55 protein-coding genes and 1 CRISPR repeat array (2 of these 56 cut by a window edge) are annotated in these 57671 nt (G+C 34.8%); of the genes, 20 read left to right on the top strand and 35 right to left on the bottom strand.

What is annotated here, in order from left to right:
- On the top strand, positions 1–1343 hold the 3' portion of the coding sequence (locus RTY06_RS05955) for a CocE/NonD family hydrolase (RefSeq protein WP_312823525.1). 511 nt of this gene lie to the left of the window's left edge; the window shows 1343 of its 1854 coding nt (coding positions 512–1854); the start codon falls outside the window, past its left edge; its stop codon occupies positions 1341–1343.
- Between the two features lie 34 nt (positions 1344–1377).
- On the opposite strand, the gene RTY06_RS05950 is transcribed toward RTY06_RS05955, so the two are convergent.
- The 8 genes from RTY06_RS05950 to RTY06_RS05915 all read right to left on the bottom strand — a co-directional run bounded on the left by RTY06_RS05950 (position 1378) and on the right by RTY06_RS05915 (position 7486).
- The gene (locus RTY06_RS05950; RefSeq protein ID WP_312823524.1) at positions 1378–2370 is read right to left on the bottom strand and encodes an LLM class flavin-dependent oxidoreductase; all 993 of its coding nucleotides are present in this window, start codon (positions 2368–2370) and stop codon (positions 1378–1380) included.
- A 99-nt stretch (positions 2371–2469) separates the two neighbouring features.
- Positions 2470–3024 (bottom strand): hypothetical protein, encoded by a 555-nt coding sequence (locus tag RTY06_RS05945; RefSeq protein WP_312823523.1) that lies wholly within the window; start codon positions 3022–3024, stop codon positions 2470–2472.
- Between the two features lie 11 nt (positions 3025–3035).
- Positions 3036–3629: a DUF5715 family protein gene (locus RTY06_RS05940; protein ID WP_312823522.1), complete on the bottom strand. Its 594-nt coding sequence runs from the start codon at positions 3627–3629 to the stop codon at positions 3036–3038.
- 69 nt (positions 3630–3698) lie between these two features.
- The gene (locus RTY06_RS05935) at positions 3699–4682 is read right to left on the bottom strand and encodes an acyl transferase (protein WP_312823520.1); all 984 of its coding nucleotides are present in this window, start codon (positions 4680–4682) and stop codon (positions 3699–3701) included.
- A 15-nt stretch (positions 4683–4697) separates the two neighbouring features.
- The gene (locus RTY06_RS05930) at positions 4698–5462 is read right to left on the bottom strand and encodes a UDP-2,3-diacylglucosamine diphosphatase (RefSeq protein WP_312823518.1); all 765 of its coding nucleotides are present in this window, start codon (positions 5460–5462) and stop codon (positions 4698–4700) included.
- 26 nt (positions 5463–5488) lie between these two features.
- Positions 5489–5689, bottom strand: coding sequence for a hypothetical protein (locus RTY06_RS05925; protein WP_312823517.1), 201 nt, complete (start codon positions 5687–5689; stop codon positions 5489–5491).
- A gap of 7 nt (positions 5690–5696) precedes the next feature.
- Positions 5697–6314, bottom strand: coding sequence for a DUF3575 domain-containing protein (locus tag RTY06_RS05920; RefSeq protein WP_312823516.1), 618 nt, complete (start codon positions 6312–6314; stop codon positions 5697–5699).
- 2 nt (positions 6315–6316) lie between these two features.
- On the bottom strand, positions 6317–7486 hold the full coding sequence (locus RTY06_RS05915; protein WP_312823515.1) for a thioredoxin fold domain-containing protein: 1170 nt from the start codon (positions 7484–7486) through the stop codon (positions 6317–6319).
- Between the two features lie 146 nt (positions 7487–7632).
- Between RTY06_RS05915 and RTY06_RS05910 the strand changes: the two genes are divergently transcribed.
- The 3 genes from RTY06_RS05910 to RTY06_RS05900 are packed head-to-tail and all read left to right on the top strand — an operon-like array spanning position 7633 to position 9410.
- A complete protein-coding gene (locus tag RTY06_RS05910) occupies positions 7633–8349 on the top strand; it encodes a DUF3822 family protein (protein ID WP_312823514.1) in 717 nt (238 codons plus the stop codon).
- A 34-nt stretch (positions 8350–8383) separates the two neighbouring features.
- The gene (locus tag RTY06_RS05905; protein ID WP_312823512.1) at positions 8384–8950 is read left to right on the top strand and encodes an RsmD family RNA methyltransferase; all 567 of its coding nucleotides are present in this window, start codon (positions 8384–8386) and stop codon (positions 8948–8950) included.
- Between the two features lie 13 nt (positions 8951–8963).
- Positions 8964–9410, top strand: a complete 447-nt coding sequence (locus RTY06_RS05900) for a glucosaminidase domain-containing protein (protein WP_312823510.1) — start codon at positions 8964–8966, stop codon at positions 9408–9410.
- 32 nt (positions 9411–9442) lie between these two features.
- On the opposite strand, the gene RTY06_RS05895 is transcribed toward RTY06_RS05900, so the two are convergent.
- The gene (locus tag RTY06_RS05895; protein ID WP_312823509.1) at positions 9443–9730 is read right to left on the bottom strand and encodes a putative quinol monooxygenase; all 288 of its coding nucleotides are present in this window, start codon (positions 9728–9730) and stop codon (positions 9443–9445) included.
- A gap of 11 nt (positions 9731–9741) precedes the next feature.
- On the bottom strand, positions 9742–10362 hold the full coding sequence (locus RTY06_RS05890; protein ID WP_312823507.1) for an NAD(P)H-dependent oxidoreductase: 621 nt from the start codon (positions 10360–10362) through the stop codon (positions 9742–9744).
- A 161-nt stretch (positions 10363–10523) separates the two neighbouring features.
- Between RTY06_RS05890 and RTY06_RS05885 the strand changes: the two genes are divergently transcribed.
- Positions 10524–11420 (top strand): LysR family transcriptional regulator, encoded by an 897-nt coding sequence (locus tag RTY06_RS05885; RefSeq protein ID WP_312823506.1) that lies wholly within the window; start codon positions 10524–10526, stop codon positions 11418–11420.
- A gap of 145 nt (positions 11421–11565) precedes the next feature.
- Here RTY06_RS05885 and murI read toward each other — a convergent pair whose 3' ends face one another.
- The 6 genes from murI to RTY06_RS05855 all read right to left on the bottom strand — a co-directional run bounded on the left by murI (position 11566) and on the right by RTY06_RS05855 (position 18291).
- Complete coding sequence (gene murI, locus RTY06_RS05880) at positions 11566–12396, bottom strand: glutamate racemase (protein WP_312419237.1); 831 nt, start codon at positions 12394–12396, stop codon at positions 11566–11568.
- A 142-nt stretch (positions 12397–12538) separates the two neighbouring features.
- Positions 12539–13663, bottom strand: a complete 1125-nt coding sequence (hemW, locus tag RTY06_RS05875) for a radical SAM family heme chaperone HemW (protein WP_312823505.1) — start codon at positions 13661–13663, stop codon at positions 12539–12541.
- Positions 13660–15141: a rhomboid family intramembrane serine protease gene (locus tag RTY06_RS05870; RefSeq protein WP_312823504.1), complete on the bottom strand. Its 1482-nt coding sequence runs from the start codon at positions 15139–15141 to the stop codon at positions 13660–13662. Before RTY06_RS05870 ends, hemW begins: the two co-directional genes overlap by 4 nt.
- A complete protein-coding gene (locus RTY06_RS05865; RefSeq protein WP_409450829.1) occupies positions 15141–16076 on the bottom strand; it encodes a PorP/SprF family type IX secretion system membrane protein in 936 nt (311 codons plus the stop codon). Before RTY06_RS05865 ends, RTY06_RS05870 begins: the two co-directional genes overlap by 1 nt.
- A gap of 52 nt (positions 16077–16128) precedes the next feature.
- Positions 16129–17196: an RluA family pseudouridine synthase gene (locus tag RTY06_RS05860; protein WP_312823500.1), complete on the bottom strand. Its 1068-nt coding sequence runs from the start codon at positions 17194–17196 to the stop codon at positions 16129–16131.
- Between the two features lie 48 nt (positions 17197–17244).
- On the bottom strand, positions 17245–18291 hold the full coding sequence (locus RTY06_RS05855; protein WP_312823499.1) for a PASTA domain-containing protein: 1047 nt from the start codon (positions 18289–18291) through the stop codon (positions 17245–17247).
- A gap of 130 nt (positions 18292–18421) precedes the next feature.
- On the opposite strand from RTY06_RS05855, the gene hpt reads away from it, so the two are divergent.
- From hpt to RTY06_RS05830, 5 genes are all read left to right on the top strand, one after another.
- Positions 18422–18976 carry a hypoxanthine phosphoribosyltransferase gene (hpt, locus tag RTY06_RS05850; RefSeq protein ID WP_116035676.1) on the top strand — a complete coding sequence of 185 codons (555 nt, stop codon included), beginning with the start codon at positions 18422–18424 and terminating at the stop codon, positions 18974–18976.
- Between the two features lie 45 nt (positions 18977–19021).
- Positions 19022–19600, top strand: a complete 579-nt coding sequence (locus RTY06_RS05845; RefSeq protein WP_312823495.1) for an adenylate kinase — start codon at positions 19022–19024, stop codon at positions 19598–19600.
- An 88-nt stretch (positions 19601–19688) separates the two neighbouring features.
- On the top strand, positions 19689–20672 hold the full coding sequence (gene obgE, locus RTY06_RS05840; RefSeq protein ID WP_116035673.1) for a GTPase ObgE: 984 nt from the start codon (positions 19689–19691) through the stop codon (positions 20670–20672).
- Positions 20673–20715: 43 nt separating this feature from the next.
- On the top strand, positions 20716–21198 hold the full coding sequence (locus tag RTY06_RS05835) for a DUF6438 domain-containing protein (protein ID WP_312823491.1): 483 nt from the start codon (positions 20716–20718) through the stop codon (positions 21196–21198).
- A gap of 90 nt (positions 21199–21288) precedes the next feature.
- Positions 21289–22539: a DEAD/DEAH box helicase gene (locus RTY06_RS05830; protein ID WP_312823489.1), complete on the top strand. Its 1251-nt coding sequence runs from the start codon at positions 21289–21291 to the stop codon at positions 22537–22539.
- Positions 22540–22580: 41 nt separating this feature from the next.
- Here RTY06_RS05830 and RTY06_RS05825 read toward each other — a convergent pair whose 3' ends face one another.
- The 10 genes from RTY06_RS05825 to RTY06_RS05780 form a co-directional block, all read right to left on the bottom strand.
- Complete coding sequence (locus RTY06_RS05825) at positions 22581–23351, bottom strand: TatD family hydrolase (RefSeq protein WP_312823487.1); 771 nt, start codon at positions 23349–23351, stop codon at positions 22581–22583.
- Between the two features lie 70 nt (positions 23352–23421).
- Positions 23422–24372: a GSCFA domain-containing protein gene (locus RTY06_RS05820; protein WP_312823486.1), complete on the bottom strand. Its 951-nt coding sequence runs from the start codon at positions 24370–24372 to the stop codon at positions 23422–23424.
- 89 nt (positions 24373–24461) lie between these two features.
- Positions 24462–25433: a polyprenyl synthetase family protein gene (locus tag RTY06_RS05815; RefSeq protein ID WP_312823484.1), complete on the bottom strand. Its 972-nt coding sequence runs from the start codon at positions 25431–25433 to the stop codon at positions 24462–24464.
- Positions 25434–25590: 157 nt separating this feature from the next.
- Positions 25591–26733 (bottom strand): inorganic phosphate transporter, encoded by a 1143-nt coding sequence (locus tag RTY06_RS05810; protein ID WP_312823482.1) that lies wholly within the window; start codon positions 26731–26733, stop codon positions 25591–25593.
- Between the two features lie 24 nt (positions 26734–26757).
- A complete protein-coding gene (locus tag RTY06_RS05805) occupies positions 26758–27396 on the bottom strand; it encodes a DUF47 family protein (RefSeq protein ID WP_312823481.1) in 639 nt (212 codons plus the stop codon).
- 153 nt (positions 27397–27549) lie between these two features.
- The gene (locus tag RTY06_RS05800; protein ID WP_312823480.1) at positions 27550–29244 is read right to left on the bottom strand and encodes a DEAD/DEAH box helicase; all 1695 of its coding nucleotides are present in this window, start codon (positions 29242–29244) and stop codon (positions 27550–27552) included.
- 246 nt (positions 29245–29490) lie between these two features.
- Positions 29491–30909, bottom strand: coding sequence for an L-serine ammonia-lyase (locus RTY06_RS05795; RefSeq protein WP_312823479.1), 1419 nt, complete (start codon positions 30907–30909; stop codon positions 29491–29493).
- A 412-nt stretch (positions 30910–31321) separates the two neighbouring features.
- The gene (locus RTY06_RS05790; protein ID WP_312823478.1) at positions 31322–31963 is read right to left on the bottom strand and encodes an alpha/beta hydrolase; all 642 of its coding nucleotides are present in this window, start codon (positions 31961–31963) and stop codon (positions 31322–31324) included.
- A 189-nt stretch (positions 31964–32152) separates the two neighbouring features.
- Positions 32153–32719, bottom strand: a complete 567-nt coding sequence (locus RTY06_RS05785; RefSeq protein ID WP_312823477.1) for a YceI family protein — start codon at positions 32717–32719, stop codon at positions 32153–32155.
- A 169-nt stretch (positions 32720–32888) separates the two neighbouring features.
- Positions 32889–33461 (bottom strand): hypothetical protein, encoded by a 573-nt coding sequence (locus RTY06_RS05780; protein WP_312823476.1) that lies wholly within the window; start codon positions 33459–33461, stop codon positions 32889–32891.
- Positions 33462–33771: 310 nt separating this feature from the next.
- On the opposite strand from RTY06_RS05780, the gene RTY06_RS05775 reads away from it, so the two are divergent.
- The 3 genes from RTY06_RS05775 to RTY06_RS05765 are packed head-to-tail and all read left to right on the top strand — an operon-like array spanning position 33772 to position 35276.
- Positions 33772–34194 (top strand): organic hydroperoxide resistance protein, encoded by a 423-nt coding sequence (locus RTY06_RS05775; RefSeq protein WP_312823475.1) that lies wholly within the window; start codon positions 33772–33774, stop codon positions 34192–34194.
- A 9-nt stretch (positions 34195–34203) separates the two neighbouring features.
- A complete protein-coding gene (locus RTY06_RS05770; protein WP_312823473.1) occupies positions 34204–34839 on the top strand; it encodes a nitroreductase family protein in 636 nt (211 codons plus the stop codon).
- 8 nt (positions 34840–34847) lie between these two features.
- Positions 34848–35276 (top strand): MarR family transcriptional regulator, encoded by a 429-nt coding sequence (locus RTY06_RS05765; RefSeq protein ID WP_312823472.1) that lies wholly within the window; start codon positions 34848–34850, stop codon positions 35274–35276.
- A 200-nt stretch (positions 35277–35476) separates the two neighbouring features.
- On the opposite strand, the gene RTY06_RS05760 is transcribed toward RTY06_RS05765, so the two are convergent.
- Together RTY06_RS05760 and RTY06_RS05755 are read right to left on the bottom strand one after the other, a co-directional pair.
- Positions 35477–36499 (bottom strand): beta-ketoacyl-ACP synthase III, encoded by a 1023-nt coding sequence (locus RTY06_RS05760; RefSeq protein ID WP_312823471.1) that lies wholly within the window; start codon positions 36497–36499, stop codon positions 35477–35479.
- 243 nt (positions 36500–36742) lie between these two features.
- Positions 36743–37036, bottom strand: a complete 294-nt coding sequence (locus RTY06_RS05755) for a GIY-YIG nuclease family protein (protein WP_312823469.1) — start codon at positions 37034–37036, stop codon at positions 36743–36745.
- Positions 37037–37366: 330 nt separating this feature from the next.
- Here RTY06_RS05755 and RTY06_RS05750 point away from each other — a divergent pair, with 330 nt between their 5' ends.
- Together RTY06_RS05750 and RTY06_RS05745 are read left to right on the top strand one after the other, a co-directional pair.
- Positions 37367–38269, top strand: coding sequence for a CorA family divalent cation transporter (locus RTY06_RS05750; protein ID WP_312823468.1), 903 nt, complete (start codon positions 37367–37369; stop codon positions 38267–38269).
- Between the two features lie 140 nt (positions 38270–38409).
- The gene (locus RTY06_RS05745) at positions 38410–39291 is read left to right on the top strand and encodes an endonuclease/exonuclease/phosphatase family protein (protein ID WP_312823467.1); all 882 of its coding nucleotides are present in this window, start codon (positions 38410–38412) and stop codon (positions 39289–39291) included.
- 68 nt (positions 39292–39359) lie between these two features.
- Positions 39360–42024: a CRISPR direct-repeat array (repeat unit 47 nt; unit sequence GTTGTGAATTGCTTTCATTTTTCAGTATCTTTGAGATACAACACAAC).
- Between the two features lie 168 nt (positions 42025–42192).
- On the opposite strand, the gene cas2 is transcribed toward RTY06_RS05745, so the two are convergent.
- From cas2 to RTY06_RS05715, 6 genes are all read right to left on the bottom strand, one after another.
- On the bottom strand, positions 42193–42531 hold the full coding sequence (cas2, locus tag RTY06_RS05740; protein ID WP_312823465.1) for a CRISPR-associated endonuclease Cas2: 339 nt from the start codon (positions 42529–42531) through the stop codon (positions 42193–42195).
- 51 nt (positions 42532–42582) lie between these two features.
- A complete protein-coding gene (gene cas1 / locus RTY06_RS05735) occupies positions 42583–43476 on the bottom strand; it encodes a type II CRISPR-associated endonuclease Cas1 (protein ID WP_312823463.1) in 894 nt (297 codons plus the stop codon).
- Between the two features lie 2 nt (positions 43477–43478).
- Complete coding sequence (locus tag RTY06_RS05730) at positions 43479–43952, bottom strand: HIRAN domain-containing protein (protein WP_312823460.1); 474 nt, start codon at positions 43950–43952, stop codon at positions 43479–43481.
- 3 nt (positions 43953–43955) lie between these two features.
- Positions 43956–48269, bottom strand: a complete 4314-nt coding sequence (gene cas9, locus RTY06_RS05725; protein WP_312823458.1) for a type II CRISPR RNA-guided endonuclease Cas9 — start codon at positions 48267–48269, stop codon at positions 43956–43958.
- Between the two features lie 233 nt (positions 48270–48502).
- Entirely contained in the window at positions 48503–49144 is a 642-nt protein-coding gene (locus RTY06_RS05720) for a DUF6266 family protein (RefSeq protein ID WP_312823456.1), read from the bottom strand.
- Positions 49145–49570: 426 nt separating this feature from the next.
- Entirely contained in the window at positions 49571–49831 is a 261-nt protein-coding gene (locus RTY06_RS05715) for a helix-turn-helix domain-containing protein (RefSeq protein WP_312823454.1), read from the bottom strand.
- 470 nt (positions 49832–50301) lie between these two features.
- On the opposite strand from RTY06_RS05715, the gene RTY06_RS05710 reads away from it, so the two are divergent.
- Together RTY06_RS05710 and RTY06_RS05705 are read left to right on the top strand one after the other, a co-directional pair.
- Complete coding sequence (locus RTY06_RS05710; protein WP_312823453.1) at positions 50302–52425, top strand: Tex family protein; 2124 nt, start codon at positions 50302–50304, stop codon at positions 52423–52425.
- 439 nt (positions 52426–52864) lie between these two features.
- Positions 52865–54304, top strand: a complete 1440-nt coding sequence (locus RTY06_RS05705) for an NAD(P)/FAD-dependent oxidoreductase (RefSeq protein WP_312823452.1) — start codon at positions 52865–52867, stop codon at positions 54302–54304.
- A gap of 44 nt (positions 54305–54348) precedes the next feature.
- Here the strand turns inward: RTY06_RS05705 and RTY06_RS05700 are convergent, their stop codons facing one another.
- Positions 54349–55134: an AraC family transcriptional regulator gene (locus tag RTY06_RS05700; RefSeq protein WP_312823451.1), complete on the bottom strand. Its 786-nt coding sequence runs from the start codon at positions 55132–55134 to the stop codon at positions 54349–54351.
- 107 nt (positions 55135–55241) lie between these two features.
- Here RTY06_RS05700 and RTY06_RS05695 point away from each other — a divergent pair, with 107 nt between their 5' ends.
- The 3 genes in view from RTY06_RS05695 to RTY06_RS05685 are tightly spaced (at most 13 nt apart) and all read left to right on the top strand, a layout consistent with a single transcriptional unit that may run on beyond the window.
- Positions 55242–56558, top strand: a complete 1317-nt coding sequence (locus RTY06_RS05695) for a TolC family protein (RefSeq protein WP_312823449.1) — start codon at positions 55242–55244, stop codon at positions 56556–56558.
- A gap of 1 nt (position 56559) precedes the next feature.
- Entirely contained in the window at positions 56560–57606 is a 1047-nt protein-coding gene (locus RTY06_RS05690; protein ID WP_312823447.1) for an HlyD family secretion protein, read from the top strand.
- 13 nt (positions 57607–57619) lie between these two features.
- Positions 57620–57671, top strand: the 5' portion of a protein-coding gene (locus tag RTY06_RS05685) for an MFS transporter (RefSeq protein ID WP_312823445.1). 1523 nt of this gene lie beyond the right edge of the window; only the first 52 of its 1575 coding nucleotides appear in the window; its start codon is at positions 57620–57622; its stop codon lies off the right edge, out of view.

Genomic DNA, 57671 nt, shown 5'->3' with positions numbered 1-57671 from the left:
TAGTTGCTTCTTCTCCACAAGCACCAATTTCAGATTTCTGGTTTGACGATTTTCATCACAACGGGGCTTTCTTAATGGGTTATTTCAAGACTTTCCCTGTTTTTGGTGTTCAAAAAACTAAAGCCGAAAAAGAATCTTGGTTTGCAGATAAAATGATAAAACCAACTTCTGATGACGGATATCTTTTCTATAAAAATATGGGAACATTAAAAGATGGCATTGACAAATATTATAAAGACAACTTCTTTATGCAGGAAGTGGTTGAACATCCCAGCTACGATGATTTCTGGAAAAAAAGAGATTTGATTCCTCATCTTAAAAATATTAATCACGCAGTAATGACTGTCGGTGGGTGGTTTGATGCTGAAGACTTACGCGGTCCTTTAGAAATTTATAAAACGATTGAAAAGACAAGCCCAAAAGCTAAAAATACTATCGTAATGGGACCTTTTTCACACGGTGGTTGGAACAGAGAAGATGGCAAACATTTTCATAATGATATCTATTTCGGAGACAGCATTGCGACGTTTTATCAGAAAAATATTGAGCAGCCTTTCTTCCATCATTATTTGAAAGAAGATTCTAAAACTGCAGCAAAACTTCCTGAAGCTTATATGTTTGACACGGGAAAAAAACAATGGGAACAGTTTGAAACTTGGCCTCCAAAACAAAGTCAGAAAGTGACTTTTTATCTTGAAAATTCAGGAACATTAGCTAAGAATATTATTAACCAAGTAGCCTACTCCGAATATACTTCTGACCCTAACAAACCGGTTTTAAGCAGCGAGAATTATAAAGATCTGAATGGTTTCACGCCGAGAAATTATATGAGCGAAGACCAGCGTTTTGCTAGTTACAGACCAGATGTTCTTACATTTACAACGGATGTATTAGACAATGATTTGACATTAGCTGGAGAAATTTTAGCTAAATTAAAAATCGTTTCTACTTCTACAGATGCAGATTTTGTTGTCAAATTAATTGATATTTATCCTGTAGATGAAAAAGCCAATAAAGATAAACCGGGTGTAGTTTACGCCAATTATCACCAAATGGTGAGAAGCGAAATAATGCCTGCCAGATTCCGTAATAGTTTTGAAAAACCGGAAGCTCTTGTTCCTAATCAGGAAACCAACGTCGATGTCAAATTACAAGATGTTTTACATACTTTCAAAAAAGGACATAAAATCCAGATTCAGGTTCAAAGTACTTGGTTTCCTTTGATGGCAATCAATCCTCAAAAGTTTCTTGAAAACCAATACAAAGCAACAAAAGAAGATTATACAAAAGCGAATATCAAAGTTTTCAACAGCAGTTCAATTGAAGTTGAAGTTCTTAAATAAAACGAAAGCACAAACCTAGGTTTGTGCTTTTTAATTATAATGACTTAATGACTTCCGAAGCGATTTCGTATGATTTCAGTTTCTTATCAAAATCATAGATATTTCCGGAGACAATAATTTCATTTGGTTTGAAATCTTTGACAAACTTTCCTAATTTTTCTTTCAAAGTCTCCTTATCTCCAACAAAAGTTTTACCGGCCATTCTATTAAGATGAACAGCAACTTCATCAGAAATATTAGCCAAATCAGTTTCTTCCGGCGGTAAAAGCGGTTGTCTCTGATCCGTTAAAATATTAACGAAAGCTTGAAAATGAGAAGTTGATAAATAATGGGCTTCATCCACAGAATCTGCACCAATAATATTAATACAAATCATCACATAAGGCTCATCCAAAAACTCAGATGGCTGAAAATGCTCTCTGTATATTTCTAAAGCAACTTCTAATTGAGAAGGTGCAAAGTGCGCTGCAAAAGCATACGGCAATCCCATTTTAGCTGCCAAAAACGCTGAATCTGTAGAACTTCCTAAAATATAGATTGGAACATCTGCGCCTTCTCCAGGAATTGCTCTTACTTTCGCATTAACATTTTCATTAGACATATATTTTTGAAGTTCTCTGATATGGAATTCAAAATTATAGTTAGGATTGAAGTTATTTCCACGCAAAGCCGTAGCCGTCAACATATCAGTTCCGGGCGCTCTTCCCAAACCAAGGTCTATTCTTCCAGGAAATAGCCCGTCCAAAGTTCCAAACTGTTCCGCAACGGATAAAGTTGAATGGTTTGGTAACATAATTCCACCAGAGCCAACTCTCAAAGTTTCGGTCTGTGAAGCAATATGTCCGATTAATATAGAAGTAGAAGCACTCGCAACATTTGGAAAATTATGATGCTCCGAGAACCAATATCTGGTAAAACCTAACTTTTCGGCTAACTGTGCAGATTTTACAGATTTTTGAAATGTTTTATTTATATCATCTCCTTTGACAATAGTTGCCAAATCAAGAATCGAATATTTTAAAGCCATAGATTCAATTTTATTTATGATTCTATTGGCACAAAAAACAAACCATAAAAAATTAAAAAGAAATTTTGTCAGTCAAAAAAATAGAATAAAAATGATTGACTAAATCGATGATTTTTTGCTGTTGATTTCGAAATAATTTTTAAAGATTAACTCTTCTTTCTTTCCCTTCAGTTCAAACTTTTTGATGAGAAGATTACGAGCCATATTTCTCAGAAAATAATCTTTGTCACATAGTTTCCAATAAGAATCCTGATGAATCACTTTTGGCTCGCGAATTTTATAAAAAGTAGTTTCCCAATTATCTTCATCGTGATAAAACTCTATAATGCCACAATGTTTTGGAACATCTTGATGATCAATCATTCCCATTGGCAAAAGAAAACTGAAGGAATTGCAGATATAATCGCCACAACCAATCTTATCGTGCTTTAGAAATTTTTCTCCGGATTTTTGATTGGTATATTTCTTTTTAAAATCGTTTTTGAAATCAGATTTAGACAACTTAATTTCAATCTCGTGACTGAAACCTTCATTATTAATTAACAAAATATCCGCTTCCCAATCTGAATGAAAAAAATTGGTCAAAACAATTTCCTTATCAAAATCACAATTGAGATTAATGAAATTATGAACCAACTCTTCAATTTTTAACATCTATCAAATCTTTAATAATTACGAACCGTGACGTGATAGCAACTTTGTTGTTTTTCTTTGATATAAAAGATTCTGCCTAAGTTTTTATACTCTTCTAGCAATTTCCCCAATTCCTTTTCTAGTTTTGGATTGACTTTCAGTTTATGATCAAAACGAACATACGAAATATCAAAAGCAGCTCCATAATTATGCGAACTGATTCCCAAAGATGCATTAGAATTAACTTTTCTTAATCTGCATTGATCTTCCAAAGTTCGAGTAACCGAAGAAACTACAAAAAAACTCTTGGTATTAGTCGCAAATTGATTCGCCATTCTTTCCAGAGTTGTTCTCGCTTTTTTCACGAGATAAGGACGGCTATACTCTAAAGCTTGCAATCTGTAACCTCTGGATTTTTTCTTGACTTTTACGAATTTTCCTTTGGCTATATATTTATCAACGGTTTTTGTATTTTCAAGAAGATTAACTCCGAAATTTTGCGACGCTAAAAGATGTGGCTTGTATAATTCGGTGGGTTCTACCTTCAGAACCGTTTTCAAATCATAACATTTTTGAGATTTGAAAACAGAAAAGCAAAACAGAAAAAACAAAAATAAAAATTTCATTAAGTAGAATATTAGATAAATTTAATTGGTGTTTTTTCAAATATAATTAAATATAAATAAAATCCAAATTTAAGAAACCAAAAGACTGCAACCGCGAATATCAGAATGGTCAATTCTTCCTAAAACCTGAAAAGCTCCATTTTCTAGTCGACCCAAATCCTGAGTGGCAATAAATGAACAAGAATGCTTATTTGCTAAATCTATTATATTAATGGCGCCTGTTCTTCCGTCTTCAATATAAGAAAATGGATCTTCTGTATTTCTAATTAGGATTCTCATCCAACTCGGACTTTTATAAATATTTTCTCCTAAAGAATAAGCTTGAGAAAGCAATTCTGTCATCGAATATTCTGAATAAATCTTCTCTGTTTTAAAACCTTCTTGGAATAATTTCAGCAATTCATCTTTCGTCATTTCTTCTTTTCTACCTTTCATTCCGCCTGTTTCGATAATAGTTAAAGAATCAGAGAATTGGAGCGTTTGAGAGTTTGAAGTACAGAAATCTAAGAAGTCTAAAAGCGCAAATGAAACTCCGAAAAGAATGACTTTTTTATCCGTCAACGTTTGAAGCAAATCAAATAATTCCTGATGATTGTAAAGGAAATAGCCATTCTCCGGTTTATTAGATTTCTTAATCAAATAATCAATCATATAAATCAAAGAAGAATGTGGATTCTCGGAATAATTGGGAAGCAAACCTAAAAAAATATATTCTTCCGGCTTTCCAATAAACTGTTCAAAACTTTTGTAAATGCTTTCTTCATACAAAGAAAAATCGGCAATATAATGTTTGGAACGATTCATTTGCGTAGTTCCGGAACTTTGAAAATAATTCTCAGCCTGCGAATGTTTATCTAAAACCAAATGATTTTTAAACATCTCAATTGGCAAAAAAGGCAGGTCAGAGATCTGTTTTATTGAAACAGGGTCAATGTTGAGATAATCTACAAACTTTCTGTAAACTTCAACATTTTCATATTGATACATAAAAGTTCCCAAACAAGCCGCCTGGAACTCTTCTTCTGTTTTTATATCAAAAATATTCTGCTTCATTTTCCAACTTAATTTTTATCCTTCGAATTTATTTAATTCGAAATTTCCACCATCATAAACACCATATGTGAAATAGACAATCCAATCGCCAAGATTGACATATTTTGAATAATCATTCAAATCCAAAACCATTGGCAAATGACGATGTCCAAAGACAAAGTAATTGATTTTTTCAGTCTTTAATTTTTCTTTGGAATATTGTATAAGAAATTCCTTGTCCTCGCCTAAAAAAGCTTTGTCTTCGTCTCCCGAAATCAATTTGTTTTTCTGAGACATATAATTTGCAATCCTCATTGCAATATCTGGATGCAACCATCTGAAAGCCCATTGCGCCAGAGGATTGGTAAAGACTTTTTTCATTCTTTTATAACCTTTGTCGCCAGGCCCAAGTCCGTCTCCGTGTGCTAAAAGAAACTTTTTGTCATTAATTTCGTAATATCTTTTTTCAAAGTAAACCGGAATTCCTAATTCTTCCTCGAAATAATTTTTCATCCACAAATCGTGATTCCCTACGAAAAAATAAATCTCAATTCCGGAATCTTTCAGTTCAGCAATTTTTCCTAAAACTCGGATATAACCTTTTGGAACAACATATTTCCACTCGTGCCAAAAATCAAAAAGGTCGCCCATCAAAAAAATGACTTGTGCATCTTTTTTAATAATATCCAACCAACGGATAAACTTCTCTTCCCGAATTCTGCTTTGTTGCATATCAGGAACTCCAAAATGCTGATCGGAGGCAAAATATATTTTTTTATTTGGATCGAGATTAATATTCATAAACTGATATTGAAGTAAATTATGAATTAATCAAAATTGTTACGTTCGTCGTTTGGGTTTCTTTTGCTGTAAATCCATAATCCTATTATCAAGCAGACAGCAGAAACTGAAGCAGTTAAAACAGCTCTGTACATTTTATCAGGAGTATCACTTCCAAGATAATTCATCAAGAAAATAATAACAAACGTTATAACTCCGAAAACAATATATTTTGGATTTTTCATCATACTAATTTTACAATTTATATGAAATCATAACTCCACCTTTGAAAGGAATAATTTCCCCACTTTTATCCCAGTTTTCTACTCTGTCATAACGATTTTCTTGAGTTTCTGGAAGCCCTTCTACATAACCTTTATAAAAACCCTGCTGAGATCCAATTCCTAAAAAAACATCTATGTTCCATCTCTCTCCAATTTGGAATTGATAACCAGTGGTAGCTCCAATCATATAAGAAAATCCTTTTTGGTAAAGCTGATCGTGCCTATAAGGAGTCATTTCACCTTCCTTCGTTACATAAATATCACTTTTCCAATAATTCCATTTTTGGATATTAAAGATACCAAAACCTAAACTGGCCCCAAGATACCAATGTTTAAAAGCCTGATCAAAATAATACCTTCCTTCAATTGTTGCAATTCCAAATTGTGCCTGATGACCCGCAAAAGATTTCCAAGGAGAAACAAATAAATCTGCCTGACCAGTTATATGCTCTTTGAAACTGTGCTCCACTCCAATATTTAAAATTCCTACTGGAAGAAACAACGCGTTAGCTTTGACATAAGTTTCATTTTTTTGTGCAAAACTTAACGTTATAATGCTAATAAAACTTAGCAATAAAAGTTTTTTCATTCTTATTTTTTGTTTAATATTTCATTCATTTTTGTAGCATCTTTGTTTTCTTCTTTTGCGAAGTTGATCGCCATTTCTGCAAACATTTTAGCTTCATCTTTTTTTCCTATTTTAGAATATAATTCGGCTAAAATACTTGCTGAATCATAATTTTCTGAAGACATCACAACCTTCTCTGCCCATCGTGTAGCAGCTTGAAGAGACTTTACATCTTTTGACCTTTCACTGATTGTAATTGCTGCCGCCAATAACTCATTAGCGTTGAATTCCTCAGGATTTTTGTAATATTCTAAAGCCGTTTTTTCGTAGGCAGGAAAATTATCGTGAGCTGAGTAATAGTTCAATTTATAAAGATTCAAACTTTTTATAAGCTCTTCTTTTGAGAATAAACCTTCTCCATCTTTCAGGATTTTTGCATCATCGATTGTTTTTGTCTTTTCATCCGTTGCAGAAGTTACTAACTTCATCAACTTAAGATAACTATCAAACTGTTTATAATTATTCTCTGGAAGAAGTTTTGTAATTCCTTCTTTATTAGCAACAAAAACTTTGTAATTAGCATCATCTACAGATTGAGTAAAATTCAAAAGTGCATTAACTTCTTCACCAGAAAATTCTTTGTCTTTCTTATTCGCAAAATATTTTTCTGAAGCTTGTTTTGCTAAAACTGGGTCTTTGCTTGCATACAGATTAATAAAATTCAACAAACCTGCTTGATCCAATTTCCCTTTTAGAAATTCATCTTTTAAATTTGTATTGACAAGACTTGGTTTGTTATTCTTTTTTCCTAATTCCAGAAATTCCTCAGTTTTGATATAACCTAATTCCTTACCAACGATTTCACCTTCTCCATTTAAAAATAACAAAGTTGGATAACTTCTGATTCCATATTTTGAAGCCAGATTTGGACCTTCACCTTTTTCCATATCAAAATGGGCATTGATGAAGTTTTTGTTGTAATATTCAGCCACATTTTTATCAGTAAAAACATTACGTTCCATCAATTTACATGGTCCACACCAAGCAGCATAAGCATCAAGAAAAACTATTTTTTTTTCAGATTTAGCTTTGGCTAAGATTGTTGCAAAGTCAGAATCTTCAAATTTGATGGACTGTTGAGAGAAACTCAATTGAGAAACTAATACTATTAAGAAAAAAGATATCTTGTTCATCCCTAGAATTAATCAAATTAATTGCGAAGATAACCATTATATAAGAATTGACCGAGAGTGAAATAGTAAAGTTTTAATTTTTTAACTTTGCAAATCTCAGTTTTTCAGATTTTGCTGAAAACTATTAAATATTCAGAACAAAAAATATGAGGAAATTATCCTTACTTTTTACGAAAGATGGTTTGCAATGGCAGATTTCTAAATCCAAAAAGGTCTTAGAAGAAAAAATCTTTTTGAAAGATGAAGAAAGCCCAGAAAATCTAGTTCCTGAAAAACTAAATGAAGTCTTAGCTTCGGAAAAGTTTTCTGAGGTTTCTGTGATATCTTCTATCAATCATTTTTCGATTGTAGAAGATGGTTTTGACCAGCACGATTTAGGTTATGATTTGATTTCGTATAATTCTGATGTTAAAAAAGATGCAGAAGAATTAATGCTTTCTGTCAATAAAAAATTTGGAATTCAGTTTTATTACAGCTTTCCGAAAGATTTTTATCAAAAAATAAAGCAGTTGGAAATCCCAACGCATTTCAATTTTTCAGGTGAAAAGTTTCTGAATTCTTTGAATGTGAAAAACAGAAAAGAAATCCACGTGAATCTTTATCATCAGCAGGCAGAATTTTTTGCGATTGAGAATAAGAAAGTGATTCTTTATAACAATCTGGATGCAGCTTCGGAAGTGGATTTTCTGTATTTTATAATGTTTACATTAAGTAAAATTGACTTCGGAATTTCTGAAACTTATTTTTATATTTATGGAGAAACAACTGAGAATGAAACTTTTATCTCAGAAATGCAGAAATTTGTTCCAAACCTGAAAATCGTTTTTGATAATCTTCACAAAAAGAATTTCGTTTTAAATTAAAATTAAAGATTAAGAAATTAATCACTCAATATCTATGTATAGAATCATCAGCGGAAAATGGAAAGCTAAGAAAATTGCAGCGCCAAAAAATTTCGATGTAAGACCAACAACCGACTTTGCAAAAGAAGCTTTATTTAGCATCATTGATAACAAATATGACCTTGAGTTTTGCTCGGTTTTAGACTTGTTTGCAGGGATTGGCTCGATAACTTTGGAGTTTGCTTCCCGCGATTGTCAGGACATTACGTCTGTTGAACTGAATCCAAAACATGCAGGATTTATCAATTCTACAGCCAATGAATTGGATATGGGATTGCAAGTCAATGTTCAAAGAGCAGATGTTTTTGAATGGCTGCAAAAGAAAAGAAATCACGATAAAAAATACGAAATCATTTTTGCTGATGCACCTTTCGAAACAGAAGAAAAGAAATACAACGAAATGATTGATTTGGTTCTGAATAATGAATTATTAAAACCAAACGGTGTTTTCATTCTGGAACATCAGAGCAGATTAAAATTCGCTCATCCGAATCTGAAAGACACCAGAAAATACGGAAATGTAAGTTTTTCATTCTTCCAAAGCGAACCGATTTCTGAATAAAACAGATTGCAATATGAAGAATTTCCACATCAGATTATTAATGATTTTCGTTCTGTTTTTCAGTTTGAAAATCTCTGCGCAGAATTCTTACGTCAATCAACATAAACCATTTGCAACAGAGCTTTCCCAGGAGTTTGGCATTCCGATTTCGGTAATTCTTTCCATTGCTTATATGGAAACTGGTGGTGGGACAAGCTCGGCTTGCAAAGTGCTGAACAACCATTTTGGAATGACCGGAAAAAACGACATTAACAATTCTAGATTCAAAAGTTTTACCGATTCCAAAGCTTCTTATCGCGCCTTTTGTGAATGGGTTGCGAAAAAGAAATTTTATCAAAATCTAAAAGGTTCTCAAAATCATAACGATTGGTTTGTTGCCATTGCTTCCTCCGGTTATTCTACAAAACCTGCTGAATGGAAGCAAAAACTGAATCTTGTAATGAAGAAAATAGGATTATAAAAAACGCCTCGACTAATCGAGACGTTTCTATTTTAAACTAATTTCGCTAGATAAATTTCTGCCGGTTTTTCCAATAAATCAGGAACTTTTTCAACAAATTCTTGAATGTAAGGTTGTTGATTGTGAGCATCCAAACCTTCTTTGCTTTTCCAAATCTCGTGAAAGATAAAAACCGTTTCGTCATCCAGACTTTGCTGTAATTCATACTTTTCGCAAGCCTCTTCTTTTCTCGTATTCAGAACCATATTGTCAAAAATTGATTTCAAATCCTGAATCGATTCTTTCTTTGATTTTAAAATTGCAGTTAAATAAATTGACATTTTGATTTTATTTAATTAAACACTTTAAATCCCTCAGTTTCCAAAGCTTTTTTTAGATAATTTTTGTATTCAATTTCATAATTATCTATTCTTTCCTGAGTCGCTGCTTTTTCCATATCGTGGAAATGGAAACTTCCCAAATGTGACATTCCCGTAAAAGCATTCATCCTGTGAAAACCGAATAAAACCCCTTCATCTACCGAATGCTGATTGAAGAATTCGCCTTCCAAAGTAAAAGCAGTTTCCGGCGCATTCCAGCTTGTGGTTACGAAATATTTTTTTCCGTGCATCAAACCTCCAGTCCCATAATTGATTGCCGGATTCACTCTGGAACGACCATCGCTTTTATAAAGTCCGTTGTTATGACCAGCCGTAAAAACTTCATCGATATAAAGTTTTAATCTATTAGGAACTTGGAACCACCAAACCGGAAAATGATAAATAACAATATCTGCCCATTTGAAATTTTCAGCTTCTTGAACTGCATCAAATTCATCATTAACATTACTGATTCTAATTTCAAAATCAATACTTTCCAAAACATCTTTTGTCCAGTTGGTAATGGTTTTATTAAAAGCGCCGCCAGAATGTGCAAAAGTTTGTCCTCCGTTGATTACAAATATTTTTTTCATATGTAAAATATCTATTGTTTTTAATTGTCATATGCAATCGCTATTACTTAGCGATTTCATTGAATTTTCTATTTAATAATTTAATGATGCAAATTTCCGACAGAAAAACGAATTATAAAAATAATATAAGTTATATATTTGCATTATAATTATAATGCAAAATGATAAATCTGGAATGGCTTAGAACCTTTAAAAGTGTCTATGAAACTCAATCTTATACCAAAGCGGCGAAGGAATTGTATATTTCTCAGCCTGGCGTGAGTCTTCATATTGGTTCGTTGGAAGCGTATGTCGGCTATTCTTTGTTCGAAAGGATTTCAAAGAAACTAATTCCGACAGAGAAAGCAAAGATTCTTTACAATTTCACTTTGGAACCGCTTCTAAAATTGGAAACTGCCGAACAAACTTTTCATAAAACAACGAAAACCGAACGTCCAACTGTAAGCGTTGGGATGTGTTTTGAAACTTTTCAATTCACTTTGGAACAGCATATTCCGACATTTGATTTTAATGTAATTATTCGTTTTGGAATGTATGAGCAGATGTTTACAGATTTGGACAATGGATTATTGGACTTGATTATTACTCCAAGAAAAACCAATCTTAAAAACCTGAATTTCGAAGCGTTTTCCAAAGAAAAAATCGTTTTGATTAATGGAACCGGAACTGATACCTCCGAATTCAAAAAATTGATTAAAACCAATAAAATCGAAGAAGCCGAAAACTGGTTGAAACAGCAAATCTGGTATAGTACAGCAGCAGATATGGAACATCTAAATAACTTTTGGAAAGCTAATTTTAACCGACATCCGGACTTTAAACCAAATTATATTGTTCCGAATATTAGTTCGATTGTGCGTTGTTTAAGTGGAAATTCGGGTTTTTCAATCGTTCCCGATTTTCTTTGCAAAAAAGAAATTGCAAACGGTGGAATCGCAATTACTTGGGAAGGCAACAACAAAATCGAGAACACTTTACACTTTGGAGAACGATCAAAAAATATGGTTCAAAAAGAGATTAACGAAATTAAAAATATTTTCAGAAATGAGAATTTTTAATTAATGCTTTATATTTTAACCACATAGGCACATAGAAATGTGAATTAAATTATCAATTAAAAAGAGCAAATAGAAAAAAATCTATTTGCTCTTAATTTTTTTATAATAAACAACTATGTGTCTATATGGTTTAATTTAAAACTCTTTAAAGAACTTTCAGTACTAAATCAATTGATTTTCCAAAGAATTTTTTAGAGATTTTTTCGAAATTTTTGGTAATATCTGACAAGAAGAATTCATAGGTTGATTGATGATTTTCTTCATTCAAAAGATGATGTTTATCCAAAATCATTTTCAATTGATTAGCAACGATATTAGGAGAATCGATTACACGAACACGGTTTCCGTAATACTGTTTGATTTCGTCAATCAGAAGCGGATAATGCGTACAACCGAGAATCAAAGTTTCGATATTCTTTAATTTACTATTACTCAAATAATTATAAATAATTGAATGGGTAATCGGATGATTTTTAAAACCTTCTTCAATTGCCGGAACCAAGAGAGGCGTTGCTAACTCATCAACTTTGATGAATTTGTTATGCTTTCGGATTGATTTTTTATAAAGTCCGGAATTAACTGTTGCTTTGGTTGCAATCACACCAACATTATTGTGAATTTCGTAAGACACTTTTTCCGCAACCGGATTAATCACATCAATCACAGGAACCCTATCCGCAACCAATTCCTGAACTTCCTGCAAAGCATTAGCTGTCGCAGAATTGCAGGCAATTACAATCGCTTTGCAGTTTTTCTCCAGAAGAAAATTGGTAATTTTTGTTGAATAACCGACGATTGCTTCACGGGATTTTTCACCGTAAGGAAGATGTTTTGTATCACCAAAATAAATCAAATCTTCATTAGGCAACAATCTTTTGATTTCTTTTGCAACCGTTAATCCCCCAACTCCGGAATCAAAAATTCCGATTGGTTGATTGGCTGAAAGATGTGTGTAGTCGGCTTTTTTCTTTTTCAAAATTTGGAAAAATTACAATACAAATTTAGTGATTTTTTTACCACAAAGACACGAAGTTTTTACACTAAGACCACAATGGAAATCAAGTCTAATATTTTTATGGAACAAAGCTTTGTGGCTTTGTGGTTAATTTTTAGAAAATTTAAACGATAAATAAATCGCTTGCAATTCCATCAGCTAAAAACCAATGTTTTTCTGGAATTTTGAGGTAATTATTTTCGATTATTAGAATTCCGGATTCTAATTTGGATTTGATTTCTTGACTAAGATAATCGATTATTTCTGAAGAAAAATTTTGATTGATTTTATCCAAATCAACGCCCCAAATTGTTCTGAGTCCAATCATCATCATCTCGTTGAATCTGTCTTTTTCAGAAAGGATTTCGGTTTCTATAGGAAGAATATTTTGGTTTAGATTTTTGATGTAAATTGGATTATTAGCAATATTCCAACTTCTTTCTAAACTGCCATTATAAGAATGCGCAGAAGGTCCAATTCCTAAATAGGGTTCAGACTTCCAGTAAGCAGAATTGTGTCTGGAATGAAATCCCGGCTTTCCAAAATTTGAAATCTCGTAATGGTCGAATCCATTATCTTTCAAAAAATCCTTCATATAATAGAATTCCTGATTTTGTTCTGCCTCTTCGGGAGAACTTACTTTTCCATTCTCAATCCATTTTTCCAAAGCTGTTTTGGGTTCAACCGTCAAAGCATAAGATGAAACGTGAGGAACTTGAAGTTCGATTGTTTTATTGAGATTTTCTTTCCAAATTTCGAAATTGGAAGTTGGTGAACCATAAATCAAATCGATGCTGATATTTTCCAATCCAAAATCCTGAGCTCTTTTAATAGAACTCTCAGCTTCGGAAGCATTATGAGCGCGATTCATTAATTTCAAATCTTCATCAAAAAAACTCTGCGTTCCAATAGATAAACGATTGATTTCTGTCTGAGATAATTCTTTGAGAAAATTTTTATTCAAATCATCAGGATTGGATTCCAAAGTGATTTCAATATTATTATCAAAACTGAAATATTTTTGAATTTCATCAATTAAAGATTTGATTTCATCAAAACTCAACACAGATGGCGTTCCTCCACCGAAATAAAGTGATTTTAAGGATTTATTCTCAAGTTCGTTACGTCTGAGCTGTATTTCTTTTTTAATCGCAGATAACATCTCATCTTTCAAACCAAGAGAAGTGGAAAAATGAAAATTACAGTAACTGCATTTCTGTTTGCAAAAAGGAATATGAAGGTAAATCATCTTTTAAAAATGTACAGAACCCAAGTTATGATAGCACCAATAAAAAAACCAGAAATGTGGGCAACATTGTCTGAATTCGTTACAAATCCAAAAACAATATTTATTAGCAAATATCCAGATGTAATCAATATGATTGTTTTATTCTGTTTGAAACCATCTACCAATCCTGCTCCAAATAAGGAACCAATTATTCCAAATATTGCTCCAGATGCTCCCACTCCTATATAATGATTATGAAAAAGCAAAGTCGTAAGAAATGATAATAATCCAGAAATGAAGTAAATCAATGCTAACTTTCGTTCTCCAAAAATTTCTTTAGCAAATAGACCAGCAAAAGCTAATATTATCATATTATAAGCGATATGCTGTAAACTACCGTGCATAAACATTGCTGTTAAGAATCGCCATACTTCTCCATTAGCAACTTTCAAACTACTAAGCGCTCCAAAATTAATTAAATCTTCTGTTCTAGGAGAGAATACATCGACACCAAAACATGCCAAAAGTAAGTAATAAGCAATGTTAAGATTAATAATTATTGGTAAAAAATAGTTTTCTTTTCTGGGAATCAAAAAAGTAATTACTGATAAAAATTCGTCATTTTTCTTTTTATATTTTACTTCTTTATAAGATATAAAAATCAATGAAAAAAGCATAACACACAATCCGATTCCCAATATTTTAAAATACCAATAAAAAATTACACCTGCATCTTTGGAGTTCTTTGAAACATGTTTAATAATGAGAGCGGATTTGTCTTGATTTCCTATTAATTTATCAAAATTTTGTTTCTCATCAGATTCAAAAAGTTTTTCAAAATTATGAACTTTAGAAAAATTTTTATTTGTGAAATAATCAACTGTATTTTTATAAAATGTTTTAAACGCAAATTCTTTTTTTTCTTTTGGTAAACTGTAACTGATCGTTGTATCTCTAATTTCAGAGTACCAAACCTTAGAATTGTTATTATTAGACATAGAATCCGTCAAGATAGGCGCAATGAAAAAAATCTGCATTTTTAGTTTATCTCCATTTTTGCCCACTACTTTTGTTTGTAAATCTCCTTTGGCGAGACTTTCAGCAACATACAATTTTTTGATATTATAAGTAGATATGTTGTGGTCAAATTTAATCTCAGATACATTATTAATCGTAATACTCTTATAAAAATATTTTGTAAAAAACATCTGAGAATTTACAAGGAGAGCTAAGATTAATACCCAGCTTAATAAGATGTAAAAAAAATTATCTTTCGTTTTATCTTTAAATTGAAGAACAATGAATTTTTTTCTTATTAGAATAATTGAAACAATTGAGACTACAAGGGGAATAAAAAATTCCCAACTGATAAGTTTTATATCAATCTCAAATTTATACTCAAAAAAATATCTTAGAATAAAACATATAAAAGTTGAAACAAAAATTGCCAATAATAAAACTGGCAAAATACTTTTAACTTTTTTAAAATAATCCTTCATTATCTATAACGGAAACCTCTGGTATTGATAAAGTTATCGATATTAAATCCTAAAGATAGCATAAAACTGTTACCGAAATTCTCCGTCAATTCCGAAACGCCAAAGTTATAAACGGCACCGAAGGTAACGCCACCAAGCCTACCTTTGATAACAGGTGACAAGCCAAGATTTTGGCTCCCAACAGAGGTTTTTGCACTTCGGAAGCTAATTCCAGCAGAAATGCTATTAGTTTCATCAGCAGCTGTAGCCATCAAGTTATAATCCATTATTCTGGAGGAATTGGTATTAAGATTCATCATAAAAGATGGCGTCAAAAATAACCCCTCTGTAAAGTGCCAGTCGTAACCTAAATTGGCATAAAACTTAGTTGGAGAAGGCTCTATCCCATTAACAATTGGAATATTATTACTAATCGGAATATCTGTAACCGAAATACCTGCAAAGAAATATCGATACTTAACAGCGGCACCTAAATTGGCGTAAGCCATGAAAATATCATTCGTATTTTCGCCTAAAACTTGATCTCCTGATTGCGCTGCATTAATCTTTGTATAATCAATATTCATATTGTAAAGATTGGTACCAACACCAAAAGAGAATTGATCCTGGCGATCTTCCTCATCGGAAAGTGGAACAAAATAAGAAGCTCCCAACATCAATCCATTAGATGAAATAGGACCATTTTGATCTCTGAAAAAAGCAATTCCTGCACCAACTCGGTCAAAAACATTGGCATGTATCCCTATAGATTGTACATTAGGAGATTCGTCCAGTTGAGAGAATTGTTTTTGATAATTTAAGTTCAAAGCAACATCATCTGTTTTCCCTAATAATGCCGGATTGAACAAAAAGTCTCCATCAACAAGATATTGCTGATAAAAAGGCAAAGTTTCCTGAGCTTTGACATTAATAAAAGAAACTGTTACAAACAGCATTAATATTTTATAAAATGGGTAATTTTTCTTCACAATACAAATATATAAAACTCTAGTTACTTTCTAAATATTTTCTCCAACGTTCAGACGCTTCTTGCATATCTTTTGGCATTGGACTTTCAAAATACATTTCTTCCTTAGTTGTTGGATGTACAAATCCTAATGTATGAGCGTGCAAAGCGTGTCTTGGTAGAACCTCAAAAACATTATTTACAAACTGCTTATACTTTGGAAGATTAACACCTCTAAGAATCACATGCCCTTCATATCTTTCATCATTAAACAAAGTATGTCCAATATGTTTCATATGTGCGCGAATCTGATGTGTTCTTCCCGTTTCCAATTTACACTCTATCCAGGTCATATAGCGAAAACGTTCCAAAACTTTGTAATGTGTCACTGCATGTTTCCCGTGGCTACCATCTTCGTAAGTGTACATTTGCATTCTATTCTTTGGATGTCTTCCAATATGTCCAGTCACAGTTCCAGCATCATCTTTTACATTACCCCAAACAAATGCCCAATACAAACGCTTAGTTGTTCTATCAAAAAACTGTTTTGCCAAAAAACTGAGTGCAAATTCGGTTTTAGCAATTACTAATAATCCAGAAGTATCTTTATCAATCCTGTGAACTAATCCTACTCTATCTAGATCCGAATTATAATTAGGATCTTTTGCAAAATGAAATGCTAAAGCATTGATTAATGTTCCGTCCCAGTTTCCATGTCCTGGATGAACTACCATTCCCGCATCTTTATCCACAACAATTAGATCATTATCTTCATAAACGATATTTATAGGAATATCTTGTGGAATGATAACATTTTCTCTTGGTGGATGTGCTAGAAGAATGCTGATTTCATCTCTAGGCTTAACTTTGTAGTTTTGTTTTACAGGTTTACCATTGACTACAATATTACCTGCTTTACAAGCTTCTGAAATTTTATTACGAGAAGAATTCTGACGAAAACTCAATAAAAATTTATCTATTCTAAGTGGTTCTTGATTTCCATCCACTTTGATATTAAAATGTTCAAAAAGTCCACTGTTTTCATCATCAGTGGAAATGTCTTGATTACTTAATTCATCTTCCAGAAAATCTTCGGTTTCGTCCAGCATATTATAATTTTAAAAGGCTTCAACATTTTGTCGAAGCCTTTTGTTTTTTTATTCAATTACCACTTTTTTAGGCTTTGGCTTATCTACAGGTTTTGTAGTTTGTGGCGTTGTACTATTTGTTTTTACAGCTGCATTATTATTTGCGGGCTGCGTTGTCGTAGGTTTTGGTTTCGCAGAACTTGTTGTAGCTCCAGTTGTTTGACTAGCAGAAACAGGCGCTTTTTGAACTACAGGTTTTTGTTCAACAGTTGGTGGTGGAACTTCATTATATTGAATTGGAGCCAATGTAGTATCTATTTTTGGGCGGTACATATCATCCAATTGTTGAATCTTACTTTGTAGTTCAGCAGGTGTTTTCTTACTTGCCCAAAGATCAATCTGCATTCCTTGATCTCTTAGTGCGCCAAATTCTGGATCTTGGTAGTAAACAATATCAGATTCATCTTTTCCTCCATCTTCGTGCTCTACAATTCCAACTTCGAATAAAGCTTGGGCAATAATCTTTTTAGCCTCTTGAACCGTTCTTCCCACAACATTAGGAACTTGAACATTTCTTAAGGGACCAGAACCAATAACTAAGTCAACCGTAGAAAACTTAGGCAACAAAGTTCCTGGTTTTATACTTAAACCATTGAAAATAATTCTAAGAACCGCATCTCTTTGGATACTAGGCTCATAAAGCGTATCTCCCACTTTCAACCCAACAAGATTTAATTGATTAAAAGCTAAGCCCTTATACCGATCAATAATATCTGGAACAGCCACTTTCGCCCAAGTTTTTGGATTGACTTTCAACACAATAGACCTTCCATTCTTCACATTAGAACCTGGAGATGGGAAAACTGCTAAAACTTGAAGAGGACGGAATTTTGGGTCATATTTGAAACTATCGACCTCATACTCTAGACCTGAGTCATCTAAAATTTTGATAGCATCGTGCACTTTCATATTCATTACATTGGGCACAGGAACTTCATCTCCGTGATTGGTATGAAACTCCAACCAACGGAATGTAAGCCAAACCAATCCGGCAAACAATGCCATTGCAATAACGATATTAAGTAATACTTTCCAATGGAAAAGCGATTTGAACATAATTATCCTTTTTCAGAAACGTAACGCAAATATAGATAATTAAATTGTATTAGTCCCCGATGAAAAAGCTTCAAAAAAAGAAAATCGGTCATTTGGCATAAAAACCTTATTTTTGTACTTTGAAATATATATGGAGTCTATACAAGTTCACGACAAAAGTTTCGTACCATACCTGAAACACGATGAAATTCAGGAGATTATTAAAGAATTAGCACTTAAAGTTTACGAAGATTACAAAGACGAAACCCCAATTTTCATTGGCGTTTTGAATGGTGTAATTATGTTTTTCTCAGATTTTTTAAAATATTATCCCGGGAAATGTGAAATTGCTTTTTTACAAGTAAGTTCTTATTCTGGAACACAATCTACCGGAATTGTTTATAAAAAAATGGAACTCACAAAAGATGTTATGGATCGTCATATTATCTTGATGGAGGACATCGTAGATACAGGAAATACATTGGAAAATCTTTTCGAATATTTCAAAAACACACAACGTCCAAAATCTTTGAAAGTTGCTTCTTTACTTTTGAAACCAGACGTTTTCAAAAAAGATTTCAAAGTAGATTATGTTGCTAAAGAAATACCAAATAAGTTTGTTCTAGGTTATGGATTAGATTATGATGAATTGGGAAGAAACTTACCAGACTTATATCAATTGGAAGAAGGTAGAATCAATCACTAATTTCTATTCAAGATAAAAAGAAATAAATCTAAAATTAAAGAAAATATGATCAATATCGTTCTCTTTGGCCCTCCAGGAAGCGGAAAAGGAACCCAAGCTCAGCATCTTATCGAGAAATTCAATCTGAAACAAATCTCGACAGGAGATCTTTTTCGTTACAATATGAAAAATGATACTGAACTTGGAAAATTAGCAAAATCTTACATCGACAAAGGAGAATTGGTTCCAGATCAGGTTACGATTGATATGCTAATTGACGAGTTGAAAAAGCCAACAGAAACCAATGGATTCATTTTCGATGGATTTCCTAGAACTGCTACTCAAACGGAAGCGTTGGAAACAATTGTGAAAGAGGAATTAAATTCTGAAATCAGTGTTTGTCTTTCATTAATAGTTGATGATGAGGTTTTGGTAGAAAGACTTTTGAAAAGAGGAGAAACTAGCGGAAGAACAGATGATTCTAACGAAGATATCATCAGAAATAGAATTACAGAATATTATACAAAAACTGCAGAAGTTGCAGAACTGTATAAAAAACAAGGCAAATATGCGGAAGTTAACGGAATTGGCGACATCTCCGAAATCTCTGAAAAATTATTTGCAGAAGTAGAAAAAATTAAATAAAAGAAACTTACATTTTTAGAGAATAGATTATAGACCAATTTTGAAAAGTCTATCATCTATTCTCTAGTTGTCTATAATACCTAGTAATATGTCAAATTTCGTAGATTACGTGAAAATCCATTGTACAAGTGGTCACGGCGGTGCTGGATCAGCTCACCTTCGTAGAGAAAAATACATCCCGAAAGGAGGTCCAGATGGGGGTGACGGTGGACGCGGAGGTCACGTAATAATGAAAGGAAATGCCCACGAATGGACACTTTTACCATTAAGATATACAAGACACGTGAAAGCCGAACGTGGACAAAACGGTCAAAAAAACCAATTGACTGGAGCTTTTGGTGCGGATGTTTACATCAATGTTCCTTTGGGTACGATTGCTAGAAATGAAGATGGCGAAATCATCGCAGAAATCTTAGAAGACGGACAAGAAATCATCTTGATGGAAGGCGGAAAAGGTGGAAAAGGAAATGAGCATTTCAAGTCTTCTACCAACCAAACACCAAGATATGCGCAACCTGGAATGGAAGGACAAGAAGGTTATGTCATCTTCGAATTAAAACTTTTGGCCGATGTTGGTTTAGTTGGTTTTCCAAATGCTGGTAAATCTACACTTTTATCCTCCGTTTCTGCAGCAAGACCAAAGATTGCGGATTACGCTTTTACAACTTTGACGCCCAATCTTGGAATCGTAGAATGGAGAAATTACAAATCTTTTGTAATGGCTGACATTCCTGGAATTATTGAGGGTGCTGCAGAAGGAAAAGGTCTTGGACACAGATTCTTGAGACACATTGAAAGAAACTCGATTCTATTATTTTTGATTCCTGCAGATTCTGAAGATCATTTCCAAGAATTCAAAATCTTGGAAAATGAGTTGAAAGAATATAATCCGGAATTGGTGGATAAAGATTTCATCTTATCAGTTTCCAAAGCGGATCTTTTGGACGATGAATTGAAGGCTGAAATAGCTGCAGAATTTCCAGAAAATAGACAACCATTATTTTTCTCTGGCGTTACAGGCGAAGGCCTTCAGGAATTGAAAGATGCTATTTGGAAAAAACTGCACGGATAAAATTTCGGAACAATTATTGAAAGCCTAAATCAAAAAAATTGCTATGAAATATCTATTCAGTCTTTTAATTTTTCTAGGATTAATGTCTTGCACAACTTCTCAAACTTCTCAATATTCTAAAATCGAATATGAAGCGGGTCCATGTTTTGGATTTTGTCCTATTTATAAAATCATCATCAATCCAGATAGAACTGCAATTCTAGAGGCTGAACATTATAATTTCACAGAAGGAGAACGTGGACAATTGGAAACGCCGAGAGAAGGGACTTTCAAATCTACAATCAACAAAGAAGATTTTGATAAACTGATTTCTATTACAGATGCAGCCAACGTAAAAACGTTGAAGGACAGTTACGAAGATAAAAGAATCATGGACGCTTCTAAAAATAATCTAAGAATCTATTTCTCAGATGGAAGTAAAAAAGAAATTAAACTATCCGCTGGTGAAAAACCTGCAGTTCTAACGACTCTTCAAAATTATATTTCTAAGCTTAAAGAAAAACAAAAATGGGAAAAGGTGAACTAAAAACTTTATTTTAAATAAGTTACCTTTGCAAAACATAAATTCCTTCTCAGCGGAAGGAATTTTTTTATTTACATTAAAAAAACATTTCATTTGAATTTCGAACAATTAGGTTTAATCAAACCAATATTAGACGCACTAAAAGAACAAGGTTACGAACAACCGACACCAATACAAGAAAAAGCAATCCCATCAATCCTTCAAAAAAGAGATCTGTTGGGAAGCGCACAAACAGGAACTGGAAAAACCGCAGCTTTTGCTATACCAATTCTACAAAACCTTTCCGAAAAAGAACAAAACAGAAATCAAATCAAAGCGCTAATCTTGACTCCTACAAGAGAATTAGCAATACAAATAGAAGAAAATTTCAAAGCTTACAGCAAAAATCTTAAGTTGAAATCTCTTGTTATTTTTGGAGGCGTAAAACAACACGCACAAGAGCAACAAGTTAAAAAAGGAGTTGATATTCTAATTGCAACACCAGGTAGATTATTAGATTTTATTTCACAAGGGATTATCAAACTTCATCATTTGGAAATCTTCGTTTTAGACGAAGCTGACAGAATGTTGGACATGGGATTTGTACACGATGTGAAAAGAATCCTGAAATTAATCCCTGCTAAAAGACAGAATCTTTTCTTCTCTGCAACAATGCCGAAAGAAATTGCAAAATTGGCGTCAGAAATCCTTGTAAATCCTATAAAAGTAGAAGTTGCACCTGTTTCATCAACGGCAGATACGATTCAGCAAAGTATCTATTTTGTTGAAAAAGATAATAAGACAGATTTGTTGATTCATCTTTTGCAAGATCAGAAATTGGATCAAGTTTTGGTATTTTCCAGAACCAAACATGGAGCTGATAAAATTGCAAGAAAGCTGCATCAATCCAAAATCTCTGCAGAAGCGATTCATGGAAATAAATCTCAGAATGCAAGACAAAATGCACTTAACAATTTCAAATCGAAAAAAACAAGAGTTCTGGTTGCGACAGACATTGCTGCAAGAGGAATTGATATCGATGAGTTGAAATATGTTGTGAATTACGAATTATCAGATGTTTCAGAAACCTATGTTCACAGAATTGGAAGAACTGGAAGAGCCGGCTCGGAAGGTACTTCCTTCTCGTTTGTTGACGGTTTGGATTTAGCCAACTTAAGAAGTACGGAAAAACTGATTGGTAAGAAAATCCCAGTTGTAAAAGATCATCCTTATCATACCGATGATTTGGTGGAGCAAAAAAGAGATAGCAACAATAAACCTTTTACGCCGAGACCAAAACCACAGCAAAAAAGTGAAATTGGATTCAAAAAACCGAAGAACAAAGGATTTTTTAGAAAGAAATAAAAAAGAAAACCGGAAGCAATTTCCGGTTTTTATATTTAAAATTATTGAGTTAATCCAAATAACTTCAGAGCATTCTCAGTTGTAATTCTATCAATTTCTGAGAAATCTTTTCCGTAAATATCAACTAATTTCCCTGCAACCAATTCTACATAAGCACTCTCATTACGTTTTCCTCTGAAAGGAACTGGTGCAAGGTAAGGAGAATCCGTTTCCAGAACTATTTTATCAAGTGGAATTCCATTCAGAAATTGATCTATTTTTCCATTTTTGAAGGTCACTACTCCACCGATTCCAAGAATAAATTGAAGATCAATAGCGTGATTGGCTTGCTCAAGATTTCCTGAAAAACAATGTAAAATCCCACGAAGTTTTGGATGTTTCTTTCTTTCCAAGACCTCAAAAGTTTCTACGAAGCTTTCTCTTGTATGGATGACGATTGGTAAATCTCTTTCAATTGCCCAATCAATTTGTTGTTCAAAAGCTTTTACTTGAATATCAAGTGTAGATTTGTCCCAATATAAATCAATTCCAATTTCTCCAATCGCTACAAAATCTCTTTGAGCCAGATAATTTTCTACAATCTTCAATTCCTTTTCCCAAGATTCCGGCTGAACGGAACAAGGATGCAATCCCATCATAGAAAAGATCTGCTTAGGATATTCAGCTTCCAAAAGCAACATTTTCTGATGCGTTTCCGAATCAATTGCCGGAAGAAAAAATTTCTCTACGCCTTTGTCCAAAGCCCGTTGAATCATTACTGCACGGTCTTCATCAAATTGGTCAGAATATAAGTGAGTGTGAGTGTCTATCATAATTAATTATGAATTGTTAATTTTTAATGATTAATTAAACTTATAATTAACCATTGACAATTAATAATTATTAAAAGATTTTATGTTTAACTTTCTTTTGTTGCTCAACAATCCTTTGATTGATTTTATCTAAGAATTCTTGATATTTTGGATTCTTATCGTCTTCTGTTTTATGATTCAGAGCTGTGATGATTTTATTATTTTCATTAATAAAAACTTTGGTCTCATCAGAAAAATATGCATTCCCGAATTTCTCCCAAATGTACTGAACTGCTTGAGAATTAGGATGAATCAAATCATCTTTGTAAAAACGATAATCTCGTAAATCATCCATCAGAATCTCATAAACTGGAAGATAATGGCAATTTTCTTTTCCTAAAATGGATTCGTGGATTGCTGTTATTAATTTTGATTTACTCAATTGATTTTCAATAATGCCATCTTTTGTATGACGAACGGGAGAAACTGTGAACAATATCTGAACATCATTTTTACAGATATCTTTCAGAAAGTCAATAGTTTTATTAATAGATCCTATAAGTTCTTGATGCGATAAAAATCTCTTGGCAAAAAATTTCTGTGGAAGCTTATGACAATTGGCAACCAACTTATTTTTTGGAAGAAACTCATAAATATAAGACGTCCCGAATGTAATAATCACAAAACCGGTATTCTGTAAAAACTGGTTGGCTTCTTCAATATTTTTATTAATATTCTCTAATGATTTGTGAGAAAATCTGGAGTCAAAAGACGAATGGTGATCGAGACTGATGTAATTTTCATTAGCCAAAATCAAATCATTTTCCTGATATTCTTTTGCATCATAAATCTGCTGAATCGCATTATTAATAGAATATGGATTAAAAATAGTTCCGAAAGGATTGTTCAAAGATTGAATCTGCCCTTCAGAAAATTTCTCGTGCATCTCTGTCGCAAAACATGATCCAATAGAGAATACGCAATCCTCGATTTCTATTTTCTTTTCACTTACATTGATATCTACTTCTGTCCGGAATTTCATTATTTTAAAATGTAACAATTTAAAATCAGTGTAGAAATTTACCAATATCTGAAATCATTGCTAGATTGGTAAATTGACACATTATCATATTAGGATTCTCTTCTCAAAAGGTAATTTGCAAGTTCTCGGAAAGGTAATTTTTTCTCGTCAGGAAGGTTGATTTTATCAAGATAACTTTGACCAATTTCATTATGCTTCTGAATCAATCTTAGAACTTTGTCATCTACTTTTGTTCTACGGAAGATTTTTTCTACGCTATAAACCTTATCAACATTATCTGTTTTTTTAGAAAACCAATAATTAAGCTCTGTTAATTCTTCTTCATTCGCATGTTCTAGAGCCAAAAGATAAAGAATGGTTTTTTTGTTTTCGTAGATATCACCCGCATGTTTTTTCCCAAACTGTTCCATATCTCCAAAGACGTCTAAGTAATCATCCATTATTTGGAAAGCAATTCCTATGTGTTTCCCAAAATTGTAAATTAATTCGGCATCTTCTTCAGAAGCCCCAGCAATCAGAGCACCTATTTGGAAAGAAGCAGCACTCAAAACACCTGTTTTACTTGTAATCATATCGATATACTCGTCATATGAAACATGTTTTTGTGTTTCAAAATTGACATCATGCTGCTGACCTTCGCAAAGAACAGCACCTGTTTCAGAAAATATTTTGATACATTTTTTGAATAATTCTGGTTCTAGATCTTCGAAGAATTGATAAGCTTTTATCAATAATGCATCTCCAGAGAGAATCCCGATATTAATTCCATGAAGCGTATGGATTGTAGGCTTATTTCTACGAATAGGCGCTTCGTCCATAATATCATCATGAACCAATGTAAAATTATGAAAAAACTCTATGGCTAAAGCTGGCTTAATCGCTTTTTCCATATCACCATCAAATAACTCGTTGCCCATTAGAACCATTATTGGACGAAGTCTTTTTCCGCCATGCGAAATGATGTAATTCATCGGTTCATAAAGTTCTGAAGGTTTTTCTGTAAATGTGTATTTATCTACAGCTTCAGCTACGATCTTTTGGTAGTGATCTAAAAATTCCATTCGAGATTTTGTTTATGACAAAAGTACAATTTTTAAAGGTGTTTTTCCAAGATTTTGAAACTTGTTTTTGTCGATTATTAAGTGATTTTTTAACATAAAAAAACTTCCCAAAGTATTATTGGAAAGTTTTTAAATATTATTAAGTTTTATATTAATTCTAAAAAATTAATGCTACCAAAAGATAGGTAACCCCTGCAACAATAGCACTAATAGGAATCGTAAGAATCCAAGCCCAAAGTAAACTAACTGTTACACCCCATCTTACCGCAGAGACTCTCTTAGTCAAACCAACTCCAATAATAGACCCTGTAACTGTATGTGTTGTAGAAACAGGTATTCTTAGTTGTTCTGTGATAAAAAGTGTAATTGCACCTGCAGTTTCTGCTGCTACACCTTCCAATGGCGTTACTTTCGTAATTCTAGTTCCCATTGTTTTGATGATCTTCCATCCTCCACTCATAGTTCCTAATGCAATTGCTAAGAACGAAACGATAGGAACCCAAAGATAATGTTCAGCAAAGAAGTTGAAACGATCTGCTTCCGCAATATTAAGATACATAGGATCTTTCATCATATTCACGTGAAAATAGATCATAGCTGCTCCAATAATACCCATTACTTTTTGTGCATCATTGGTCCCGTGTCCAAGACTAAATAATGCAGAAGAAACCAATTGTAATTTTTTGAAAACACGTTCAGCTTTGTGCGGATTGGCTCTTTTACAGATATTAACAATAATCAATGTAATAACAATTGAAATTGCCATTCCAATAAGCGGAGCCATAAAAATGAACAAGAAAATAGGAATGACTACTTTATACTTAACTACATTCTGCGAAAAGAGCTGTACAAATGATTGATACACTTTTTCGAAGAAAGAATAATCTGGGTGAGTAATTGCAATTAAATGATAGTCTGTAATCAAAGCGTGCATCAATGCGGCTCCGATAAAACCTCCAATCAAAGTATGCGATGATGAAGATGGAATCCCAAACCACCAGGTCAATAGATTCCAAGCAATAGCTGCAATAAGTCCTGCAAAAATCACTTCCAGTGTGATGAAGTTTTCATCTACTGTTTTAGCAATCGTATTACCAATTTTAAATTCACCTACAACGTATGCCGCAAGGAAAAATGCTGCAAAATTCCAAAACGCTGCCCAAAGAACAGCTTGAAAAGGTGTAAGTACTTTTGTTGAAACAATGGTTGCGATAGAATTGGCAGCATCGTGAAAACCATTGATATAATCAAATATCAGCGCAAGCGCGATAATGATAATGAGTAGAATTGGAAAATCCATTCGTTTATTTTTTGATACTGCTTTTTAAGCGTATTTGATAACTATGCTCTCCATTGTATTGGCAACATCTTCTGCTTTGTCTGTAACAACCTCCAGATAATCTAGGATTGATTTTTGCTTGATAATCAAGATTGCATCATTGGTTTCGAACAATTTAACGATCGCTTGACTTAGAACGTCATCTGCAATGTTCTCGTAAGAATTAATCTTGATGCAAGACTCTCTAACTTCATTAGGATTTCTAAAATCTTTTAAGTTTTCTAAAGCTTTCTTAATCTCTATACAAGATTTGTAGATCAACAAAGAAAACTCGGAGTAAACTTTGTTATCCGGACTTTTGTAAAGATAAATATATTTTGCAGAAGCATAGATATAATCTGCAATATCATCCAAACCAGATGTCAAATAATTGATATCTTCTCTATCAAAAGGTGTGATAAAATTCTCGCCCAGTTGTACAAAAATCTCGTGAGTAAGATCATCCAATTTATGTTCGTAATCACTCATTTGATTCAGCAATGTTTCATCGTTGATATCAAAATCTAATAATCCATCGTGAAACGTTTTCGACATCTCCACAAGGTTGTCTGCAACACGAAGAAACAAGTCAAAAAAGATTTTATCTTTCGGTTGAAATGCTCTGAAAAGATTACCTATTCCCATTTTAGTTCTTATTTAAGTCTTGCAAATATGATAAAAAACAAAAGGCGATGAAAATTTTTATGTTAAATTATCATTAAGATTAAAAACAACAAAAACCTGCTGATTAGCAGGTTTTTACAAATATTGTTTTAAATATCTATTAATGTTTTATGATTAATTTGCAACTTCGGCGCGCATTTCTTTTCCCCGAAATTTCATCTCAGTCAATCCATTCATCACTTCATTTTTGAAAGACTTTTCGATTTCGAAAAAGCTGAACTTATCCAAGATTTCGATATTACCGATATCTGCTCTTTTTTTAGATTTAGAAGTCGCTTTATTGATGATGTCAAGCATATCCACTTTCTTCAGTTGGTCTCTTTTTCCAAGGTTGAAGAAGAATCTCACCATATCTTCATTCTTTCTTCTTGGTTTTCCACCTCTGTCGTTTCTATCACCACGTTCTCTTCTTTCTCTAGGGTCGCCGTTTCTTTCACGCTCTCTTCCTCTTTCTCTTCTGCTTCCTCTATCATCCCCTCTACTATTTAGTTCTTGTTTTTGAAGATCATTTCTATCCTTATAATAAGTAGCAAGATCTTTCAATTGGAATTGTAGTAACTGATGAACCAATTCTTCTTTTGTGAAATTGGAAAGGTCTGGAATCAAAGAATCATCAAACTCGAAGAAATCCTCGTGCTCTGTCAATAATTTTTCGAAAACACCAGCAACCTGAGCTTTGATAATATCTTTTCCTGATGGAACTTGCTTCTCAGTCATTTCGATTTTAGTCTCAGACTTGATTTGCTTCAATTTTCTACTTTCTTCTGGTTTGATGAAAGCCATAGAAATACCATCTCTACCAGCTCTACCAGTTCTTCCACTTCTGTGAACGAAAACTTCTGGATCATCTGGTAAAGAGAAATGGATCACGTGAGTCAAAGAATCAACATCCAAACCTCTCGCTGCAACGTCAGTCGCAACCAAAATATCAATATTCTTCAAACGGAATTTCTTCATTACTGTATCTCTCTGAGCTTGAGAAAGATCACCATGAAGTGCATCTGCAGCATAACCATTTTGCATCAAGAAGTCTGCAACTTCTTGCGTTTCCATTCTTGTTCTACAAAAGATAATTGAATATTGATTTGGATTAGAATCAATTAATCTTTTAAGAGCATCTTTTTTCTGTCTGTAACCAACCACATAATATTCGTGCTTGATATTTTTCTTAACTGCATTGATTGATCCAACAGAAATTCTGTGAGGATCCGTCAAATAGTTTTTAGAAATACGCTCCACTTCTTTGTTCATCGTTGCAGAGAACAAGAAAGTTTGTTTAGTTTCTGGTGTTTCACTAAGGATTGTTTCCAAATCATCTTTGAAACCCATAGATAACATTTCGTCTGCTTCATCTAGAACTACCCATTGTACTTCAGAAAAGTCAAGCGCTTTTCTTCCGATCATATCGATCACACGACCTGGAGTTCCCACAATGATCTGCGGTTTGTCTCTCAAAGATCGGATTTGATCCATAATGCTACTACCACCATAAACTGCAGTAGTTTTGATGTTTTTAAGGTATTTCGTATAATTTTTGATGTCTTTGGTAATCTGAAGGCAAAGTTCACGAGTAGGGCAAAGCACCAATAATTGGATTTTACGACTGTTGTCGTCTATCATATCCAAAATCGGAAGCGAAAATGCTGCTGTTTTGCCTGTTCCTGTTGCCGCAAGTGCGATAAGATCGCGAGTATCTGTAGAGATAAAAGGAATAGTCTGTTTTTGGATTTCTGTCGGCTCTACGAAGCCGAGGTCGCCAATCGCCTGAAGAACTTCAGCGCTAAGATTGGATTCCGTAAATAAATTCATTTAAAGATCGTCTAATTTGCTGCAAAGATACGAATTTTATTTTTGCTAACAAAATGACTTCTTTTTTAACAATTCTTTATTATGAAAATTTAATATTGAAAAATATTGATTAGAAATTAGACTTTAGAAAATTAGAACTAAAATCATCTTGAATATTTATATTAATTTTATTTGGAAAGCTTCGCTTAAGTATTTAGATGTCTTCGAGAACCTCAGACTGACAGTCTATAAGGCGTTCATCAAAAATTAGCACTCCGCAACATTTACCGCAACAGCTAAACCGCCTTCCGATGTTTCTTTATATTTTGAATTCATATCCAAAGCTGTTTCCCACATAGATTTGATAACACTATCTAAAGAAACTTTTGCTTTTGTAGGATCACCATCCAAAGCAAGAGAAGCCGCAGTAATAGCTTTCATTGCTCCCATAGAATTTCGTTCGATGCAGGGGATTTGAACCAATCCACCAATTGGATCACACGTTAATCCGAGATGATGCTCCATTGCAATTTCTGCTGCCATTAGAACTTGTCCCGGTGTTCCTCCAGAAATCTCCGTTAATCCAGCTGCTGCCATTGCTGATGAAACCCCAACTTCTGCCTGACAACCTCCCATTGCTGCAGAGATAGTTGCATTTTTTTTAAAAATGGTTCCGATTTCTCCAGCAACTAATAAGAATCTAATGATATCCTCTTCTGAATTGAATTCAGTAAAAGTCTGGGCATACATCAAAACTGCAGGAATTACTCCACTTGCTCCGTTAGTTGGTGCTGTGATAATTCTTCCGAAAGAAGCATTTTCTTCATTAACAGCGAGAGCAAAACACGAGACCCATTTGGTAACAGAACTGAAAGTTTTCTGCTCGTTCTTTACCATTTCGAACCATTCGTTTTTGTTTTTGTAAATCTGAGTTCCAAGGAGTTTCTCATTCATTTCAGAAGCTCTTCTTGTAACATTTAAACCACCTGGAAGAATTCCTTTTTTATTGATGCTTTTATAAACGCAGTCTTTGATATTATCCCAAATTTCAAGAGCTTTTTGACGAGTTTCTTCGTGAGTTCTCCAAGATTCTTCGTTAAGGAAAACCAAATCTGAGATTTTATTAAGGTTAAGCTTTTCACAATATTTGAGAATATCGCTTCCGTGATGACAAGGATATAATGTCCTCACACATTTTTCTTCAATAGAATTATCTTCTTTTGTGGCCACAAATCCACCTCCAACTGAATAATAATCCTGACTTAATTCTTCTCCGTTCCCGAAAACAACTTTGAAAATCATTCCGTTTGGATGAAAATCAAGGGATTTTTCTTTATTAAGAATTAAATGATGTCCGTAAATAAAAGGCAACCAGATTTCTCCACCAAGATTGATTTTTTGTTCTGATTTAATTTTTTCAATTTTTTCATCAATTTTGTTGGTATCAATTGTTCGAAAGTTTTCTCCGCTGAGCCCGAGCATTCCTGCAATATCAGTTCCGTGACCAACTCCTGTTTTTGCCAATGAACCAAAGAATTCCACGAAAACTTCTTTCACATCTTGCAAAGAATGGTTTCGCTTGACCAAATCCAGAAACATTTTCGCAGCATTCCAAGGTCCCATTGTGTGGGAAGATGATGGTCCAATTCCGATTTTTATGATGTCAAAAACACTGATAGATTCCATTAAATTGTAAAAAATTATCGATTGTAAATGTAATTGATTTTTGAAATCGGCGCAACTTTATGTTAAGTATAGTTTTTTACCGCAAAGAGTTCAAAGATTTTTTGAAATTATTTGAAGTTATTTTAAGGTTCGCAAAGGCGCTTTGCTTAAAAAAGGTTTTGAGTTTCTCGCTGATTAAGCTGATTTTGCAGATTAATTTTCAACACAATTTTGTCATTACGTAGGAATCTCTATACTAATTGAAAGCTTAGATTCCACGCTTCACTCCGTTTCGCTCTGAATGACAAAAATACTCTATTAATTTTAACAGCGAATCTTACGCAGTCCGACTTGAGCGGAAATCCTTTTTACGCAACGTAGTGGAGTGATAAGATTGGGAGTGGAAGGCGGATTAAGCTGCCCAAATTAAAAATTACACAAAAATGGTCTTGAGAATTTCTGAAACTTGTTTTGCTTTGGTTAATGGAAAAAGATGGGTTGCGTTCTTTATTACAAAATCGGGTTGCGAATTTTTAATCGGAAAAACAATGTCCTTATCTGCCAAAATCTGAATGACATCTGGAATCTTTTCGAATTTCCATTTCGCAACTTTGTCCATTGACCATTTTAGATAATATGGGTCTTTCACTCGGAAGTATTCTAAAAGATTGGCGTTTTTGGAATCAAATATTTTTTTCAGAAACATATATAAAACCGAACCGCTATTGCCAAAAAACTGTCTTGGAATGTACTTTATAGCATTAGTTTTTTCACCAAGCTTGATAAATTTTGATTTCTCTGTATCGCAACGAATACTTCCCAGAATCACAATTTTTTTTGCAGGTTTCAGTTTCTGAATTTCCTGAACCAAAATCCCTCCAAAAGAATAACCCAAAAGATAAAAATCTTCGGAATCATCTATCGATTCTGCCATTCTGTGAACATAATCGGAAAATTCTTCATTAAGATTTGGAATGAGCCACGGAATGTGAATGACTTCAATTTCTGGATTGAAAGTGAGTTTTTCTAAAACTTTTTCATCTGCACCGAGACCGCTTATTATGTATAGTTTCATCAATTTATTTTTTGAACACAAAGTCCACAAATCTTTTTTTTGAAATTATTGAAAATATGTTAAGGTTCACAAAAACACTTCGCCTTCTCTCAGCATAAACTTCAAATTTAACAAAGATAATTTTTAAATTTAACAACAAAAAAAGAGCAGAAAAAATTCTGCCCTTGAAAATATATATTTTGTGAAAAATTATTTTACACTGATTTTAACTTTCAAATCAACATCATCTTTTACCAAAACGTCTTGCATTGTAGATTTGTAAGCTACGTCAAATTTTTGTCTGTCAAAAGAGAATTTGTCGGATTCCAAAGTCACAACGCCGTTTGAAGAAGTGATTTTTGCAGGGAAAGAAACTGGGTTAGTCTTACCTTTTACAGTCAAGTTTCCGTTTACTACAAAGTTGTAATTTTTGTTTGAGTTTTTCTTTACAGAAGTAATTTTGTAAGTCGCCGTTGGGAATTTTTCCACTTCGAAGAAATCACCGTTTTTCAAGTGACCGTTCAATTTTCCTTGGTATTCTCCAGAAAGGTCTGTTGCGTTGATAGAAGTCATATCCAATACGAAATCTCCACCTACAACTGCTCCATTTTTAAGAACCAAGTTTCCAGATTTTACATTCACAGTTCCATCGTGAGAAGATGCTTCTGTTTTTGCGATTTTATAACCCCACCAGTGTACGTCGGAACTTGTTAATTTTTTAGTTTGTCCGAAAGCTAATCCGCTTACCAATACAGCTAGTAATAATACTTTTTTCATTTCTTGAATAATTTTAATAGCGCAAATCTACTTAGAATGATTCAAAATAAAAATTGATGTATGATAAGTTTTTAAAAAAAATTAACGCCCTCATAAAAATGAAGGCGATAATATGTGTCATAGTTTGATTAATATTTTTAGATTTTCTTAGAAAACCAAAAAATTCTGATTATTTACCAAGAGGAATGTTATAAGCAACACCTACACCGATTGCTCCTGCATTGTATTTTTGATCTCCAATTTGGCCTTTGTCTCCTGTAAATGTTTTGTTATACTGAGCAAAAAAGTTCCAGTCGCGGTTGTGGTAACCAATCTCTGGTCTAATGTAGAAACCACCATCTGGTCTATCCACATTTACATTACTTGCTACCTTTTCATCCCCAACGATGAAACCGTAACCTAAGTCAGCACCAAAATAAAACCCTGTTTGTTTTGGATATACTCTGAAAAGTGCAGCAACAGGAATAACTCCAAAATCATTGTTCTCGACATTTACGCCGTTAATGGTTCTATTCTTTCCGAAATATTGATTGTAACCCGTCGCAATACCTAGACCAAAACCAGGTGTAATAAGGTTTTGATAAGACAAATCTACTCCCAAATTTGCGGCAGTATTACCACCTGTTGAAATACCTGTGTTAAGACCAACTTTTAACATATTGGTCATATCAGAACTCTGTGCAGACATTAACCCTCCTGCCAAAATTCCCGCTCCTAGTATTAAATGCTTTAAAGATTTCATATTTTTAAATTTTAAATTTTACAAGGGACATAATTGTAAATTCCGTGCCAAAATGGTTTTTTGTTTGACAAATCTAACAAAACAAGAAACAAACAACTAATAATCAACATCTTAAAACATTGCAAGAAATCAAATTGATGGTAGACAATTATTTTCATATTCCGAAATAGACGTAAAAAGGCTAGTTCTGTAGAAATAATTCTATATAGTTTTCGTCAATAATAGATTTTGATATAAACTTTATTTTATATTGTGCACAATATAATTTTCCGCCATACATTTGTATCATCAAATTATTAAGTTAATAAAAATGAAAACATTGTATAGCATTGGCGCTACAGCCAAAGGAGGAAGAAACGGAAACGTTAAAAGTGACAACGGAGTTCTGGATTTAGAAGTTAGAATGCCAAAAGGTTTAGGTGGCGCAAATGACGATTATGTTAATCCAGAAATGCTTTTTGCTGCAGGTTATTCAGCTTGTTTTGACAGCGCTTTGAACCTTATTATCAAACAAAGTAAAATCGAAACTGGTGAAACAACCGTAACGGCAAAAGTTGGAATTGGACAAATCGAAAATGGAGGATTTGGTTTGGAAGCTGAATTACACGCCAACATCCCGGGAGTTTCTTTGGAACAAGCTCAGGAATTGATTGAAAAGGCTCATCAAATATGTCCTTACTCTAATGCTACAAGAGGAAATATCGAAGTTAAATTAACCGTTTCTAACAACTAAAAATATAAAATGTCATTAATAGAAAATCTAAAATGGAGACACGCCGTAAAAGCATATAATCCATCAGAAAAAGTAAGTCAGGAAAATATCGATAAAATTGTTGAAGCAGCAAGATTAGCGCCTACTTCATCAGGTCTTCAGCCTTTCAAAATATTGGTGGTTGAGAATCAGGATTTGAAAGATCAATTATCAGAAGGTGCTCTTAATCCAGAATGTATGAGAGAAGCTTCTCACATCATTATATTCGCGGCTTGGGATAGATATACAGCAGAAAGAATCGATAAAGTCTATGACTTCACAACGGATGAGAGAGAATTGCCAAGAGGCCGTTTCGGAAGTTATACTGATAAGTTAAAATCGATCTATCTTGAAGAGGAAGCTGAAAAAAACTTTGCGCATACCGCACGTCAAACTTACATTGCACTAGGTCTTGCATTGGCACAAGCAGCAGAACTTAAGGTAGATTCTACTCCGGTTGAAGGCTTTGACAATGCGGTTATCGACAAGGTTTTGGAATTAGAAAAACACGGATTGAAAAGTGTTTCCCTAATGTATGTAGGTGTTTCTGACCCATCACGTGACTGGATTGCACCGATGAAAAAAGTGAGAGTTCCGAAAGAGGAATTCGTTTTAGAATATAAATAATTAGAGATATGGAAGACTTATTAAAATTGGACAAGCAGCTGTGCTTTTCCGTCTATGTTTTGCATCGTGAGATTATGCAGGCGTATCGTCCGATTTTAAACGAGATTGGTCTTACCTATCCACAATATATCACGATGATGGCGCTTTGGGAAAAGGACGATTTGACCGTCAATCAGTTGGGAGAAATCCTGCAATTGGACAACGGAACATTGACACCTTTGCTGAAAAGATTAGAAAGCAAATCTTATCTCACACGCATCCGAAGCAAAGATGATGAACGTGTTGTCAAAATCCAACTGACAGAAAAAGGTCATCAACTGAAGGAAAAAGCCAGTTGTGTACCAATGCAGATTTTGGAATCGCTTCAACTGAGTCCGGAGGATATGCAACAATTGAAATCATTATCAGATAAAGTTGTCAACAAAATCAATCAATAAAAAAAGAGCTATTTGGAAATCCGAATAGCTCTTTTTGTTATTTTCACCACAAAAGTCACAAAAGTAAATTTTACTTTAAAGAGCAAATAAGTTAAATGCTCATAATTAATACTTTTTTAAAACTTTTGAATTACTTTAATCATTAAGAATCTTTTGTGACTTTTGTGGTTTTATTATTTCATATCTTAAATTGAATTGACTTAATATTCAAACAAAACACTTCCCCAAGTGAAACCACTTCCAAAGGCTGATAGGCAAACCAAATCACCACGTTTCATTCTCCCTTCCTGAATTGCTTCGCTCAAAGCAATCGGGATAGAAGCAGCGGTTGTATTGCCATATTTTTGAATATTCACGAATACTTTTTCGTCCGGCAAATGCAATAATTGCTGAACATATTGTGCAATTCTTATATTCGCTTGGTGAGGAATTAATAAATCTAAATCCGCAATCTTTTTCCCTGCTTTTTCAAGCGCTTCCAAAATGGTTTCCGGAAATCTTGTAACTGCGTGTTTGAAAACGAAGTTTCCATTCATCACAGGATAGATATCTTCTGCAGTTACAGAGTCTGGATTATTTAATAAAACATCACTCCAGCCTAATTTGGTTCCAGGGAATTTCACGGCTAATTCTTCAGCATATTTCCCTTCAGAATGCATATTCACGGATAAGATTCCTTTTGCGTTTTCATCTTCGCTTGCTGACAAAACGACTGCTCCTGCTCCGTCTCCGAAGATGACAGAAACGCCACGTCCTCTATCACTCATATCCAAACCGAATGAATGAATCTCTGCGCCTACAACCAAAACATTTTTATAAAGTCCTGATTTGATAAATGCATCAGCAACACTCATTGCATAGACAAAACCAGAACATTGATTTCTTACATCCAAAGCTCCAATCGTGTCGCAACCCAACATTTCTTGCAAAAGAACGCCAGAACCTGGGAAGAAATAATCTGGTGACAATGTTGCGAAAACAATATAATCAATATCTTTTGCTGTGAGATTCGCATTTTTAAGGGCAATTTCTGAAGCTTTGAAACCGTAAAAAGATGTGGTTTCTTCAGAATCTACTCGGTTGGCACGATGTCTTCTTTCTTTGATTCCTGTTCTTTCCGTAATCCATTCATCATTGGTAGTCATCAACTTAGAAAGGTCATCGTTTGTTACTATATTTTCCGGAACGTAGTGTCCTACTCCGGTTATTACGCTTTTTAACATTTTTAGAATTTGATAAAAATATCCGCAAAAATAGATATTTTATTTAATACATAAGTTTCAGATTGACAGATTTTTTCTATCATATTTTAGCGTACAATAAACCTTTGAAATTCGTCACTTCGAGTAGCGTAGTACAACGAAGCGTATCGAGAAGCCTTTAATATATAGTTCTCGATACAAAAATAATTTTCCATTTCATTACAAATTATTTTTTACTCGAACTGACGAAATTCTAACCTAAAATTACTTCTTGAAATTTTTTTTAGCAAGATTAGGAAGGTCTTCATATCTCCCTTCTATCAAAGCCAGCTTTTTTGCTCTTGACCATTTCTTAATTTTTTTCTCGAAAACTATTGCCAACTCAATATCTGTAAAATGACAGTAATAAACCAATTGAACCGGTCTTCTATCAAATGTGTAGGAACCAAAATATTTCCCATCCTGATGTTCGTCAAATCGTTTGTAGACATTTCCTGTAACTCCTGTATAATATGTATCGTCTGAACAATGTAAAATATAAACGTAAGAATTTTGCATAACTTAAATATAAGATATTTAAGGATTGGTTTATGAAAATAAATTCTCGATACAAAAATGATTTTCCATTTCATTGCAAATCATTTTTTACTCGAACTGACGAGATATAAAACATCGAATCAATCGCAACCCGACTTATCTCTAATTTTTTATTTATTTTTATTTGAATCGATGAACCACTTCGTTAGGTTTGAACAGAACTCCTTTTTACGCAACGCAGTGGAGTGAAAAGATTAGGAACCCTTCTACAAGCTCAGGATAAACTCAGGCGGATTAAGTTGCCCTAATAAAAATGATTATTATTACTGAGATTTTATTTAGTTTTGTTATATGCCGATAGAACAGAAATACAAAACCGCCAACTGGGAATGGATTGATGTGACTGCGCCGACGGAAGAAGACCTTCAGTTTTTGCACGAGCGTTATCATATCAATTACCTTTTGCTGGAGGACACGATAGACCCCAACCACCTTCCAAAGTACGAAGAAGTGGACAACGTGAAGTTTTTCCTTACCAGAGAATCTACAGAACTCGAAAGGCGAAATCTCAACAGCATCAGTGATATCAGCAGTAAATTGGGGATTTTTCTTTTACCGAAGTTGATTATCACGACTCATAGGGTGAAAAGTAAAAGCATCAATGAAGTTTGTGAGGAACTGAAGAAAGATAATCTTGAGAATATTTCACGTGACAAGTTGGCGCTTCGATTGGCTTTGAAGGTGATGAAAACCTTTGATGATGAGAGTCAGACGCTGTTGGAAGTGATGGACGCCATGGAAAACGAAATCTTTCTGAAAAACACCAATCAAACCAACCAAATCCGAAGACTTTACAAACTGAAAAGAAAATCGGGTCTCAATACCAGAATCCTGAATATCTCGGGAGAATGGATTTCCAAGTTCAAAAACCTGGAGCTTGATGATGTCGAAGTGATGGATTTACTGGATAAACAGAAAGACGTTATTGCCGACTTTGACCACGTGAATGCTCAAACAATCAACCTTATTTCTATGTTTTTGGCTTTGTCTGACCAGAAGGCGAATCAGGTGATGAAACTTTTGGCCATCTATTCGGTTTACTTTTTACCGATTACTTTCATTGCTGGGATTTACGGGATGAACTTCGATAATATGCCGGAACTGCATCATAAACACGGCTATTTTTATACTTTGGGATTGATGCTTCTGATTGTGGTCTGCACTTTTATCTATACCCGAAGAAAGAAGTGGTAGTTATCTTATCGCTATTTAATTAATTACAAATCATTTTCTCGTTGATTTTGCAAATCAGGCAGATTTTCATTAATCTGGGAAATCAGTAAAATCTGCGAGATAAATCAACCAATAAGTCCATTTCTAAGACTATGACTCTAATGATGTTCTATAATGTCGAGAACTTTTATCCACCTAATCAAGAAACAGTCGGATTTAATAATTGGGACGATTATAAATACCATCTGAAAATTAGAAAGATTACTAATGTCTTCCGTTTTGTTGAGGAAGATTTTGGACAATTACCTTCTGTTATTGGTTTGGCTGAGATTGGCGCGAGGTCGGTTTTAGAAGATTTGATTAAAGAAGATTCTCCTATTAATGATTACGAAATCATCTATGAACCATCCAATGATTCTCGAAATCTAAGTGTGGCTTTGCTTTTTGATAAGACGAAATTGATTTTAGAAAGCTATCAAACTTTTAAGTTTCAGTTGAATGAAGAGAAGGAATTTGATACGAGAGATATATTGCACACAGAGTTTTTATATCAAGGAAAAAAGCTACATATTTTGGTTGTTCATCTACCCTCCAAAAGAAATCAAGATGCTAAAAAAGCACAACGAGATTATATCATCGATAAGTTGAAAGAAACAATTCAAGAGTTATTTGATAAAAATGAATCTGTTATTATAATGGGCGACTTCAATGAAAATCCTGATAATGAAGCTTTGCAAGGACTGCTTTACAAGAATAACGGAGAGAAAATCCTAAACAATCCTTTTGAAACATTCTTCAAAAACAATCAATTCTCCACCTATCACGGTAAGAAAGGTGTTTGTTTTGACCAGATTATTTACAGTGGAAAATCGCTGATAGAACAGTTCAAATTAAGCAATATCCAAGCAGAAATCTACAACTCTCCCCGACTTAGAAATAAGGACAATAAGAATAATAAATATCCTCATCGCACCTACTCTGGTTCACGGTATATGGGTGGTTATAGTGATCATTTTCCGGTGGTTTTGAGGTTGGAAAAATGATGTTTTGGGGTTGTTTTAGAGTCATCTATTTTTCTATTTTATTCAAAATAAAGTTCAAAAAAGCTTGTTTCAATATTCGCTTTCATTTTTCAGTATCTTTGAGATACAACACAACAATACATTTTGCAAGTACACAACCATTACCGTTGTGAATTGCTTTCATTTTTCAGTATCTTTGAGATACAACACAACCGACTTCCTGAAAGGTTTGTATAATGTTCAGTTGTGAATTGCTTTCATTTTTCAGTATCTTTGAGATACAACACAACAAACCACCGCAACAGATACGCCGATAACTAGTTGTGAATTGCTTTCATTTTTCAGTATCTTTGAGATACAACACAACACTCTTTAATTTTAGTTAATTTCAAATTGTGTTGTGAATTGCTTTCATTTTTCAGTATCTTTGAGATACAACACAACAGAGTACAACGAATCTATGTTGGATGATTAGTTGTGAATTGCTTTCATTTTTCAGTATCTTTGAGATACAACACAACAGCAAGTGGAACTTTTTACACATACAAATTGTTGTGAATTGCTTTCATTTTTCAGTATCTTTGAGATACAACACAACATAAAAAAGCTATGAGCAAAACAAAGTTTAGTTGTGAATTGCTTTCATTTTTCAGTATCTTTGAGATACAACACAACAAAATAGTGGTGTATTTGGCTTCTTATCGTGTTGTGAATTGCTTTCATTTTTCAGTATCTTTGAGATACAACACAACATTACCAACAAATTTAACAAAACTACTGTAGTTGTGAATTGCTTTCATTTTTCAGTATCTTTGAGATACAACACAACAAACTTAAATATTGGTTGTGTTAGATTTTTGTTGTGAATTGCTTTCATTTTTCAGTATCTTTGAGATACAACACAACTTCTTGTTCATAAGACTAAATCTCTGAGCAGTTGTGAATTGCTTTCATTTTTCAGTATCTTTGAGATACAACACAACATAGTCAATTATTAAATGATTTTTTGTTCCGTTGTGAATTGCTTTCATTTTTCAGTATCTTTGAGATACAACACAACCGCTCCGAATGATGCCGCAATAGTTAGGAAGTTGTGAATTGCTTTCATTTTTCAGTATCTTTGAGATACAACACAACCCCTGAATGAAAGGCTCGAAAAACAAATATGTTGTGAATTGCTTTCATTTTTCAGTATCTTTGAGATACAACACAACACAATAATGCTTCTGTACAAATGCAACTTAGTTGTGAATTGCTTTCATTTTTCAGTATCTTTGAGATACAACACAACCCATTAATATCAAAGGTGTTTGTGTGAATGGTTGTGAATTGCTTTCATTTTTCAGTATCTTTGAGATACAACACAACGCGGTCAAACATTGGAGGGGAATGTTTATAGTTGTGAATTGCTTTCATTTTTCAGTATCTTTGAGATACAACACAACCGGCGACGTTTGCAAATTTCGACGATTGGAGTTGTGAATTGCTTTCATTTTTCAGTATCTTTGAGATACAACACAACAAAAGCTGATTTGATTAATGGTATAGTTCCGTTGTGAATTGCTTTCATTTTTCAGTATCTTTGAGATACAACACAACTTTCAGACTTGTTAATAGATACGACAAAACGTTGTGAATTGCTTTCATTTTTCAGTATCTTTGAGATACAACACAACAATTTGGAGTATAGGTAATAATTCAACACCGTTGTGAATTGCTTTCATTTTTCAGTATCTTTGAGATACAACACAACTAAGTCTTTTACTTCTTCCGTTTTGGCGTCGTTGTGAATTGCTTTCATTTTTCAGTATCTTTGAGATACAACACAACGCACGAGCTTATTATCATCACTATTTCTTTGTTGTGAATTGCTTTCATTTTTCAGTATCTTTGAGATACAACACAACTCTTAACGGCGGTAAGTATTGCAGAGATGAGTTGTGAATTGCTTTCATTTTTCAGTATCTTTGAGATACAACACAACTAAATCGTTTTGTTGCTCTAATCTCCCTTCGTTGTGAATTGCTTTCATTTTTCAGTATCTTTGAGATACAACACAACTTTTAGCTATTACTTTTGTTTTCTCAGCTTGTTGTGAATTGCTTTCATTTTTCAGTATCTTTGAGATACAACACAACGCAAAGGGAAGTTTGTGAACGGTTCATTCAGTTGTGAATTGCTTTCATTTTTCAGTATCTTTGAGATACAACACAACCAATACTTCGATGGAAAACCGTTCAAACTAGTTGTGAATTGCTTTCATTTTTCAGTATCTTTGAGATACAACACAACTAACAAACGTAACTATTAAGTTTACAAGTAGTTGTGAATTGCTTTCATTTTTCAGTATCTTTGAGATACAACACAACATTGATTGGCACTTCATCTTTTAGATTTTCGTTGTGAATTGCTTTCATTTTTCAGTATCTTTGAGATACAACACAACATTCATCAGGATCAACAGTTTCGGAACCATGTTGTGAATTGCTTTCATTTTTCAGTATCTTTGAGATACAACACAACTTATTTCTGGCATCTTTATCTTGACTGTCTGTTGTGAATTGCTTTCATTTTTCAGTATCTTTGAGATACAACACAACTTCGTGATGCACAGAAGGCAAACCTTTCTCGTTGTGAATTGCTTTCATTTTTCAGTATCTTTGAGATACAACACAACATCCAAACCGAAAGAATGAATTAATCTTGAGTTGTGAATTGCTTTCATTTTTCAGTATCTTTGAGATACAACACAACCTCAAAACTTAACCCTCTGTTTTTCAGAGGGTTTATTATTGTTCTAGAATTGTAAAAATATTAGTTTTTGAAACTTCTATATTAATACAACGCAGGTTTTCATTTCCTGATGATGGGACTGCTTCACTTCGACTTTGCTCAGTATAAACTATCCCGAAGGACGGGTTGCTAAAAAAGTTCGAGTTGTTGGAAGGTCGGTGGCGGTTCTTCTTTGTTGCGGGCAAAAAAGATTTCAATATCTCCAAATTGTTTGTCGGTGATGCACATTATAGCCACTTTACCAGCTTTGGGAAGCATAAATTTCACTCTTTTAATGTGCACCTCAGCATTCTCCCTACTTGGGCAGTGACGCACATACATCGAGAACTGAAAAAGCGTAAACCCATCATCTATCAGCCCTTTACGGAATTTATTGGCATCCCGCATATTGGCTTTGGTCTCGGTAGGAAGATCGTATAGTACTAAAACCCACATAATTCGATAAGCGTTAAACCTTTCGGCATCCATATTTTTGATTGTAATAGGTACAATGTAAAAAGTAAAATGTCTTTCACCGACTCATATCAATTCGGGATAAGAGATGAGTCTTTTTTCTCCGGTATAGCATTTGTACAGCGATGACGCGGTTGTTTTTACCGCAACCAGCAAAGGGCGGGTTTTTCCGTCGATTCTTACATCTTTAGTAGCAATCTGCAGAATGTGTGCTTTAAAATCTTTAGTCAGTTCTTCGGTACTCGGGTGCAATTCCAGCCATTGCATTACCAGAAGATCTACAAACGGTCGGTAAGGCTCCATCAGGTCATCAGCAAGACAGTACGGATTGTATTTATTTTTATGGAAAATCCCCAACACGGGCAACAGTCCTGTTTCTACAATCGCTCTCGCTACAATACTCCGTAAAACGGCATAGCCAAAATTAAAAAACTGATTGGGCGAGTCTCCAAAACGCTGTCTCAGAAAATCAAGACTGATGAGATATTTCCAGTAATGTTGTGCGGCGATACCTTCCATATTGGTGATGTCGCCACTCTTGACATTGTTTTGATAGTCAATCATCGGCTCATAATAATTACCCAACCTCAGCAACACCTCTTTTTGATTTTCAATTTTACACTCTACCGTCTGCTTCCAAAGTTGTTTTTTCAACGGCTCACTGGCTTCCAACTGGTCTTTCACCCTGTTTGAATGTTCCGTATGTCCATACAGAGGCAACATAATCCCGTGAGGCAAATGGTGCGCATCACAGCTTACCACCACTACATTATTGCCCATCATCTTCTGAATCAACTGATGCGAAAGTGTAATCTGAAAATGATCCAACATTAGAAAACCGAGATCTTCAACAGGCACTTTCCCTTTCACTTCATTGGATGACGCATCTAAGATGTACATTTGTTCGTCTTTGAGCTTGAGATAAGCCGGATTGCCGATGTAGATAGAGCGTGTAATCATATTTATATTTCAAAATTATTCCGGTACAAATCCATAGAATCATCTACTCTTGTCTCCTGCTCTATCATCGTTATTAACCGATCAGACGGCACTACTAATTCGGCATACACCTCAATCGCCAACTGATTATTGTATGCATTCAGATTAATCTTACTCACTTTTGCCTGAAGTTTAATCTGCTGATTCAGCATATTTGCCAATAAAATGTTTTCATACGCTGCTACAAAACCCAACTTGCTATCCTGATAATACACCTTTATCGCAAAAGCATCGTGAATATTTCCCGCATCTCTTTGAAGAAAAACCTCATCGCCTTCTTTAATATTCTCCGATAACTTTTTAAAACTGTAAAAATGGATCCCCCGAATATAATTATCATAAATCTTAACCTGCTCCGTCTTAAAAAACGAAGTCTGAGGCAAGGCAATACCACCTAAACCAAGACCGAGGGATTTTATGAAGTCTGAACGATTCATAGTTTATGCTTTTGAAATGTTACCTAGGCGGTCTACTTTTAATTTTATGCAAAAATTCTTGATCATCAACATTTTATCATCTTCTCCTTTTAAATCATTATCGTTAAAATACTCTAAAAGCCTTTCACTTTTATTATTTGTACCACATTCATTTTTTAATATTGGAGAAGAATAATGATTTGGAACGAAATGACATTCAACACCAGTACTACTAACCATTTTATAAATTCGATTCGTCTCAATATTTTCACTTGATCCATCAGAAACATAAACTAAATCATTTGGAGAAAGATTAAATAATAATTGATGTTCCTTTTCGTTTCTTTCTGGAACAGAAACTAATCCCTGTTTTTGCCTTTCAACAACAATATTCAGTGGCACACTTTCATAACTCCTCTTACCTTTTTCATCTTCATATACAGCAAAGAATAAATTGGTTCCTTTAGCTGCCTCCACGTATTTATCTTTTTTATTGCCGGAATAGCCTACTTGGAACTTACTCCCCATTTCAAAGATTCTTATCTTATTAATAGGTTGATGGTCTTTTCCATTATTATACTGTCTGATATTTTTATTCAGGTCTTCTATTCCTTCTGGCGAAAAAGCTAGTTCCGGACTTCCTTTTACAGTTAAGTAATTTCTCAAAATCTTTTGAATCCCTGTATCTGTAATACTACCAATGGTTTTCATATCAAAAGATGTATCCAGACTTTTTCGTGTAGCAGTTAATATTTTTCCTTTTGGCAGTTTTACCCACGGTAAGCTTACTTTCCCTGATACTGTTTCTTTGTGCATTGGTTTTCTTATCGCCCAATTTATGCCTGTTTGCGCTACTCTTTCTTTAGTTTTCACACCATCCTTTTCAACATATTTCTCAAAGTAATTTGTAGCCTTATTAATGACACGTAAGTTTTGTTTGAAGCTTACCACAATATTTTCCAAACTATTTTTAGCATCAACGGTAAAGGTTTCCCAAGGTTTTAAAAACTGTTTTGGTATTTCCCTCTCTATTCTTTCGCCTGTTTTAGCATCATTGTAAACTGCTTTTTCAAACTTCATCAGTTTTTTCTTCAAATCATATCGTTTGGTATCTGATTTTGCTGACTGGTTATTAAGAAGGTTTACGTGGTCTTTCGTTGCACAGGCAATGACCAAAGCATCCATAGCGTGATGGCGGTGGTCTATTCTTTTTTTAGAAAAACCTTTAGATAATTCAATAGGAACGGTTGGCAAAAACTTTTGATGATTTTCGTTCCATGCTGTGAAATCTGTTGAGTTTGTCAATTGATTCATTCTCTCAAAACGAGGCAGAATCAAATCATTCCAAACATCATTCAATCCCCAATCTTGTTTTAAGGTAGTTGTAATTTTTCCATTTCCCGGAACGATGTTTTTAGAATTTACACCTTCATCTGTCCCATCTTCAACACGTACAATATTTGAAAGAACTCCTGAAATATACTTACTGATATGTCGTGTATCATTCAATTGCCTTTCAATCATCTTTTCAGGAATCTCTTCTAGCAGGAGTTTTGCTTTTTTTCCTCTATTTTTAGCATAATGTTTTTTCACAAATTCTTCATATTCGTCAGCTTCAAAGATTTTAACTGTTTTTCCGAAACCGCACTCTACAATCGTCCCGTGAAACTGCTTGATAAATGCTAATCCTATATAATTATCTTTTAATTTATTAACAGCCGACTCACAAATAATCTTGTTATTGAAACTATCATCAAAATATCGGCTTTGCGGAATAATATGTTCTATCTCATATTCCGGTGTAAATAATTTATTCAACGGAATAATTTGCCCTGTATAAGGCGATTTATATCCCTGTTCCAACCAAAGCTTGTATCGTTTCAAATCTGATGAACTTGGTTGAGCTGTTTTACTTATTTTTAGAATATCATCTTCAATCTCAATATCAGAATTCAATACACCATCTTCATAAATTTTCAAAATCTCCTGTTGCATCGGGGAGAAAGGGCGCACGTTCTCCACATCAGCATCATTCATCATTTCGGCCAGCAATGCTTTGATGCGCAGATTGGTATTTTCGTTTTCTGTAACCTGGTTGGTAATTTTTTTACGGTCTTCAGCAGTATTTTTCATTTCTCGACCCAACTCGATATGAATTTCACTAAAGAAATCTTTAGCTCCTTTCCCATATTGCACCCAAATATCTTTCACAACCCTTAGCGTTTCTGTTATTACTTGCTCCACAATAGGGTTACGAAGTGAATGCTGTTTAAACTCTTGTAAGAACGCTTCCAAATCATCCGCAGAATTCCATTTCCCAATAATGGAGGCTTCGGAATGTCTGCCATAGATGACATACTGTGCCAGCCACAACTGTAAACCTTGAAAATGACTTTCCGTGGTTAGATTAATCGCCTTTTCCCTTACTTTATCTTTAATATTTTCATCATATTCTCCAGTAATGATTTTATCAATTCTTGCTTTTGAAGAATTATCAATATGGTCATAATTCCAATATTCCCCTACCCGCATCAAAGGCAATAATTTCTTAATTGCTTTTTCCGAAAAAGAACCATACTCGCTTTTGAACGGAGGAAATTTTTTAAACGCTTCAAAGAAAGAAACTTCATCCAAATTGTTTTTTCTTGCAAAAGATTTCAATGCCTTTTCATATTCAATTTTATCATTGACCGAATAGATGATATGCCAAATCTGCTGCTCTATTGCTCTTGTGAAGAAATCATCCGCAATATTTTCCACCTTGCCAAGCCTTGTAGCAATCATTGTTTTGGTTTCGTTACAAGGATATTTCTTATCCTCAACAAAATTCCAACGATGCGTCTTTTCGTTGAGTTTAAAATGTTTCAACAAAGCCTTTTGATCCACTTCCTTTCTACCATCCAAAAACTCAAATAAGCTTTCTAAATCTTCATAAGAATTTAGAAACTCTTGAGTTACATTGCTGTCATCATCTTTTCTGTAAATATTAAGATTATACATCCATTGCCAGATGCGGAATTCCTGATAGTAAGGATTTGATTTCGGAATAGCTTTAAGATATTGTGTGTGCTCTGCGCCTTCTTTATCTATATATTTTTTAAACTCCAGTGTACAATTAGAGATAGACGACTTTTGACTTCTCAAAGGTCTTTGGTAGAAAATAATATCTTCCAAAAACAGATGTACAAAATCTTTTTTACTTAATGTCAATTGATGCGCATTATTGTTTTTATATAATTCACGCACACAATCATTGTACAAATCATCGCTTTGCAACTCGGGATGAAATTCTTTTTGCTTCTCCAAAATCTCTTTCAGTTCTGCTTTGTAGAACTTCCTTTCGATAGTTCTTACTAATTTTCCTTTGATTTTCTGTTTAGGATTTTGAAGCAAAGTATCGTAGATGTAAGTCCCGACAGTTTTATGAGATTGGTCAATCTCTTGTTCTGTTTTCTTTTTTATTAGAGTCCAATCTGTTTCCGCAGGAGCTCGGAAACTTCTTTTCTCATTTCCGTCTTTGTCTTTTTTGATGCTGCCATCATCATTCAAATCTGTGGTTACAATAAAATCTCTTGTTTTATCCTTCCAGTCGAACAAAGGTGTTTTGCTTGCTCTACGATACACCCATCCATTTTCCAACATCAACGAGTACCAAATATCCGTTTTACCTCGTTGAGGTTCGTCTGCGGTAACATCTACAATTTTTAATGAATAGAATTCTACTAACTTATTTGGGTTTTCTTCTTCCTCTTCACCACGCAACTGATAGTACCCACGCTTTTGGTTAAAATTTAAAAGAATCCAAGCCAATTCTTCTTTTTCTATTTTCTGGCTTAAAGCTTTTTTACGCAAATAGTAAATTGTCCAGTCATAAGGGACTAATCTATCTTCTCCTTTTTCATTCTTTAGAAATTGTGGTTGATGTGTTTTAAAATCAGAAAGCATCTCTTCAAAAGAGTTTTTAAAGACAAAACCTCCCTCGTTATAAGCTATTTTAGGTTCATTATCAGACTTAAACTTTCCAAAACGTTTATCAAAATCAATCTCATTGGCAAAATGCTCGGGTAAAAACTTAATAATATTTAAAACTCTGTGCAATCGCTCACGACGTAGCAAATATCTTTCTCGAAGGCGACGAACACCTCTGTATTTTGTTCTATCTGCTGTTTTTGAAATTGATGCTCCTTCAGCAAATTTGCCTTTCTCTCCTTCATCCATCGGGATAATTCTGCTTCCCATTCCGAGAATCTTTCCTTCCTTGCTTGCAAAGTCTTGATTAATCAACGCCCATCCAATAGAGTTCGTCCCCAAGTCTAACCCAAGTATATTTTTGCTCATAATTATTTTGTTTTTTGAAATCCTTTAAAATTAACAAGAAAAAAAATCTCCACAAAATGCTTTTTCTTAGTTGTATAACAAAAAATAGTTTTAGATTTGTAAATGAAAGCAATTCACAATAAGGATTATTCCGTTGTGAAAACATTTAGCGCCTCGCCTACCTGTGGGGCTTTTTTTATGTTCAAATTTCCCCACAAAAAAACCACCCTCTCGGGTGGCTCGTTTACCACAGTCTAGATGACCGTGTGTTCTCCAAGATAGAAACTGGTGCTTGCCATGGTTTCTTTCTCGTTGTTCAGGAAGGCGTAGACCTCCATTGTTTTGCCAATGCAATAGTTGGGGAGCGTTACGATAGCTTCCAGATCTGAGCGTAGAACGATGCCTTCAAAGATCTCAAACGCTTTCAACTCCTTACAGTAGCAGACGAGAGAGACTGCGTCATTGGATTTTGCGTTGCCTTGCGTACTGTTGTCTTGCCAGCTCATTTCCAGTACGCCACCCACTTGTGTTGCCAGTGTTGCATTTTGAAAACCTGCAAGTTCCCCTCTGGTAATCAGCACCTTGTTGAAAATCAGCTCTGGCACCTCTGCAACCACTTGTATTGCCTCGGCAATGGTGTAAGAGACGGCAAGATTTGCCCTGGACTTCACCCCACTCCCAGTACCAAAATACTTGGATTGGATGGTTCTGACAGGTTGCAAAAACTGTACTGCTAACTTGAACTTCTGCTGTTGCAACAGTTGATCAGCAGTAGGAACACGCTGTGTACGTTTTGGGCGGCTACGCAAGATATCCATACCACGCCATGTGGCGCCTACTACCGGGCCTACAATCCCGGAGAATCCACCTAGGATTCCTTTTTCAAATTTACCCATTTCTATTATTTTTATTGATTTGGTAGGACGAAGATATAACAGAAAAGTATCCCTTGTACACCCCTGACCGGTATTGACTGCCTTTGACTATTGTTGACTGCAATTGACTGATTGTTTCTACAATCCTTCGGGTCAAGTAGCACATTTGTTCGGGTCTTGTTCGGAAAAAAGATGTTTTTTCCGAACAAAGCCTAAAGCATACCCGAAGAAAATCAGAAGAAACTGGCTGAATCTTGGATTCCAGATAACTGATTGTTTAAAAACGTAAAAGATGAAAAGAATAATAGTTCTCGCAGATTTTGTGGATTAGCCCGATTTTTAGTTTCTGAGAATAGGATATTTAGAAAAGTATTAACACAAATCTACCTGCTCAACCAGCAAAATCTGTGAGAACAAATAATTTTAAAAAAGACAGATGCTACAGCTCTACTTCAACAGATTATCTACCGAAGCTTTGGAGACATAGATCTTGCCTCCTACTTTTTTGCTATGCAGTTTCCCTTGTTTGCACCATCGGTAGAAGGTGCTGTCGCTTATTTTCAAAAGAATCTTGACATCGGCACTGTCATAGGATTTTTCGGTTTCTACTTTTTGATTCGCTAGTTGTCTAAGCAGTATAATTACTTCTGCAAGCATTTCAAAAAATAGTTCTACGTAAGAGGACAGATTTTTTTTTGGGTTTTTCATGGGGTTTATGTTTTTAGTTAAAATAAGCTCACCAGTATGGTTAGATTAATATATCCCGAAAATAAGATAAATTATCCAGACTTTTTTACGGCTTTCCGTAATCCTGAATATTTTTTTAATATGGGGTTATTTCCAAGCACATCTTTTGGAAGATCTAGTCCTGCTATTTCCATGGTTCTCAAAATCACAAAGAGCACCAAATTGGTAAACGCCCCAACGCGAATCAAAAACTTAAAAATCAGTATTTCTACTACAAGATAACTTCTTCATAAGTGATATTTTTAACCAAAATATTTCTGTTATGATGACACTATTGATTCTTGGTTCATTCGGATTAGAACTACTGGGACCTATTATTTTGTTTTTAGGACTTTTCATATTTCTGTTGCGAGAAAAAACACCAAAAGGAAAGTAGCTGTAGTCTGTATTTTCGGTTCAAAAACACTACTTTCGCTGTTCAAACTACCGAAATGACAACTTCTGCCTACATACAACAGCAACTTAATCTTCCTACCAAAAGTATTGACGCAACTCTGCAACTTCTCTCAGAAGACTGTACCATCCCCTTCATTGCCCGATACAGAAAAGATAAAACCGGCAATCTGGATGAGGTAGCGATTGAAAATATTGCTAAACTCAACAAACTTTTCCTAGAGATCATCAAAAGGAAAGACAGCATCCTGAAGTCCATCGAGGAACAACATGCTTTGACACCCGAACTGAAGCAAAAAATAGAACAAAGCTTTGACCTGCAGGAGCTAGAAGACTTCTACCTGCCTTATAAAAAACGTAAGAAAACCAAAGCCGACACCGCCAGAGAAAAAGGACTGGAGCCGCTGGCAAAAATCATCATGAGCCAGAGAAATGATGATATAGATTTCTTGGCTTCCAAATATGTGAATAACGATGTTGCCAACGAAGACGAAGCTCTGCAAGGTGCAAGAGACATTATTGCCGAATGGGTAAATGAAAATCTCTATGTGCGAAAAAACCTGAGAAGACTTTTTCAGAGAAAAGCCATCATCTTTTCCAAAGTGGTGAAAGCTAAAAAAGATGAGGAAGCAGCTCAGAAATTCAGTCAGTATTTTGAATGGCAGGAGGCGCTCAACAGAATCCCAAGCCATAGATTATTAGCCGTGCTCCGTGCAGAGAACGAAGGTTTTGTAAAAGCATCTGTGGATGTAGATAAAGATGAAGCACTTGACCTCATCGACAAAGCTATTATTAAAACTAATAACGCCTCTGCCAAACAGATAGAACTCGCCATTACCGATTCTTACAAACGACTATTAGAACCTGCACTTTCCAACGAAGCTCTGCAAGAAGCTAAAGAAAAGGCAGACCAAAAAGCCATTGAGGTTTTCTCTGATAATCTGCAACAGCTGCTTCTGGCCTCTCCTCTGGGAGAGAAAAGAATCTTGGCCATTGACCCTGGTTACAGAACAGGTTGCAAGGTAGTTTGTCTAGATGAAAAAGGCGACCTCCTGCACAACGAAAATATCTACCCCCACGCACCCCAAAACGAAAGTGGAATGGCGATGAAGAAAATCCGCTCGATGGTGAATGCTTATAATATCGAAGCCATCTCCATCGGAAACGGAACTGCCAGCCGAGAAACGGAATTCTTTATTAAAAAAATAGCCTTTGACAAACCGATTCAGGTTTTTGTGGTTTCAGAAGCTGGAGCTTCGGTGTATTCAGCCAGTAAGATTGCCAGAGATGAGTTCCCAAGTTACGACGTTACCGTGCGTGGTGCGGTTTCCATTGGACGAAGATTAGCAGACCCTTTGGCAGAACTTGTGAAGATAGATGCTAAATCCATTGGTGTAGGACAATACCAGCACGATGTGGACCAAAGCAAACTGAAAGAAGAATTGGATAACACAGTCATCCGTTCCGTCAACTCGGTAGGTATCAACCTGAATACAGCCAGTAAATCACTCCTAAGCTATGTTTCCGGAATTGGAGAAAAAATGGCAGAAAATATTGTGGCTTACCGCTCAGAAAATGGTGCTTTCTCTGAACGAAAGGATTTGAAAAAAGTGCCAAGACTGGGCGAAAAAGCTTATCAGCAGGCTGCTGCTTTTGTCAGAATCAAGAATGCTAAAAATCCTTTGGATAACTCTGCTGTACATCCTGAAGCGTATAAGCTGGTAGAAAAAATGGCAAAAGATTTGGGATTGAAAACAGAGGATTTGATTTCCAATAAAGAGAAAATCGCCTTGGTGAATCCAGAAAAATACGTCACCAATGATATTGGAATTCTCGGTATCAAGGATATTTTAAAAGAATTAGAAAAGCCAGGATTAGACCCAAGAAAAGCCGCCAAGGTGTTTGAATTTGACCCGAATGTCAAATCCATCAAAGACGTCAAAATCGGAATGGTACTTCCTGGTATTGTGAATAACATTACGGCGTTTGGATGTTTCGTAGATTTAGGAATCAAAGAAAGTGGATTGGTTCATATCTCTCAACTGAAAGATGGTTTTGTCTCGGATGTGAATGAGGTGGTAAAACTGCACCAACACGTGCAAGTCAAAGTAACGGAAGTAGATGAAGCTAGAAAGAGAATCCAGCTGACGATGGTTTTCTGATTGGTTAGTAATGATTTATACACTAATAATCTATGTAGTATAACATTAAAGCTTTTTCTTAATTTTCTAAATTAAAATAAACTTTGTTTATTCTTAAATTTAACATTAAGAATTTCAGTCTATTAAGCGTGGCAAAGTTAAAAAAGCAATAAATCGCTTTTAATTAAGCTGTTTAAGCTCAATGACCTTAATATTCTTAATGTTAAAAATAAATTACAAATTAAAATCACTAACCCACTGTAAGGTTTGAAGCATTTAATAGTTGATTCGTCAATTCGAGTGTTTTTTCGTAACATAGTGGAGAAAAAATGTATCGAGAATAGTTTGATCTTCAAAATTACATACTTCTCGATACGTCTCGCCTAAGGCGGACTACTCGAAGTGACGAAAATGAATCAAAATGCACAACGGGTATTAATCCAAAAATCAATTACTTAAAATGACTTGCTTCACCAGTTGTCCCGATTGTATGGGACTCGGCAAACAAAAACGCAGAATCAAGAAGAGTCTACGTCTTCGTTATTTGCAAGAACTGGAGCAGTTTGAAAAAGCCAATGGAGAAGGCACACCACCTACCCGCCCAGAAGCCTCTTTGTACATCTGTCCTACTTGCGCTGGTTCTGGATTGGTGTCTTCACCAGACTTTCCAACGCCTGATCAAGACAACTATCCTCACATCGCCATTATTGGAGGTGGGATTGGCGGTACAGCATTAGCTGTGGCCTGTCTGCACAGAGGGATTCCTTTTACGCTGTATGAAAGGGATAACGCCTTTGATGAGCGTTCGCAAGGCTATGGACTCACTTTGCAACAAGCGAGTAAAGCAATGGAGGGATTTGGGATTTTTGATTTGGACAAAGGCGTGGTTTCTACAAGACACCTTGTCCATAACCCAGATGGAAAAGTAGTCGCTGAATGGGGAATGAGAAAATGGATGCAAGGCAGCACTAAAACTTCTCCAAAAAAAACCAATATCCATATCGCCCGACAGTCTCTGAGACAAGCATTAATCCAACAACTTGGTAGTGATAATGTAATACAATGGGGGCATCAACTCATTGATTTTAAAGAAAACAGTGACGGCGGACTTGACCTTAATTTTCAAGTCAATGGCGAAGTAAAAACGGACCAAGCCGACCTCATCGTAGGCGCAGATGGTATCCGAAGTGCAGTCCGTAGCTTATTGATTATCGAAGAACAATCACCATTGCGTTACTTGGGTTGTATTGTGATATTAGGGATTTGCCCTTTGAGCGCGCTTGAAAATATGGATAGCCATTTGTTGGATTCGGCAACGGTATTTCAGACAGCTAATGGGAATGAGCGTATCTATATGATGCCTTATGATTCAGATTCCATAATGTGGCAACTGAGTTTCCCAATGACGGAAGAAGATGCCAAAACCCTGAGCGCCAAAGGTAAAAAAGCACTCAAAGAAGAAGCTATCCAAAGAACACAATGGCATTCTCCCATTCCAGAAATATTATCCGCCACCCTTGAAACTCAAATCTCGGGCTATCCCGTTTATGACCGTGCATTGCTGAGGTCAGAATGGTTGGAAAACTCAGGAAAAGCAACCTTAATTGGTGATGCAGCCCATCCAATGAGCCCTTTCAAAGGACAAGGAGCTAATCAGGCTCTGCTGGATGCCTTATCTCTGGCTCGTACGATTTCCAAAGCCTGCAGACCACACTCCAACTGGCGAGAAAGAGGCATCAGAGAAAGTGTACTAACCCCATTCGAGTCTGAAATGATAGAAAGAAGTTCTGTGAAAGTACAAGACTCTGCCTCAGCTGCTCAGTTTCTGCATTCTGAAATAGCACTGTACGAAGGTAATGAACCGCGAGGTAAGATCTTGAAGCGGAAAGGAAAGCTTTGAAACTAAGGTCTATCTGGTTTTAATCATTAATTAAATAATTTTGATTAAGTAATCATCTTCCGCATCTGCGACGGTCGCATCCCTGTATATTCGTAAAAAGCATTACTGAAAGCCGCGAGAGATTCGTAACCCGTTGCATTGGCAATCTGCTCGATAGAGTAATCTTTCCGCTTCTGTAAAAAACTAATCGACTGGATAATCCGATATGTCTTGAGATACTGAATAAAAGAAATATGAAGCTCTTTTTTGAATAATCTGCAGAAGCTCCGCTCACTCATATGAAACTGATCGGTCATCTCACTCAAGGTCAATGGCGTATGGAAGTTCTGATGGATATACTGCAAGACCTGCTCTATCTTGGGATGTTCGGAAGTAGGAAGCTGAAGCTTGATTTGCTGCTCTGCCATCAAAGGAAGAATGTCATACAAAGAAAAAAGTGCAGACGCATAAGGCTCCTGATAATCCACAAACTGATGAGACCAGCGTTGGGAAAAGTTAATCAGTTCTGTAATCAATCGATTGGCTGGATAGATTCCCAAATCTTTGTAAAAAGCCTTCTCTGAACTTTTGAAATAAAAAGAATGCAACTGAGTGGCGTGATGCGACACATCCAGCTTATGAGGCACCCCTGCAGGAATCCATAAAAAATGCATTGCCGGAACCACTAGATACTCATTCTCTATCGTGACATACGCCACACCGCCTTCTACAAAACTCAACTGGTCACGCTTGTGGGTATGCATATCATAATGCCTCTCAAAACGCTCGTGCACCAGATAAACATCTTTGGGTGAGTCATCTATCTCTTGAAGGATATCCAATAATTTCATACTCAAAGGTAAATAAAAATGGCAGGAATCAACAAAAATTAGTCTATTTTGTATAAAATTACATCACATAAAAGCCTTTAGTTTTGCACTTTAAAATTAAACGCAAAATGTTTTGTAAAAAATACAGGCTTATTCTAGCACTATCTGCCTGTCTATACCAGCTTTCTCTTAAAGCCCAAGAACAACAACTAACGCTTCCTCAGCTTTTTAGCAAAGTTGAAACCCATAGCAAAGAAATCGCTCTGGAACAACTAAAACTACAATTGGCTGAAACCAAAATTAAACAAGCTCAATCTAATCAGCTCCCAACCTTAAGTATCACAGGTTCTATAAGACACGCCACCAATATGCCTGTCTATGTGAATGGTATTCTTCACAAACCTGTCCAGCACGACATAATCCACACCCTTTACAACACAGAGACCAATCTGTATATGAATCTCTTTGATGGTTTCAAACTAAAAAATGAAATCAAACTGGCTAAGATTCTTTCTGATATCTCGGTAACTGATAAAGAAAAACTCATCAGCCTTACCAAGCTGAAAGCTACCAATCTTTTTATAGACCTGCATTTGCAATACCAATGGAAAACCACAATGCAAAACGATATTGCAGAAAAAGAACATCAGCTTTCCGAAATCAAAAACATCTACAAAGCCGGAATCATCCTGGAAAGTGACGTTCTGCGCACCGAGCTGGAACTTAGTAAAAGAAAAATGACACTCACAGAGATTGAGAATAGCATCATCGTTTTGCAACAACAGATCAATGTCTTAACCGGTGAAGATGACAAAACCATCATAGAACCAGAAATAGCGTCTATTGAAGAAGAAACAACAGCTTTATCAGTAGATGACTACATCGAAATAGCTCTAGAAAAAGGCTACGATGCAGAATTATCTGAACAACACACCCAAGTGGCAGAAACCAAATTAAAACTAGACAAAGGCAATTACTATCCTAAAATAGGTCTGATAGGTTCTTTCCAATTTGCCAATCCGCAAGTGTTCCTTTATAACTACAACCCCAATTGGTACAGTTTGGGGCTCGTAGGTCTGCAAGCGTCTTATGACATCAGCAGTATCTACCACAACAAGCATCAAGTTCAGGAAGCTAAAATAGAATTGAGTTCTGCCCAACTTCATCATCAATTCACGAATGATAACATCCGAACCCGAATCTACAAAGCTTATTACGAATACGACGAAGCTCTGAAACACGAAAAAGTCTTTGAACAAAATCTGCAATATGCTAATGAAAATGCGAGGATTTTGAAAAACGCTTATTTCAACCAGACCGCTCTCATCACAGACCTATTGGACGCTAATCTATTGCAGGTGCAAGCCCAATTTGAACTGGAACAATCCAAAATGAATATCCTGAAAAGCTACTACTCTCTAAAATACGAAACCGGAACCCTATAAAATGAAAGTATCTCATCGTAAAACCCTAGTCAAATTCACTTCTGCTGTCGCGTGGATTTTTGTGCTTTTTGTTATGATAAAAGCTGCCATCTCTATCTATCACTTCCTACATAATGAAACTACCAATGATGCTCAGGTGGTAGAATACATCAACCCTGTGATTGCAAGGGTGAGTGGTTATGTAAGAGAAGTACGGTTTAATGATTATGACAACGTGAAAGCTGGCGACACCTTATTCATTATCGATAATCGAGAATATAAGCTGGATGCCAACCAAGTAGGTGCAGAACTCCAGAAACAAAATGCCAACACCCAAGTCTTGAACCAGCAAAGACAAACCTTGGAAGCAGAAGCTCAAGAGGCTTACCAAGCTATAGAAGCGGCCAAAATAAAAGTATGGAAAGAAAATCTGGAATATGAAAGGTACAAGCAACTCTACAAAGAGAAATCTGCCACCGCACAAAAATTGGAACAGATAGAAGCTAATCTTAACATCTATAAAAGTGATCTGTCACAAGCAGAACAACACTACAGAGTTGCAAAAGAAAAAGCAGAAGACCTGAATCAGGAAAAAGCCATCATTGGTGCCGAAAAATCAAGACTGAATGAGGTAAAACAACGTAAAAATCTAGACGTAAGTTATACCGTAATCACCGCGCCATACAACGGACGACTCGGGAAACGTAAAATAGAAAAAGGACAGATGATTGATATTGGAGACCATCTCTGCTACATCGTGAATGACGAAAATCCTAAATGGATTATGGCTAATTTTAAAGAAACTCAGATTTCACATTTTGGAATTGGCGACCAAGTTTCTATCACGGTAGATGCTTATCCTGATGAGAAATTCGAAGGAAAGATATTGGCATTCTCTCCCGCAACTGGTTCTAGTTTTTCTTTGCTCCCTCCAGATAATGCTACTGGGAACTTTGTGAAGATAGTCCAGCGTATTCCTGTTAAGATAGAAATCATTAACCTCAGCAAAGAATGGCGCTCCAAAATACTCTCCGGGATGAATGTTACCGTCACAATCCCTCATCATTAATCCAAGCTAAACGATGACTTTATTCAAAGAATGGGTTCCGAACTGGTTGGCAAAAACAATTCTTT

Source organism: Epilithonimonas sp., assembly GCF_032055105.1.
Lineage (GTDB): Bacteria > Bacteroidota > Bacteroidia > Flavobacteriales > Weeksellaceae > Epilithonimonas.
This window is presented reverse-complemented; position numbering and strand designations above follow the sequence as displayed.

Coding starts and splice junctions, on each gene's coding strand:
- RTY06_RS05950 (WP_312823524.1), bottom strand. CDS start 2,370: ATGGCTTTAAAATATTCGATTCTTGATTTGGCAACTATTGTCAAAGGA.
- RTY06_RS05945 (WP_312823523.1), bottom strand. CDS start 3,024: ATGTTAAAAATTGAAGAGTTGGTTCATAATTTCATTAATCTCAATTGT.
- RTY06_RS05940 (WP_312823522.1), bottom strand. CDS start 3,629: ATGAAATTTTTATTTTTGTTTTTTCTGTTTTGCTTTTCTGTTTTCAAA.
- RTY06_RS05935 (WP_312823520.1), bottom strand. CDS start 4,682: ATGAAGCAGAATATTTTTGATATAAAAACAGAAGAAGAGTTCCAGGCG.
- RTY06_RS05930 (WP_312823518.1), bottom strand. CDS start 5,462: ATGAATATTAATCTCGATCCAAATAAAAAAATATATTTTGCCTCCGAT.
- RTY06_RS05925 (WP_312823517.1), bottom strand. CDS start 5,689: ATGATGAAAAATCCAAAATATATTGTTTTCGGAGTTATAACGTTTGTT.
- RTY06_RS05920 (WP_312823516.1), bottom strand. CDS start 6,314: ATGAAAAAACTTTTATTGCTAAGTTTTATTAGCATTATAACGTTAAGT.
- RTY06_RS05915 (WP_312823515.1), bottom strand. CDS start 7,486: ATGAACAAGATATCTTTTTTCTTAATAGTATTAGTTTCTCAATTGAGT.
- RTY06_RS05910 (WP_312823514.1), top strand. CDS start 7,633: ATGAGGAAATTATCCTTACTTTTTACGAAAGATGGTTTGCAATGGCAG.
- RTY06_RS05905 (WP_312823512.1), top strand. CDS start 8,384: ATGTATAGAATCATCAGCGGAAAATGGAAAGCTAAGAAAATTGCAGCG.
- RTY06_RS05900 (WP_312823510.1), top strand. CDS start 8,964: ATGAAGAATTTCCACATCAGATTATTAATGATTTTCGTTCTGTTTTTC.
- RTY06_RS05895 (WP_312823509.1), bottom strand. CDS start 9,730: ATGTCAATTTATTTAACTGCAATTTTAAAATCAAAGAAAGAATCGATT.
- RTY06_RS05890 (WP_312823507.1), bottom strand. CDS start 10,362: ATGAAAAAAATATTTGTAATCAACGGAGGACAAACTTTTGCACATTCT.
- RTY06_RS05885 (WP_312823506.1), top strand. CDS start 10,524: ATGATAAATCTGGAATGGCTTAGAACCTTTAAAAGTGTCTATGAAACT.
- hemW (WP_312823505.1), bottom strand. CDS start 13,663: ATGATTTACCTTCATATTCCTTTTTGCAAACAGAAATGCAGTTACTGT.
- RTY06_RS05870 (WP_312823504.1), bottom strand. CDS start 15,141: ATGAAGGATTATTTTAAAAAAGTTAAAAGTATTTTGCCAGTTTTATTA.
- RTY06_RS05865 (WP_409450829.1), bottom strand. CDS start 16,076: ATGCTGTTTGTAACAGTTTCTTTTATTAATGTCAAAGCTCAGGAAACT.
- RTY06_RS05860 (WP_312823500.1), bottom strand. CDS start 17,196: ATGCTGGACGAAACCGAAGATTTTCTGGAAGATGAATTAAGTAATCAA.
- RTY06_RS05855 (WP_312823499.1), bottom strand. CDS start 18,291: ATGTTCAAATCGCTTTTCCATTGGAAAGTATTACTTAATATCGTTATT.
- hpt (WP_116035676.1), top strand. CDS start 18,422: ATGGAGTCTATACAAGTTCACGACAAAAGTTTCGTACCATACCTGAAA.
- RTY06_RS05845 (WP_312823495.1), top strand. CDS start 19,022: ATGATCAATATCGTTCTCTTTGGCCCTCCAGGAAGCGGAAAAGGAACC.
- obgE (WP_116035673.1), top strand. CDS start 19,689: ATGTCAAATTTCGTAGATTACGTGAAAATCCATTGTACAAGTGGTCAC.
- RTY06_RS05835 (WP_312823491.1), top strand. CDS start 20,716: ATGAAATATCTATTCAGTCTTTTAATTTTTCTAGGATTAATGTCTTGC.
- RTY06_RS05825 (WP_312823487.1), bottom strand. CDS start 23,351: ATGATAGACACTCACACTCACTTATATTCTGACCAATTTGATGAAGAC.
- RTY06_RS05820 (WP_312823486.1), bottom strand. CDS start 24,372: ATGAAATTCCGGACAGAAGTAGATATCAATGTAAGTGAAAAGAAAATA.
- RTY06_RS05815 (WP_312823484.1), bottom strand. CDS start 25,433: ATGGAATTTTTAGATCACTACCAAAAGATCGTAGCTGAAGCTGTAGAT.
- RTY06_RS05810 (WP_312823482.1), bottom strand. CDS start 26,733: ATGGATTTTCCAATTCTACTCATTATCATTATCGCGCTTGCGCTGATA.
- RTY06_RS05805 (WP_312823481.1), bottom strand. CDS start 27,396: ATGGGAATAGGTAATCTTTTCAGAGCATTTCAACCGAAAGATAAAATC.
- RTY06_RS05800 (WP_312823480.1), bottom strand. CDS start 29,244: ATGAATTTATTTACGGAATCCAATCTTAGCGCTGAAGTTCTTCAGGCG.
- RTY06_RS05795 (WP_312823479.1), bottom strand. CDS start 30,909: ATGGAATCTATCAGTGTTTTTGACATCATAAAAATCGGAATTGGACCA.
- RTY06_RS05790 (WP_312823478.1), bottom strand. CDS start 31,963: ATGAAACTATACATAATAAGCGGTCTCGGTGCAGATGAAAAAGTTTTA.
- RTY06_RS05785 (WP_312823477.1), bottom strand. CDS start 32,719: ATGAAAAAAGTATTATTACTAGCTGTATTGGTAAGCGGATTAGCTTTC.
- RTY06_RS05780 (WP_312823476.1), bottom strand. CDS start 33,461: ATGAAATCTTTAAAGCATTTAATACTAGGAGCGGGAATTTTGGCAGGA.
- RTY06_RS05775 (WP_312823475.1), top strand. CDS start 33,772: ATGAAAACATTGTATAGCATTGGCGCTACAGCCAAAGGAGGAAGAAAC.
- RTY06_RS05770 (WP_312823473.1), top strand. CDS start 34,204: ATGTCATTAATAGAAAATCTAAAATGGAGACACGCCGTAAAAGCATAT.
- RTY06_RS05765 (WP_312823472.1), top strand. CDS start 34,848: ATGGAAGACTTATTAAAATTGGACAAGCAGCTGTGCTTTTCCGTCTAT.
- RTY06_RS05760 (WP_312823471.1), bottom strand. CDS start 36,499: ATGTTAAAAAGCGTAATAACCGGAGTAGGACACTACGTTCCGGAAAAT.
- RTY06_RS05755 (WP_312823469.1), bottom strand. CDS start 37,036: ATGCAAAATTCTTACGTTTATATTTTACATTGTTCAGACGATACATAT.
- RTY06_RS05750 (WP_312823468.1), top strand. CDS start 37,367: ATGCCGATAGAACAGAAATACAAAACCGCCAACTGGGAATGGATTGAT.
- RTY06_RS05745 (WP_312823467.1), top strand. CDS start 38,410: ATGATGTTCTATAATGTCGAGAACTTTTATCCACCTAATCAAGAAACA.
- cas2 (WP_312823465.1), bottom strand. CDS start 42,531: ATGGATGCCGAAAGGTTTAACGCTTATCGAATTATGTGGGTTTTAGTA.
- cas1 (WP_312823463.1), bottom strand. CDS start 43,476: ATGATTACACGCTCTATCTACATCGGCAATCCGGCTTATCTCAAGCTC.
- RTY06_RS05730 (WP_312823460.1), bottom strand. CDS start 43,952: ATGAATCGTTCAGACTTCATAAAATCCCTCGGTCTTGGTTTAGGTGGT.
- cas9 (WP_312823458.1), bottom strand. CDS start 48,269: ATGAGCAAAAATATACTTGGGTTAGACTTGGGGACGAACTCTATTGGA.
- RTY06_RS05720 (WP_312823456.1), bottom strand. CDS start 49,144: ATGGGTAAATTTGAAAAAGGAATCCTAGGTGGATTCTCCGGGATTGTA.
- RTY06_RS05715 (WP_312823454.1), bottom strand. CDS start 49,831: ATGAAAAACCCAAAAAAAAATCTGTCCTCTTACGTAGAACTATTTTTT.
- RTY06_RS05710 (WP_312823453.1), top strand. CDS start 50,302: ATGACAACTTCTGCCTACATACAACAGCAACTTAATCTTCCTACCAAA.
- RTY06_RS05705 (WP_312823452.1), top strand. CDS start 52,865: ATGACTTGCTTCACCAGTTGTCCCGATTGTATGGGACTCGGCAAACAA.
- RTY06_RS05700 (WP_312823451.1), bottom strand. CDS start 55,134: ATGAAATTATTGGATATCCTTCAAGAGATAGATGACTCACCCAAAGAT.
- RTY06_RS05695 (WP_312823449.1), top strand. CDS start 55,242: ATGTTTTGTAAAAAATACAGGCTTATTCTAGCACTATCTGCCTGTCTA.
- RTY06_RS05690 (WP_312823447.1), top strand. CDS start 56,560: ATGAAAGTATCTCATCGTAAAACCCTAGTCAAATTCACTTCTGCTGTC.